This is a genomic window from Marisediminicola senii (assembly GCF_011057645.1).
In the GTDB taxonomy this organism is placed as follows: Bacteria; Actinomycetota; Actinomycetes; order Actinomycetales; family Microbacteriaceae; genus Marisediminicola; species Marisediminicola senii.
Map to the genome: position 1 here is coordinate 167,909 of NZ_JAALGE010000002.1, position 44,881 is coordinate 212,789.

A 44,881-nucleotide genomic window follows, 5' to 3' on the forward strand; every position below is an offset into this window, starting at 1 on the left:
CCGGGCCCATCACCGTAGCCGTCCCCTCGGTCGCGCTCGCCCGGATCGTCGCCCCGCTCGTCGCGCCTCGTGCCGTCGCCGGGGTTGTCGCGAAAGTACCGCACCGCCTGGTAGACGATCACCGCGAAGCTGGCGAGGGCGATCGCCCCGAACGCGAACGGCGCCCACGCCGGAAAATCGCCACCGGGAATCACGAACAGGGGCAGCGACGTGGCGATGGCGGGCAGCATTAGCCCATTCTCCCAAGAAGCCGGCGGGGTGGATGCCGCATCCGACGTACATCGAACGGCCGTGGCGCCCATCGCCCCCCGGTGCCAGCATGGACGCACCACACGGAAGGCGGCCGCCATGTCCATCATTCGCACCACGCCGGAGTCGGAGGCCACCGGGCTGGTGGCCAAGCTGTACGCGGGTGATGTGCACGATCAGGGTTACGTCGGGTCGCACACCAAGGCGCTGAGCCTCAACCCCGGGGCCGTCGCCGCGTGGGACGACCTGATCGCCGCGATCGCCGGCCCGATGGACAAGCGCCGGTACGAGTTGATCACCCTCGCCGCCGCGCGCGCCCTGCGCTCCAGGCACTGCATGCTCGCACACGGCCGCCGATCGCTGCTCTACTTCGACGAGCCGCAGCTGGTGCGCATCGCCCTGGACTACCGAGACGCCGACCTGAGCGAGGCGGAGGTCGAGATGATGCGGTTCAGCGAGCGGGTGAGCGTGGATGCCGCGGCGATGACCGACGCCGACAGCGAACGCCTGCGCGCCGTCGGATTCAGCGACCGTGAGATCGTCGACATCGCGCTCGCCGCCGCCGCGCGCAACTTCTACAGCCGGGCGGTGCAGGCCCTCGCCGTCGACGTCGACACTCCCCCCGACATCAGCGACGAGCTGCGGTCGGCGCTCGACCCGGATGGCGCGTAAGCGGGCAGCACTCAGTGCCCCGGTACCGCAGTGCCGCGCCGCAGTACCGCAGCGCGTATGGTGCAGCCATGGCATCCCGCACCCCGTCCCGCAGTTCCCGCATCGCCCGCACCATCGGACGCATCGTGCTCGGCGCCGTGCTGCTCCTCGCCGGCATCGGCCACCTCACCACCGCGCGGGAGGCATTCCAGGCGCAGGTGCCCGATTGGGTGCCGCTCGACAAGGACTTCGTGGTCGTCGCGTCGGGGGTCGTCGAGATCGCGTTGGGGGCACTCCTCATCGTGTCGAAGCGGTTCCGGGTTCCCGTCGGGTGGGCCGCGGCAGCGTTCTTCGTCGCAATCTTTCCGGGCAACGTCTCGCAGTTCGTCACGCGCACGGATTCGCTCGGCCTCGAGAGTGACCTCGCGCGCGGCATCCGGCTGCCGTTCCAACCCCTGCTCGTACTCTGGGCCCTCTGGTCGACCGGCGCGTGGCGGGCCTGGCGCAACCGCTGACGGGCACCCGGCCAGTTGCCGCGGCGATCAGCCGTTCTTCGCGGCGGCCTTCGCCGCACGCTTCGTCTCGCGCACCTTCGCCAGCGACTCGGGGTCGACGATGTCGGCGACCGACCTGAAGGCGTCCTCTTCTCCGTAGGGAGCAGATGCCTCGCGCCAGCCGGCCGCGGTCAGCCCGAGGCGCTTGCCGAGCAGGGCGAGAAAGATGCGGGCCTTCTGGTCGCCGAAACCGGGCAGGGACTTCAGTCTCCCGAGCACCTCGGCGCCGTCGGGGTCGCCCTCGGTCCAGATGGATGCCGCGTCGCCGTGCCACTCCGTCGCGACCGCCGTCGCCAGGGCGCGCGTGCGCGTGGCCATCGATCCCGGAAACCGGTGCACCGCCGGCGTCTCGCGGAACACGGCCTCGAACGCGTCGGGGTCGTACTCCGCGATGGTGGCGGGGGCCAGTCCGCCGATGCGGTCGCGGATCTTCGCGGGGCCCGCGAACGCGGCTTCCATCGCGATCTGCTGGTCGAGCAGCATGCCGAGCAGGAGGGCGAATGCGTCGTCGCTGAGAAGGGTGTCTGCGGCATCGTCGCCGGTGATGTGGAGCGCCATCCGGCCATTGTGCCATCGGTGCGCCGGCACGAACGGAGTAGCGTCATCGGATGCAGATCGCCGTGCCCACCTCGCTCGGGCCGGCGCGATTGACGGTCGCCGCGGCATCCACCCCCCGAGCCGTGCTGTGGTTGGGGCACGGTGCAGGCGGGGGCATCGACGCCGTCGACCTCGCCGCCATCGCGGCCGTGCTGCCCGCGCACGGGGTGACCGTGGTGCGGGAGGAGCAGCCGTGGCGCGTCGCCGGCAAGCGGGTCGCACCGCGCCCAGCCACCCTCGACACGGGCTGGCGGGAGTCCGCGGCGGCCGTGGTGCGAATCGCCGGGTCGCTGCCGGTCGTGGTGGGCGGCCGCAGCGCCGGCGCGAGGGTCGCCTGCCGCACGGCGACCGAGCTGGGTGCGGCGGCGGTGGTGTGCCTGGCGTTTCCGCTGCACCCACCGGGGTCACCCGCGAAGACGCGCATCGACGAGCTGCTGCTGCCCGCGGTGCCGGTGCTCGTGCTGCAGGGCGACCGCGACACGTTCGGGTCGGCCGCCGCGGTCTCATCCGCGATCGACGCGCACACTCGTGACGTACGCGACGGCGACGCACACACCGGCAGCGGGCGCATCAGCGGCCCGCGCACCGGCGGGCGTCCGCCGATCGAGGTCGTTCCGGTGCCGGGGGCCGACCACTCGATGAGAGTCCTCGCATCGTCGCCGCTCCCGGCCGACGACGTCGCGACCCTCGTCACCGACGCCGTGGCGGCGTTCCTGGTGAGGCATGTCACCACCTGAGGCGACTACGAGCGCACCGAATGTCCCCTCCACCCGCACAACCGGTCGGGGTTGTGCCTTTAAGCTGTGTGCAGACGGGTGACCCGTCACCGACTTGCCGCGACGCGCGCCGTCGCTCCCCCGCACCGCACAGCAGACAAGAAAGAGTCACCTCGATGGAAGTATCACCGCTCGTCTGGGCCCTGACCATTGCGTTCATCATCGGGCTGCTCGCCTTCGACTTCGTCTTCCACGTGCGCAAGGCGCACATTCCCACGCTGAAGGAAGCGGCCTTCTGGTCGGCGATCTATGTCGGAATCGCCATCCTGTTCGGCGTCGGCATCCTCGTCTTCGGCGGCGGAACGCCCGGTGGTGAGTACTTCGCCGGGTACATCACCGAGAAGGCACTGTCGGTCGACAACCTGTTCGTGTTCCTCATCATCATGGCGAGCTTCAAGGTGCCCCGTGAGGACCAGCAGAAGGTGCTGCTCTTCGGCATCGTGTTCGCGCTGATCGCCCGCACCGGCTTCATCTTCCTCGGTGCTGCCCTCATCAACAGCTTCGCGTGGATCTTCTACCTGTTCGGTCTCATCCTCATCATCACGGCCGGCAACATGCTCAAGCCGGAGAGCAGCGACGAGCACTCCGCCGACAACTTCATCATCCGGATCGCCAAGAAGCTGTTCCACACCACCGACTACTACGACGGCGACAAGCTGTTCACCATCCACAACGGCAAGCGTGCGCTCACGCCGATGCTGCTGGTCATGGTCGCCATCGGTGGAACCGACATCCTGTTCGCGCTCGACTCGATCCCCGCCATCTTCGGCCTCACGCAGGACGTCTTCATCGTCTTCACCGCCACCGCGTTCTCGCTGCTGGGCCTCCGCCAGCTGTTCTTCCTGATCGACGGACTGCTCGACCGGCTCATCTACCTGTCGTACGGACTCGCCGCGATCCTGGCGTTCATCGGCGTCAAGCTCATCCTGCACGCGCTGCACGAGAACAACCTCCCGTTCATCAACGGCGGCGAGCCCGTTCCCGTGTTCGAGATCGAGACCGGCCTCTCCCTCACCGTCATCCTCGGTGTGCTCATCGTCACGGTCATCGCGTCGCTGGTGAGCCCGGCCGGGCGCGCGCAGACCGCGATCTCGGGTGCGCGTCGCCACGCGACCGACTACATCGACCTCACGTACACGACCGACATCAACGAGCGCGTGCGCATCTTCGACAAGCTCGTCGACGAAGAGAAGACGATTGCGGGCGCCCAGCCCAAGTACCGTGCCAAGTTCGAAGAAGACGAGAAGCTGCACAAGCTCATCGCCGAGGCGCATGCCCAGCACGATGCGGCACTGAAGGACGCGTAGCCCCGCGGGGCCCTGGCGGGCGGCATCCACTCATCGGTGGGTGCCGCCCGCTCTCTCGTGCGCGGGGCGCACAGGGTCGGCGCGCGCCCCGAGCCTTCTCAGGGGCGGGCGGTGATGGCACGATGGCATCGAGGGAGGATGCGATGGCCATCGAGGTGCGACCGGCCCATGACTTCGACGACGTGGCGACGATGCTCGGGCCGAAGAACCCCGTATCGTCGGTGTGCTGGTGCCTCTCGTGGCGGCTGGACTCGGCGCAGAACCGCGCACTGACGGGCCCGGCGCGGGCCGACCGGGTGCGCCAGCTCTGTTCACGGCATCTCGCCCCCGGGGTGATCGCCCATCTCGACGGCGACGTTGCCGGCTGGGCGGGCATCGCGCCCCGATCGGAACTTCACCCGTTCGCGCACTCCCGAAAGATCCCGCACGTCGACGACCTGGCCGTGTGGTCGCTGTGGTGCATCCGGGTTCGACCGGGGTTTCGCAAGCGCGGCCTCACCCCCGCACTCATGGAGGGCGCCGTCGACTACGCCAGGGAGTCCGGCGCACCGGCCGTCGAGGGGTACCCGGTCGACAACGGCGGCCAGAGGGTCGACCTCACCATGGCCTACGTCGGCACCCGCGAGATGTTCGAGCGGGCTGGCTTCGAGAAGGTCGCCGATACCACCGCGATAGCGGGCGGCTTTCCGCGCATCGTCATGAGGCGGATGCTGGGCTGACCGCGCCGTCCAGCATCCTGGCGAGGTGGATGCTGCGCGGCCCGTCATCCCTGACGAAAAGTGACTACTGCTTGGCAATTCGCGGTGCCATGTGTATCGTTTGTCGATATTCATATACCGATAGTCGATAGGTCACCATGCACAGGGCAACCATCCTCACCCTCAAAACACTTCTCGTCGCCATGATCGCGCTGCTGCTCGCCTGCCAGCTCTTCATGGTTCCGGGCGTCGCTCGGCAATCCGCGGAACGCTACAGCGATCTCAGCCGGCTCGAGGTGCCCGGCATCGTCGTGGCCGTGCTGTTTCTGCTCTGCGTGCAGGTCGTGCTCGTCTGCGTGTGGCAGCTCCTGTCGATGGTGCGAGCCGCCAGCATCTTCGGAGACGACGCCTTCCGCTTCGTCGACATCATCCTCGGGTGCATCGTGCTCGCAACCGTGCTGATCGCGGCATCCGGCGTCATCCTGACCGGCGCGGGCGCGGCATCCCCCTCGATCATGCTGCTGTGCGCCCTGGGCGTCGTCGTGGGAGCCGGCCTCTCGTTGCTCATCGTGGTGATGCGCGGCCTGCTCAAGAACGCCCGCCAGCTGCAGCAGGACCTCGCCGAGGTCGTCTGATGCCCATCGTCATCAACCTCGACGTCGAGCTGGCGCGCAAGAAGATGTCGGTCGCCGACCTCGCCGCGGCGATCGACATCACGCCCGTCAATGTCTCCGTGCTCAAGAACGGGCGGGCCAAGGCGGTGCGGTTCTCCACCCTCGATGCCATCTGCCGCGTGCTCGAATGCCAGCCAGGCGACATCCTGGTCTGGGTTCCCAACGCGGACGCCACGTGTGGCGGTGCGGGCCATGGCGGTGCGGGCGCGGGCAGCGCGGGCCGTGCAACCGCTGGAGTCGAAGCCGACGACGCAGGCACGCGATGACTCCGGATGCCCAAGGCCGCAGCACCGCATCGACGCCACCCGGGTCATCGCCCGGGTCATCGGCCGGGTCATCGCAGCGGCCAATCCCGTCCGAACCATGGAGCCGCGTCGCCATCACCCAGCTGCTCGACCGTGACTCCTGCCCGGTGTGCCAGAACGGGCAGGTCACCGGGGGAACCTGCGCCGAGTGCGGGGCAGACCTGAACGGGCCGGTGGGCGCCGAACTGTGGAAGCTCTCGCGCCGGGCGGCCATGGCCCTGCGGGCACGCCAGGTGACGCTCGACCGCGTTCCGGTGCGCGGGCCCGCGCGGGCCGCAGCGGCCGCAGCGCCCGGAGCGGCCACGGCGGTCCTTGCCCCGGGTGCGCGCCCCGCTCGCTCACCGGAGACTGCCGCCTCCGCGGGATATGTTTCGGTCACCGCCCCGCCGCCGCCCGCCGCTCCCCCGCGTGCCGGTGACGGCACTCCGACGCCACCGGCCCCACAATCGAGCGCCACCCTGCAGTCGGTACTCGCCGTCGCGGGTGCCGGGCTCGTCGCCATCGCCGCGATCGTGTTCACGTTCTTCAACCCCGACCTCACCGACCGCTCGTCGCGCAGCGGCATCGTCGGGATCGTCACCGCGCTGTTCCTCGGTGGTGCGTGGCTGCTCGCCCGTCGGCGGCTGCAGTTCTCGGCGGAAGCCATCGGCGGCCTCGGCACGGTGTTCCTCGCCCTCGACGTCTACGCGCTCACGGCAGCGGCTCCGGTCGGCACGAGCCCGTGGGCGGTCGCCGCCGTCGGCACGCTTGTGGCCGGCGCCGGAATGACCGCCGCTGCGGCATTCGCGCGCATCAGGACCTGGCTGTGGGTCGGCGTGCTGGGGCTCACCGCCGTGCCGGTGATGGCGGGGTTCGCGGCGAGCACCGGCCTCGCCGTCGTCGTCGGGATGCTGGGCTGCGCCGCCGTCGCCCTCGGCATGGCCGACGTCGTGCGCGGTGTCGCCTCCCGCTTCGACGGAACGCTCACGGCCGAGCGTCACGTCCTGGCGATCGCGCAGGCCACCGCCGTGGTCACCGCGGTGTTCTCGCTCAGCCTGATCGGCGCGGGCAGCAACGCGGAGTACTGGCTCACCGTCTCCGCGGTTCTCGCGGCGGTAGGCGTGCTCGCCGTCGCGTCGACCCGGCAGCTCGCCCCCCGAGCGTGGAGCGCCGTGGCGGGAGCATCGGCAGCGGGCGCCGCCGTCACACTCGCACTCGCGCTCGACCTCGACGCCCTCCTGGCGCCGGGCAGCACCGCGGCGCCCGGCAGCATAGGCGCGGTGAACGACCCCGGGGTGGCGGGCGGACTCGGCCTGCAGTGGCACCTCGCGTTGGCTCCCCTCGCGGGTGCGCTCGCGCTCGTCGCCGTGGCGGCGCTGCCCCGCCTGCCCCGGTCGGTCGATCGCGCGGTCCTCACCGCCGGTGCATTCTGGGCCGCGGTCGCCAGCGTGCTGCCGTCGACGGTCACCGTGCTGCTCGTCGGCGCGGCCACCGCCGGAGGGGCCGCCCTCGGCGGTGCGATAGTCGTGATGGATGCGGCCGGGGTGCTCGCCGCGGCCGTCGGGATCGCTGCAGCATCCACGGGATTCGCCACCCTCGCCGGGCGCACCGGGCGACACGGCGGCAGGATGGCCCGCTGGACGCACCCGGTCGGATCGCTCGCCGCCTGGCTCGGAGTGTTGGCCGCCCTCGTCGTGGCCTGCCTTCCCAGCCTGTCCGTCGCCGGCCAGGTCACCGTTGCGCTCGGCCTCGCGGTGGCCGGGGGGCTCGCCCTCACCCGCATTCCCCGCGTTCGTGGCGCCGCCGTCGGCATCCGCGGACCGGTGATCGTCGGCGCGCACCTCGCCCTGGTACTCGGCGGCCTGCTGTCGTGGAACGTCGGCACCGTCACCGTTCCGGCTGGAGCCGCCATCGTGCTCGCGATCGGCGTGCTGTCGACGGCCATGCCTCCCGGGTCCCGTGCGATCTACGTCGGGGGTGGGTACGCCTACGCGCTCGTCGTGGTGGCTGCCGCGCTGGGGCAGGTCGGCGTCGGTACCATCGCCATGCTGTGCCTGACCACCTCGATCGGGCTGGTCGGCGCGATCGTCGCGACGTTCGTGCGCAGCATCCGTCCCGCCTACTGGTACGCGATCCTGGTCGTCGCATCGGTTCCCTTCGTGCTCGGCGTCGTTCAGGTGGTGTTCGAACGCAGCGGCTGGACGGCCATGTCGACGGGCATCATGTTCCTGTTCGCGGCGACGCTGCTGGTCTCGCGACGGCCGGGGCTCGGGATGCCGCTGCGCACGCTCGCCGCGGGGCTGCTGGTTCCCTCGCTCGCCGTCGCGGTGGTCTGCCTCGGCGCGGAGGTGCTCGTCGGCAGCGCATCCCCGGTGACCCTCCCGGTGATCGCCGCGATCGTCGCCGTCGTGCTGCCCACCACCGGGCTGGTCCGTTCGACGCTCACGACGCGCGGGCTGGCGGAACCGGACGCCCGTGCCGCTCGGATCGCCATCGAGGCGTCCGCCCTGCTGACCGGATGCATCGCCGTCGGGCTCGCCCTCGGGCGGGTGGCCGCTGGCCTGCCGACCACGTTCCTGGTGCTCGTGATACTCGGTGTCGGATCGGCGCTCGCATCGACGGTAGCCGGTCGTCGTTACGGCTGGTGGGTTGCCGCGGCCTGTGCAACGGGCGCGCTGTGGTGCCTGCTCGCGATGGCCGGCATCGGCGTGCTCACCGTCGAGCCATACCTGCTGCCGCCCACCCTCGGCGCGGCCGTCGTCGGGATGGCCGTCACCGTGCGCGGCGGCCGCGGACGGGCGCTGTACGCGGTCGGACTCACTCTCGCCGTCACGCCGACCCTCGTCGTGCTCGCGGCAGGCGCGGCGCAGCCAGCCTCGACGATCGCCCGCGGATACGCACTGGTCGCGGCATCCTGGGCACTGCTCGTCATCGGTTCGCGGCTCGGGCGGGGAGTGGATGCACGTGCCGCACGCCTCGGCACGCTGCGAGCACCGACGCTACTGGTCGCGATCCTCGCGGGTGCGGCGGGCGCCGTGCTCGGCGTGCTCTGGGGAAGCGGGCACCGCGGAACCGGCCTCGATGTCGTGGTGCCGGCATCGCTTCCGCTGGTGATCGCGTGCATCGCGATCGGCGTCGCGGGAGCCGTGCCGGCGGCCGTCGCGGCTCGGCTCCTCGCGAGGGACGCCGCCGGGGCGCGGATGTCGACCGACCAGGGGGTGTCGTCGCCGCCGAGCGCCGGCGAGTGGGTGCTCGACCGCTGGCTGTACGCGCCGGCCGCGCTCTACGTCGGGGTGGCGGCGTGGACGGCGATCGACCGGGACTGGCACACGATCTGGACGATGTGGGCGCTCATGCTCGCCTACCTCCTCGCCGTCGTGGCCATCGCGGCGAGGTCACGCACCCGGGCGACGCACCTTCCCCCCGTGTGGTTCGTGTTCGCGCTGGCCTTCACCACCGCGATCGTGGCGTGGAGTCCCCGGGACCTGCGCGTCGAGTGGTTCTCGCTTCCCCTCGGCGTGTTCCTGCTCGCCGCCGGAGTACTCACCCTGCGGTCTCCGACAGGCGCCGGTCCGTCCGACGCCCGCGGCACCCTCGCCAGCTGGCCGGCCCGCTGGACGGGGTCGTGGGCGCTGCTCGCCCCCGGCATCATCGTGATGATGCTCGCCTCCATCCTCGCGACGTTCACCGACCCGTTGACCTGGCGGGCGATCCTCGTGATGGCCATCGCCCTGGGCGCGATCCTCGTCGGTGCGAGCCGCCGGCTCGCGGCACCGTTCATGATCGGCATCATCGTGCTGCCCATCGAGAACGTGTTCGTGTTCGCCGTGCAGATCGGCCGCGGTATCGACTCGATGCCGTGGTGGATCACCCTGGCGGTGGTCGGAGCCGTGCTGCTCATCATCGCGGTCACCTACGAGCGACGCGATGGCGCCGGGGCCGGCATCTCGGCGCGCCTGAGGGACCTGGCCTGACGCGCGGCGGGCGCCGCGGCATCCACCCGCCCGTTCCGCCGCTGCTACGCGAGCTCTCCCAGCTGAGGGGCGGCGCCGACGACCGACCCGGTGTGGTGCCGACCGATCGGCAGCATCAGCGGCTTGCCGGAGGTCGGGTCGGTGATGACGCGGCTGTCGATGCCGAACACGCTGAGCACGCATTCCTCGGTGAGGATGTCGGCGGGGGCTCCCGCGGCGTGCACGCGCCCTCCCGACAGCGCGACGAGGTGGTCGGAGTAGCGGGCCGCGAGGTTGAGGTCGTGCAGCACCATCACGATGGTGGTGCCGCGGGTGCGGTTGAGGTCGGTGAGCAGGTCGAGCACCTCGATCTGGTGGCTCACGTCGAGAAACGTGGTGGGTTCGTCGAGCAGGAGCACGTCAGTCTGCTGGGCGAGTGCCATGGCGATCCAGACACGCTGGCGCTGCCCGCCCGAGAGTTCGTCGACCGCGCGATCGGCGAGCTGCGTCGTCTGCGTGGCATCCAATGCCTCGGCTACCGCCTCGTCGTCGGCCCTGCTCCAGCGCGACAGCATGCCCTGGTGCGGCTGGCGGCCCCGCCCGACGAGGTCCGCGACCGTGATGCCCTCGGGGGCGACGGGCGATTGCGGAAGCAGCCCGAGGGTGCGTGCGAGCTCCTTGGCGGGGATGCGGTGCACGAGCTTGCCGTCGAGCAGCACAATGCCGTCGCGGGGCACGAGCAGGCGCGACATCGACCGCAGCAGCGTCGACTTGCCGCAGGCGTTCGGGCCGACGATCGCGGTCACCCGCCCGGGCGGCACGGCGAGGTCGAGCCCGTCGATGACGGTGCGGTCGCCGTAGCCGAGCGACAGGCCCTCGGCGACGAGGTGATGGGCAGCGGTCACAGGGAGCCTCCCGCGCGGTTGGTTCGAACGATGAGGAAGATCAGGTACGGCGCCCCGAGCACGCCGGTCACGACGCCCACGGGGAATCGGGTGCCGAACGCGTACTGGCCGGCCAGGTCGGCGACGAGCACGAGGAGCGCACCGACGAGTGCCGACGGTATCAGGGGCGACCCGTTCGCGCCCAGGATGCGGGCGGCGATCGGCCCGGACAGGAACGCCACGAAGGCGATCGGCCCGGATGCCGCCGTCGCGAAGGCGATCAGCCCGACTGCGGCCACCATCACGAGAAACCGGGTGCGCTCGACCCGGACGCCGAGCGCGGATGCGGTGTCGTCGCCGAGCTGCAGCGCCGAGAGATCCCTCGACCGCCCGAGCAGCAGCGGGCCGAGTATCGCGAGTGCGACGAGCGCGGGCACCACCTGCGCCCAGGTGGTGCCGTTGAGGCTGCCGGTGAGCCAGCGCAGCGCCTCCTGCAGGTCCCACTGTCCAGCGCCGGAGAGGATGTAGTTGATGATGCTCTCGAGCATCGCGGCGATGCCGATGCCGATCAGGATCAGCCGGGTGCCCGCCGCCCCGCCCTTGTAGGCGAGGCCGTAGACGATCAGCGCGACACCGAGCCCACTGACGATCGCGAACAGCGAGACCGCCGCGCCACCCAGCGACAGGGTAACGATGGCGAATGCCGCGGCCGCGCTCGCTCCCGCACTGATGCCGATGATGTCGGGGCTCGCCAGCGGGTTGCGCAGCATGGTCTGGAACGTCACGCCGGCGAGCCCGAAGCTCAACCCGGCGACGATGGCGAGCACCGCGCGCGGCAGGCGCAGGCGCCCGACCGTGAACGTGGCGCCCGCGACATCCTGCCCCAGGATCACCCCGACCACCTCGGCCGGCGAGTAGAAGGTCTGCCCGACCATCAGGCTCACCGCGAACACGACGACGATGAGCGCCGACAGGATCGCGATGACCACGCGTCGACGACCCTGCCGGCGGGATCGCGCACCGGCGACCAGGTCGGCAGTGCGCACCGGGCTGCGGGGTTCTGCGTCGATCAACGTCGAACCGGCCGCGACCGGGGTGATGGATGCCGCTGCCGCGGCGCTCCTCGCTCTCACCCGAATCACAGCGCGCGCACCTTCTGGCGGCGCACGATCGCGATGAACACGGGCGCGCCGATCAGTGCCGTAATGATGCCGACGTCGATCTCGCTGGGGCGCGCGACGATGCGGCCGAGCACGTCGGCCACGACGAGCAGGCAGGCACCGGCAACAGCCGAGAACGGCAGCAGCCAGCGCTGGTCCACTCCGACCAGCAGCCGGCAGAAGTGCGGAACGACGAGCCCGACGAAGGCGATCGGCCCGGCGACCGCGGTCGCCGCCCCGCACAGCAGCACCGCGCCGAGGGCGGCGATGGCCCGCACGACCGCGACGCGCTCCCCCAGGCCCGCGGCGATATCGTCGCCGAGGGCGAGCGAGTTGAGGCTGCGGGCGGAGAGCAGGCAGACGGCGAACCCGACGACGATGAACGGCGCGACCTGGCGGATGCTGTCGAACGATGCCCCGCCGACGCCGCCGATCTGCCACGACCGGATGATGCCGGAGATGTCGCCACGCGGCAGCGCGACGGCGGTGATGAACGACGCGAGGGCGGCCGAGGTCGCCGCGCCAGCGAGTGCGAGCTTGAGGGGGGTCGCGCCGCCGCGGCCGAGCGAGCCGACGGAATAGACGAAGACCGCCGCGACGGCGGCGCCGACGATGGCGGTCCAGATGTAGCCAGTCGCCGACGCGAGGCCGAACCACGCGATGCCGATCACGACGGCGAGGGAGGCTCCCGCATTGACGCCAAGGATTCCGGGGTCGGCGAGCGGATTGCGGGTGACGCCCTGCATCACGGCGCCGGCAAGGCCGAGGGCCGCACCGACGATGACGGCGAGCACCGTGCGGGGCACCCGCTTGACGACGGACGCCTCGCCGAGGGTGTCGACCGACCCGCCGAGGCCCGCGACGATGTCGGCCAGGGTGACGTCGCGTGAGCCGATCGCGAGCGACAGTAGGGACAGCGCCACGAGCAGGGCGAGCACGGCGACCAGCCAGCCCAGGCGCACGCGATTCGGGCGCCGCACGATGGCGACGCCCGAATCGGGTGCGGGGGCGGTGCGGGTCACTGCGCCGTGTCAGCCGCCTCGGCGAGGAGGGCGAGATAGTCGTCGAGCACCCACGAGATGGCCAACGGGGTCGGGTTTGCGGCGGTGCCGAGCGGGCCGGAGCCGTCGAGCGCGACGATCGCACCGTTGGCGACGGCGGGCATCTGCGACAGCAGGGGGTCGCCCTCGAGGGTGGAGATCAGCTCGTCGTCGCCGTAGGTCACGATGATGTCGACGTCGGAGAACACGTCGACCTGCTCGGCGCTGACGGTGCCCGAGAACTGGTCATTGTCGGCGGAGGCCTCCTCGACGCTCGACGGCGTCGAGAGCCCGAGGTCCTCGAAGAACGCGGACCGCGTGTCATGCGACGTGTAGAAGCTGACCTCGCTCAGGTCGGTGGGGTCGACGTGGGTGAGGAACATCGTCGACTTGCCCTCGAGCTGCGGGTACTCGGCCGCAGCGGTGCTGATCTCGCCCTCGATGTCGGCGACGAGCTGCTCGCCCTCCTCTGCCATGCCCATTCCCGCGGCGTTAACTGTGATCACGTCGCGCCACGAGGTCGCCCAGGGCGCCTCGGGGTAGGCCACGACCGGGGCGATCTCGCTGAGCGTGTCGTAGTCCTCCTGGGTCAGGCCGGAGTACGCCGCGAGGATCACGTCGGGATCGGTGTCGGCGACGGCTTCGAAGTCGATGCCGTCGGTCTCGTCGAAGAGCACCGGGGTCTCGCCACCGAGCTCGTCGAGCTTCTCCGACACCCACGGCAGCAGGCCGTCGCCGTCGTCGTCGCCGAAGTTGGCCATCGCCATGCCGACGGGCACGACACCCAGGGCCAGTGGCACCTCGTGGTTGGCCCAGTTGACCGTCGCGACGCGCTCCGGCTTCTCCTCGATGGTCGCAGTGCCGAGTGCGCTCTCCACGGTGATAGGGAAGCCCTCGGCTGCGGCGGCCGGCGCCGCGCCGTCGGTGCTGTCGTCGGCGGTTCCCCCGCACGCGGTCAGGCCCACGGCAGCGATGGTCGCCATCGCGGCGGTCAGCAGAAAACGGTTCGCACGCATGCGGAACTCCACTCTTGTCACTCGAGAAAAGGCGCCACGCATCGGCGCCGGATGGGCGTTCGATGGTCCCGGCCCGCCCCGTTGGGCCGGTTAGGTAAGGCTTACCTTCATAAGGTAGGGCATGAACCGCGGGGGCGCAATTCGGTGCTCACACGACGAAGCCCGCCCCGCGTGCGCGGGGCGGGCTGTACGTCAGCTGGTCGAACGGGGCCGCTACTTGGCCACGCGTCCGCTCGACTCCCAGAGCCGCACCAGCTTGAGGGCGAGGTGCAGCGTGCTGCGCTTCATGCCGTCGGCCATGGCCTCACGCACGACGGTCGGCATCTTCTCGAGCCGGTAGTAGAGCGTGGTGCGGTGTACGAACAGCTGCTCGCAGGCAGCCGTCACCTGGCCGCCGACATCGAGGAGGGTCTCGATGGTGTGGCGCTGCATCTCGTTACCCTTGGCGGTGAGCACGACCGCGGCCGGGGAGATCACCTCGAGCCAGGCCGGGTCCCATTTGACGGCGCTGAGCAGCGCCCACCCGCCGAGATCCTTGATGTCGACCGCGGGCCCGAACTCCGACATGCTCGCCGACAGTTCTGCGGCCGTCGCCGCTTGGTCCGCGGCCTCGAGGAGGTCTTCGGCGGCCCGCCGGGGCGAGGCGGTGCCGATGCCGAGGATGCGCACGCCCCTACGATGCCCCTCGTCGATGATGGTCTGGTCGGTTTCCTGGCTGAGGCGCGGCCCGACGGCGAAGAGGTATCCGGGGCGATCGGCCACGAGCCAGAGCGGTGAGGGGCGCAGTCCGGCGAGGTAGCGGCCGAACGCCATGGAGCCCACTGCGTTGAGGGGTTCGTCGACCATGATGGCGCGCACCACGGTGTCCTGCCCTCGCTGCAGCCACTGGCGGTTGACTGCGGCGGCGTACGCACCGCGCCGTTCGTGGGTCTTCTCCGAGAGCAGCATGCCCATGATCGCGTGCCGCGACGACCGGAGGGTGGTCAATTCGCCGTCGATGATGCCCGCGGCGAGCACCACTGCCGAATCGACGGCCTCGCGTTCGGCGCGACCTAGGGCGGGCTGGGTCTCGGAGCCAGCGACCCAGAGGTGACCGACCAGCGACTCGCTGCTGTGGATCTCAACCGTGAGGTGAGGGGAACCCAAGGCCGGGATGCCCGCTGCGGGGCCGGCGACGGCTCGGAGGTGTGCGCCCTTGCGCTCACTGGTGACGTGCACGCTGCGGTCCAGCGTCGTGATGCTGACGGCGCGATGCACCGCCTCGGACAGTTGCTCTACGACGTCCTGGAGACTGAGACTTGCTCTTTCGCTTGCGACACGATCGGTGTTGCTCATGGTGCGGCACTCCTAGCCGGGGTCTGGGGCGGCGACGACCTGGGACACAGGCGCCGATCGCACGGGTGCGTGCTGAACGACCGATGGGGGCGGGAGGGGTCGCGTGTCCATTGCACCGCCGCCACGTGCTGGGCGCCACGCAGAAAGCACGCAGTTCCCGTAGCATTTCGCCACATAAACGCAACAGTCTCGTATTGTGCGGGTCACAGTTGTGCGAATCGGCGGTCACGATGCAGTAACGGCGCGGTGGCGGAGGCGGAGGCGACGGATCCACCGCCCTTGGCGGGTCGCCATACGGCGGAGCACAGCGGAGATCAGCGAGCTCAGGCGTACGAGAGGGCCCCGAGTCGGGGCGCCGAGACGGAGTGCCGGGCTACTCCCCCGATGCTGGATCGTCGGCGCGGGACCAGGCGATCGAGATGAGCTGGCGGAGCACGTCGAGGTCGATGTCGTCGAGCTTTCTGACGTAGATGCACCCGGCGCCTTCGGTGTACGTGCCCAGTGAAGGAAGCAGGGCGGCGCCGGCGGGCAGGTCCTTCAGACCGTACAGCGAGAGCTGCGCCTTGCGGGGCGAGAACCCGGTTTTCGGCCAGGTGCCGCTGGTGCGGGGGTTGGCCGGTGACACGTACTGGTACGAGCCGTAGCCGACGAGCGATGGTCCCCACAGCGCGGGATCGGTGCCGGTGACCTCGCGAAAGATCTGCGCGAGGCGGAGGCCGTCGTCGCGGCGCCGGGCTGGCGTCGCCGCATCGAGAAAGTCGGCGACGCTGGCATCCGTGGGGAGGGTCTTCTGCTCGGCCATGATGGCTTTCATTATTCAGGAACCATGGTGCGCGCGGCGCGGGATTGGTTTCACAATTCAGGAACCACGGTGCTCACCGGCCACTTATGCGCACATGCCTACCGGTACCGGCGGCCATATGGTCTCCCTGAGCGCCACGGTGCGCAAGTCGCTCGGCAAGCAGATCGGCGATGTCGTGCAGGTGGTGGTGACGCCCCGCTGACTTCGCGTCACCCCGCTCACCCCGCCGACACGATGCGTGACAGGTCGGGGGCCGAGGGGTGGATGCGTCGCTGGTCGCCGCGCGGACCCCGCAGTAGGCTCGGCGCCATGAGCAGGATCTTCACGACACCGTTCGGCGCCGTCTATCCCCTTTATGTGGCGAAGATGGAACGCAAGGGCCGCACCAGGGAAGAGCTGGACGAAGCCATCGAATGGCTGACGGGGTTCGACCGTGCCGCCCTGCAGCGGCACCTGGATGACGAGACTACCTTCGAGCAGTTCTTCGCCCAGGCGACCGTGAACCCGCAGGCGTCGTCGATCACCGGGCTGATCTGCGGCATCCGGGTCGAGAACATCGAAGACCCCCTCATGCAGAAGATCCGCTACCTCGACAAGCTCGTCGACGACCTTGCCAAGGGCCGATCAATCGAGAAGGTGCTCCGCCGGGTCTGAGCCAACTCGGATTCACCACAGCGCGAGCCTGGCAAGGGCACGCAATGCATCGTCCGGCGGGGCAGGAGTGCGCCATAGACCCAGGGTCCCTAGAACATCGAGAACCGGTGCCACCAGAGCGCCGAAGCGCTTCGGTTGTAAGGGGCGGCACTCCCCATCGGCATACCCGATCTCGGTCAACGCTCCCACCACGTGCCGCTCGGCGTCGCTTCGTACGGTGATGCCACCATCGGCCAGCCCCAGTGTCAGCAGTGTGCCCGCCTTGCGGCGCACATCGAGCATCTCCTGGCGCAACAGCATGCGGGCGATCCTGGTTGCGAGAATTGCGGGCCTTCCGATGGCCTCCCAGGTTGCCGCTCCCACGATGAGACGACCCCTGACAGCGCGGACGAGGTTCAAGCGCTCCGCAGAGACTCGAAGGGTGCGAATCGATGGGGTCAGCTCTTCGCGGTAGGACCCGCCCCCGCGGTATCGCCAGCCGAGGGTGGCCATGCCATCGTGAACGATGGCGGGCGGCATCCACCCGGCCTTAGTCAATCGGAGACCGTCGAACCCGACGCGATCGAGGAGCCATTGATAGGGAGCCACGAGTCGGGCGATCTCATCAGAGTCGGCGAGGGTCGGCTCTGGAAATATCTGATCGCGGTGCAGATGCCGTCGTAAGTTCGATCGAGCAGAGACGGGCAGCATGGCAGCGAGCCCGACGAGCGGGGAGCCGGCGGTCAGGCGCGAGATGCCGACCAACCCGGACATGTCGTGTGACGGCGGCATGAACAGACGGGCCAATTCCGCCCGGGCGCCGGCGAGGTCGGGGCACTCCGGGTCGACGACGCCCCAGCGACCAGCCGAGCGGGCAGCCCAGGTGACACCCGCGAGGTGGTCGGGATGAGACGGATTGGCGAGTGCCGTAGCCAGCTTCTCGTGGTGCCCGACACCGCCGCAATCGTCGAAGGGTGCTCTTCGCTCGCCCGCGATGAGCTCGGCCGGGGCGTGCTCCGGCGCGGTGTCGTAGCGGGTCAGTTGCTCGATGAAATGCACCCACTCGTCACTCTCGTCGTAGAGGTACCAGAGCGGCCCGCCGTGTTGCATGGCCTCGCCGACCGTCGCGCCTGCGTAATGCTGCATACCGTCGATCGCATAGTCGCGCGAGGGGTCGCCCCATGCCCGCACCGGCCCATCTACCCGGGGAATCCCGTTACGGATCACCCATGGGTCGTCGTCGGTGAACCGCCGCAGATAGACGTTTTCCCAGTGGAAGACCACCTGCAGAACGTCACTCAGCTGAGCGAGTGACAACGATTCGTCGACGTCGATGGTGCGCCAGATCTCCGGCTCGATTCCCACGATGCTGACGCGCAGCCTGAGCATGGAACGGGGCGTAATCGACGGCACCCGGCCACGCTAGCCACCGGTCATCGCGGGTAGCGCGGGGTTGCACAGCACTCACTCGCCCATCCTGCTGTGCAGGAATGTCGGAGCCGTACAGGCCCCGCCCCGACGGTCTCCTCGGGGAGAGCGCCGGGTGACGGGGCCGGTAGCGTGCTACTCCTTGCCGTCCTCGAGCGGGATGAGCATGGTGCGGAACGGGCCATCCTCGACGTGGAGGTTCCAGATGCGGTCTGCGACATCGTGGATTCCATTGGACAGGTCGAGCTGCGGAATGGCTCCCGGAATGACGAGTTGCTTCACGCGAATCCCCTCATCCTCGAGCGCATCGTGGAGCATCTCCCCGTATGCACTCTCGGCGGGGAACGCGACCGACGTGCCGGCAAAACCGGCGCGCGCTTTCACCGAGGTTCCCCCGTTGATCAGGATCACGCTGCCGCTGCCCGCCTCACGCATCGCCGGCAGCACTGCCCGCACCGAGTGGATGAGTCCGAGAGCCGAGAACTGCAATGCTTCCAGCGCCAGCTGAGGGGTCAGCTCGAGCACCGGTTTGAGGTAGTCCCGCGACGGAAGCGGGCTGTACTGCAGGGCGGTGATGGGGCCAAGCTCTTCCGCAGCGCGCGCGAGTGCGTCCTCCAGCGCCAACGGCTCCCGTACGTCTGCCGCGAAACCGCTGGCAGCGAAACCGCTCCCCCTGAGCTCGGCGGCCATGTCGTCGAGCTTCGGCTGGCTCCTCGAGATCAACGCGATGGAGAAGCCTTCGCGTCCGAACCTCTGTGCGACGGCGGCTCCGAGCCCCGGTCCGGCTCCGATAATTGCAATAACTGGCACGACGTGTTCCTCTCATCGGTGATTCTGTGGTGACCAATTACTCGGTCGGCTTCGACGGGTTCGATTCTGGATGCCTTCACCAGCTCCACCGGATGGGCGACTGGCTCTCGACACCGAGACCGCGTCCCGTATGCGAACAGCCGTCTGCGCCATTGTCTTCCCACCGACGGCGAACGGATCAACAGGCCGCGCCCTCGTCGGTCGACAACTGACTAGTTGCCAGACGGACTAGTCAGTCGTACGATCTAGTCATGGATGCTGACGAGTGGCCCAGTGAGTGGCTGCGGGGAGTGCTCGGTGTCTGCGTGCTGCGGGCGCTCCTCGATGGCCCGAGCTACGGTTACGCGATCACCCGTCGCCTCGCCGCAGCTGGCTTAGGCGACGTCAAGGGCGGCACGCTCTACCCCCTGCTCGCACGCCTCGAGGAGGCCCGATACGTCGAGGTCGAGTGGCGCGCGGGGGACGGAGGACCGGGACGCAAGTACTTCGCACTGACCGATCAGGGGCGCACGCATGCACGGTCGCTCGCCGCCCGCTGGGCTGCCTTCACCGCAATCACCCGCGAGCTCACCGACGGTGCACTCGAACACCACCGCGGCCGCTGACACGACCACCATGAACCGACAGGACGTCACGATGAACAATGGCGGGACCAGGGGCTTCGGATCCATCGACAGCTACACGCGGCTGGCGCCGAGTGTCGAGGAGAGCTGGATCGAGCAATTCGTGCTCGAGCAGCGTCTCATCGGGGTGCCGGGAACACGGATCGGCGACTCCCTCGTGCTCGTGGAGAGCCACGTCGCCGAGTCCGGCGAGAGTGCCCTGACCGCATTTGGTGACCCCAGGGCGTACGCGAAAGACGACGCGCCCGAGCAGTCTCCGACGTCATCCGATCGAATCGATCACGGGTGGCTTCTCGGGATCGTTCTCGGCCTGTGCGGCATGCTGCTCGCCACGTTCGGCCTCCAGGCCGGGTTCGCCGGTGAATCGGCCCTCCAGGTGACCGTGGGACATGTCGTTGTGGTCGCGATCGTTGCGGCCGCCCTTGCCCTGCTCATTCTCACTCCGCGTGCCATCATGCGGGCGGTCGCCCAGGGTCCGCTAGGTAGCTGGATCGTGTGGATGCTGCTACTCGCGGCGATGGTCGGCGCGCTCTTCCTCCTGCCGCACCCGCTCGGGACCGTGGGTGTCCTCACCGCGTCGTGTATCGGGGCGATCCTGCTCACCGCCGGTGTCATCGTGCAGCTGCGCGCCTACCTCGGCGGCCGAGTGCAGGACGACCCGATCGTCGGCCCGGGAGAGCAGCCCGCCAGATCGCGCGCTGGTCTGTTCGCGGTGTTCGTCTTCCCCGTCGCGACGATCGCCATGATCGGCTTCTCCTGGCTTATCCAGCAGATTCCGGCGTTGTTCTGACGACGTGATTCGTCGTCACAATGGTGAAGCGGAACTCCTCCACCGCGCCACCTTGACCACTCAGTCCCAGTCGAGATACTCCTCGATGACCATCGCCGTCTCAATGGGGTGCGACATCGGAAAAAGGTGATCCGCCCCGTCGATGGTCGTGACGCTTGTGCGCTCAGGGGCCGCGGTCCGGAGCTCGTCGCCGTTCGTCGGCGGGGTGAGTACATCCTCAGCACCCTGGACGATGAGCACGGGGATCACCGGGGGCAATTCGACCTGCTTCTGCTCGACCCGGAGCAGCACCAGCCCGTTCACCCGTTCCGCGTGCTGGGCCGCAAAGACACGCGCCACGGTTCCACCGGTTGCGTATCCGCCGATCCAGGTGTGAGCCAGGCCGAGGTGGTCGATGACGGCGAGAGAGTCATCCGCCCGCTCCTGCGCTGATGCTTCAGAAGGCGCCGATCCGTCGCGGGGTCCAATCCGCACGACGTGAAAGTCTGCTTCGTCCGCCAGGTAGTGCGAGACAGCTCCGAGGCCGTCTGACCCCAGGACGAGGTTCGAGATCAACACCAGCGCGATGGGCCCACTGCCTTCCTCGACGTACGGAATGGCACGGCCGTCGGGCTCGAGAATCTGTTGCTGCGTCACTGGTACTGCTCCCCCTGATTGGTCGACCGGAACCGGGTTGGTGACCGGAACCGAGTTGCTGAACCGGAACTCCACCACGTTGGAACGCTGAGGACCACCCAGCAGAGGGTCACTCTCGTGCGCGTCGTCATGTGTCTCCGCCAGTCTAGATCGACTGCTGCAGGCACCGAACGGCAGCGTGAGAGGCGCACCGCTCTGGTCGCTGACCGGGGCTGGACGCGAGGCGGCCGAACCAGCAGCGCCTTCCGTCAGCTCCGACAAACGCGCCACCCCGCCCAGGGTCGTGTTCGCCAGATGCCTCATGGAGCCTGCCCCGCCACTACGCTCGATCCGGCGCTGTCAGCGCCATAACCGCGGGTCAGGAGACTCACCATGGCACTGACCTGGAAACTGCACGGCGACGGCAAGACCGTCAGCTCCGACGAGATCGTGCTCCCCGAAGAGCGCCTCACCTGGGGGCGCACCGTCGGCTTCGGCATGCAGCACGTAGTCGCCATGTTCGGCGCGACCTTTCTCGTGCCCCTCATTACCGGATTCCCGCCGGCCACAACGCTGCTGTTCTCTGGCATCGGGACGCTGCTCTTCCTACTGATCACGCGCAACAAGCTGCCCAGCTACCTCGGCTCGTCGTTCGCATTCCTCGCCCCCATCGGAGCCGCGGTGACAGCGGGCGGACCCGGCACAGCCCTCGCCGGCATCATCATCGTCGGCGCCATACTCGCCCTGGTGGGCGTGCTCGTGCAGGTCGTCGGCACACGCTGGATCGACCTGCTCATGCCGCCCATCGTGAGCGGCGCCATCGTCGCCCTCATCGGCTTCAACCTGGCCCCGGCCGCGCGCGACAACTTCGCGCAGTCGCCGCTGATCGCCATCATCACCCTGCTCGCCATCATCCTCGCCGCGGTGGTGTTCAAAGGCTTCCTCGGCCGACTCTCCATCGTCGTCGGCGTGGCCGTCGGTTACATCGCCTCAGCCATCGCCGGTGAGGTCGAGTACAGCAAGGTCGCCGACGCCCCGTGGGTTGGACTCCCCCAGTTCACCGCCCCGGAGTTCTCGGCAGAGCACCTGACCATCTACCTGATGTTCGTACCGGTCGTACTCGCGCTCATCGCCGAGAACATCGGGCACATCAAGGGTGTCGGCCAGCTCATCGACCGCGACCTCGACGGCCTCACCGGCCGAGCACTCTTCGCCGACGGTCTCGCGACCGTCATTTCGGGCATCGGTGGCGGCTCACCGACCACGACCTACGGCGAGAACATCGGCGTCATGGCTGCCACCCGCGTCTTCTCAACCGCCGCCTACTGGGTCGCCGGTTTCACCGCAATCGTGCTGGGCCTCTCACCCAAGGTCGGTGAAGTAATCAACACCATCCCGGCTGGCGTGCTGGGCGGCGTGACCACGGCGCTCTACGGACTGATTGGCATCATCGGGGTGCGCATCTGGGTCGAGAACAAGGTCGATTTCAGCAAGCCCGTCAATCAGCTGACCGCCGGCATCGCGCTCATCATGGGCATCGCCGACTTCACCATCACCACGGGCGAGCTCAGCTTCGGCGGCATCATCCTCGGGACGGTCGCGGCGATCGTCGTCTACCACCTGATGACAACCATTACTAAGGTGCGCGGCACGGAGAAGTCACGGCTCGGCTAGTTGGCGCTCATTAACGGTTCCTAGTTGTTGAACCTGAACCCCACCACGTCGCCGTCTTGATGTCTGACCGCCCGGGTATGAGCAAACCCGCATTCTTCCATCGCCCAGAAGCGCACCGCCGTCGACCAACCACCGGCGATCGTCGTGTTTGCGACGCCCTTCGGTCAGTCGACGACGATGACTAGGTGGCCGCGGGGATCCGCCCACCGCCGAACCGATGCGACCATCGCGGCCCGGTCGGTCTGCACCTTGATGTTGGTCATCAATTTGTCGGAGGCGAGGCTCGCCCAGACTCTTGACGAGCCTTCGGAGCACGAATTGCGCGGATACCCGCCCAGACTGTGCAACTGGCGAACCCGACAACAGCTAGCAAGGCGAGAGTGATCGCGGCGGCATCGGACAGCACTGCCTCCCGCCGCAGGAATAACACCACGAATAGCATCGCGAAGAACACGATTGATAGGTACGGCAGTAACTTCACAAGTGCCTCTGTCCCGAGCTTTGTTAACCAGGTTGACTCAGCTCAAAGGGAGAGTTTACGTCAGGGAGAGTTTGCGAACGCACCTGACCGCGTCATGCGTTTCGCTCCAGATTATGACTACGTCTAGTTGTTGAACCGGAACTCGACCACATCGCCATCCTGCATGACGTATTCCTTGCCCTCGATGCGTGCCTTGCCCGCCGAGCGTGCCTCCGCGATCGAGCCCGCGGCCACGAGGTCGTCGAAGCCGATGATCTCGGCCTTGATGAAGCCCTTCTCGAAATCGGTGTGGATCACTCCCGCAGCCTGCGGGGCCTTCGCCCCCTTGGGGATCGTCCAGGCCCTGGTCTCCTTGGGCCCGGCGGTGAGGTAGGTCTGCAGGCCGAGGGTGTCGAATCCGATGCGTGCGAGCTGGTTGAGGCCGCTCTCGGTCTGCCCGGTGCTGGCGAGCAGTTCGGCCGCGTCGTCCGGGTCGAGGTCGATGAGCTCGGATTCCAGCTTCGCGTCGAGGAAGATCGCCTGCGCCGGAGCGACCAGGGCGGCGAGCGCATCGAGCTTCGCCTGGTCGCCGAGCACGGCCTCGTCGACGTTGAACACGTAGATGAACGGCTTGGTGGTGAGGAGCCCGAGCTCGCGGATGGGCTCGAGGTCGATGGTGGAAGCCGAGAGCGGCTTGCCATCGTTGAGCCAGGCGACCGCGGCATCCGTCGTATCGATCGTGAGCTGGGTGATCTTCTTCGCGCGCAGGTCGCGGTCGTAGCGGGCCTGGGCCTTCTCGAGGGTCTGCAGGTCGGCGAGGATCAGTTCCGTGTTGATGGTCTCCATGTCGGATGCCGCGTCGACCTTGCCGTCGACGTGCACGACGTCATCGTCGATGAACCCGCGGATGACCTGCGCGATGGCGTCGGCCTCGCGGATGTTAGCGAGGAACTTGTTGCCGAGGCCCTCGCCCACGCTCGCGCCCTTGACGATGCCGGCGATGTCGACGAACGACACCGGGGCGGGCAGGATGCGCTCGGAGCCGAAGATGGCCGCCAGGGCGTCCAGCCGCGTGTCGGGGAGGTTCACCACGCCCACGTTCGGTTCGATCGTCGCGAACGGGTAGTTCGCGGCGAGGACCGAGTTCTTGGTGAGTGCGTTGAACAGGGTGGACTTGCCGACATTGGGCAGACCGACGATTGCAATAGTTAAAGCCACGAGGGTCAAGGGTACCGGGCGTGTGCGCCGGCGGTGACGGTCGTGCGTGAGAGCATGACGCCATGCCCCTGGATTTCACCGCCATCGACTTCGAAACCGCCAACTCGTCGAGTGCGTCGGCCTGCTCCGTCGGCCTGGTGAAGGTGCGGGGCGGCGTCGCCGTCGATGCGGCCGGATGGCTCATCCGCCCGCCTCTCGGACACGACGAGTTCCTCGAGTGGAACACCCGCATCCACGGCATCGAGAAGGGCGACGTGGCCGACGCGCCACTGTGGGTCGAACAGCTGCCCGACCTGGTGGCGTTCGCCGACGGCGACACTCTCGTCGCCCACAACGCGCGCTTCGACATGGGCGTCATCACCGGGGCGTGCCGCGCATCGGGGGTCGACGTGCCGTCGTTCCGCCACCTGTGTAGCCTCGGCGTCGCCCGCAAGACCTACCACCTCGATTCCTACCGACTGCCGGTCGCGGCGATGGCCGCCGGGTTCGAAGACTTCGCCCACCACGACGCGCTGGCAGACGCCCAGGCGTGCGCCGCGATCATCGTTCACGCGGCGAAGCGGCATGGGGCATCCGACCTCGACGAGTTGGCGGATGCCACGGGGTCGCAGTTCGCCCGCATCGGCACGCCAGCGGCCGCCCTCGCTGCGCGACCGGTCGTCGCGTTCCGCTAGCGTTGCCGCGTGGATAATTCGCGCGACGTTCTCAAGGCGCAGTGGGCCGCGTGGTTTCGGCGGCACGGTTGGCTGATCTACACCGCGGTCGCGGTCGTCTGCCTCGCGAATTGCCTCACCCTCGCGACGACCCTGGCCGGCGGCGACGCCGGTCCCGCCACCGTTCCGGCACTGGTGTTCTCGGCGATCGCGGGCCTGTGTGCGGCGGCCGTGGGCATCGTGCTCTTCCGGGCGCGCCCGACGCACTGACGACGGCCGGGCGCTGGCCCGACCGACGCCGCGTCAGGTGCCTGGGCGCCTAGTTCTGCGGGAACCCGAGGTTCACGCCACCGTGCGACGGGTCGAGCCACCGGCTGGTGATGGCCTTCTGGCGGGTGAAGAAGTGCACGCCGTCTGGCCCGTACGCCTTCGTGTCGCCGAACAGCGAGTCCTTCCAGCCCCCGAACGAGAAGTAGCCGACGGGCACCGGAATCGGCACGTTGATGCCGATCATGCCGACCTGCGCGTCGCGCTGGAACCGCCGGGCGGCCCCTCCGTCGTTCGTGAAGATCGCGGTGCCGTTGCCGTACTTCGACGCGTTGATGAGGGCGAGGCCCTCGTCGTACGAGGAGACACGCACGACGGAGAGCACCGGCCCGAAGATCTCGTCGGTGTAGACGCGGGAGTCGGTCGAGACGTTGTCGATCAGGGTCGGGCCGAGCCAGAACCCGTCGGCGTCGCCGTCGACGTCGATTCCGCGGCCATCGACGACGACCGTGGCGCCGTCTTCGATGGCGATGTCGATGTACCCGGCGACCGTATCGCGATGCTGGCGGGTGATCAGCGGACCCATGTCGCAGCTGCGCGTGCCGTCGCCGACGGTCAGGGTGCCCATGCGCTGCGCGATCTTCTCGATCAGCTCATCGGCGACGGGCTCGACGGCGACGACGACGCTGATCGCCATGCACCGCTCCCCCGCCGAGCCGAAGCCGGCGTTGACGGCGGAGTCGGCGACGAGGTCGAGGTCCGCGTCGGGCAGCACGAGCATGTGGTTCTTCGCGCCGCCGAGGGCCTGCACGCGCTTGCCGGCGGCCGACGCGGTCTCGTAGATGTACTTGGCGATCGGGGTGGAGCCGACGAAGCTGATCGACGCGATGTCGTCGTGGTGCAGCAACGCGTCGACGGCCTCCTTGTCGCCGTGCACGACGTTGAACACGCCGTCGGGCAGGCCGGCCTCCTGGAACAATTCCGCGAGCCAGATGGCGGCCGACGGGTCCTTCTCGCTGGGCTTGAGCACGACGGTGTTGCCCGCGGCGATGGCGATGGGAAAGAACCAGAGCGGCACCATCGCCGGAAAGTTGAACGGGCTGATGATGCCGACGACGCCGAGCGGCTGGCGGGTGGAGTACACGTCGACCCCGGTCGACACATTCTCGCTGTACTCGCCCTTGGCGAGGTGCGGCATGCTCGTGGCGAATTCGACGACCTCGAGTCCGCGGGCGACCTCGCCGAGCGCATCGGAGGTGACCTTGCCGTGCTCATTGGTGAGGATGGCGGCCAGCTCGCCCTTTCGGGCGTTGAGCAGCTCGCGGAACGTGAACAGCACGCCCTGCCGCTTGGCCCATGACGCCCCCGCCCACTCCGCGAAGGCCTCGCGCCCCGCACGCACGGCTGCGTCGACGTCGGCGGTGGTGGCAAGGCGCACCTCCCGCGACACGGTGCCGGCGGCCGGGTTGTAGACGGGCGCGGTGCGGGTGGATTCTCCGGCGAACGATGCGCCGTTCACGAAATGATCAACAGTGGTCATGAGGCCATGCTAATCCGGCAGCGGGGTGCCTCACGGCGATGTCGCACCCCGCTGGCACACTGTGCTCATGACCGACGTGCTCCCCCTGATCCTCGTGCTCATCGTGGGCATCCTGCTGGGTGCCGGGCTGGGCTGGTTCGCCGCGCAGCAGCGGCTCCGCACCGCCGACCCGAGGCTTAGTGAGTCCCGTCACGCGCTCGAGCTGGCGGAGGCGAGGGTGGATGCCGCGGCAGAGCACTCCCGCATGGCCGCCGCCGCAGCATCCGCCGAAGCCACGGCCACCGCACTCCGCGACCAGCTGCGAGCCCAGCGCGAGCAGTACCTCGAGCTGGTGGCGCGCCAGACGGCAGACCGCGACGCCGCCGCCGAACGCGGCACGACAGAGAGCGCCGTGCTGCAGGCCCTCACCCCGGTGCAGGAGACCCTGCGCACCATGCAGCGCACGGTGTCGGAGCTCGAGCACCAGCGGCAACTGCAGCACGGAGAGCTCGGAGAGCAGCTGCGCTCGGCGGCAGCGTCGGAGGAGCGGCTGCGGGTGACCGCCGATTCGCTGGCCGCGGCGCTGCGCAACAACGCCACCCGCGGCGTGTGGGGCGAGACCCAGCTGCGCAACGTCGTCGAGTCGGCAGGCATGCTCGAGCGGGTCGACTTCGACGTGCAGAACAGCATCACCTCCGACGCCGGCGCCGGACGCCCCGACATGGTGGTGCGACTGCCGGGGGGCAAGAGCATCCCCGTCGACGCCAAGGTTCCGTTCTCGGCCTTCATCGACGCGAGCGCCATCCCCGACTCGGCGTCACCCGGCGAACTCGCCCGCCGCGACCGGCTGATGACACAGCACGTCGCCGCGGTGCGCGACCACGTCAGCACCCTCGGCAGCAAGGCCTACTGGCAGGGGCTGTCGTCGAGCCCCGAGCTCGTCATCGCGTTCATCCCGAGCGAGTCGCTGGTGTCGTCGGCACTCGCCGCCGACCCGTCCATCATGGAATTCGCGTTCAGCAAGCGGGTGGCGATCGCCTCACCGGTCACCCTCTGGTCGGTGCTCAAGACCGTCGCGTTCAGCTGGCAGCAAGACGTCGTGACCCAGGAGGCGAAGCAGCTGTTCGACCTCAGCCGCGAGCTCTACGGGCGCATCTCGACCGTGGCGACCCATGTCGAGAAGCTCGGGCGGTCGATCGAGGGAACGGTCAAGAACTACAACTCGTTCGTCGGGTCGCTCGAGCGGCAGGTGCTGCCGTCGGCACGCAAGCTGAACCTGCTCGACGAGTCCAGGGTGATCGCGACCCTGCCGGGCATCGACGAGTCGCCGCGGCAGCTCACCGCACCGGAGCTGACGGCCGCCCTCGACGCCGACGAGCGGCGCGCTCCCCTGCATCCCGCGCGGTTGCACGCCGTCGGCGAGGCACACCCCGACCCCACGGCAACGTCGAAGGGCTAGCTGTACAGCTAGCCGTTCACCGAACCGAACTCGAAGTCGCCGAGCCACTTCTCGGCGACGTGCTCGGCGATGACGCGGCGCACGGTGCCGGAGCGTCCGCGCAGCACGATGCTCTCGGTGCGGATGACCGGTCCCTGGCGGCGAACGCCGTCGACGAGGCCGCCGTCGGTGACGCCGGTCGCGACGAAGTACGTGTTGTCGCTGCTCACGAGGTCGTTGGCCTCGTACACGTGGTCGAACCTCAGCCCGGCATCCAACCCCTTCTGTCGCTCCTCGTCGGTGAGCGGAACGAGTCGGCCCTGGATGAGTCCGCCGAGGGCCTTGATGGCGCAAGCACTCGCGACACCCTCTGGGCTGCCGCCGATGCCCACGCACATGTCGATGCGGGTACCGGTGCGGGCCGCGTTGATGCCACCGGCGACGTCGCCGTCGAGCATCAGGCGGGTACCGGCCCCGGCGGCGCGGATGTCGTCGATGAGCTGCGCGTGCCGCGGACGGTCGAGCACGGCGATCTGCATCTCGTCGACGGGCTTGCCCTTGGCCTTGGCGAGGGCGCGGAGGTTCTCGCCGATGGGCTTGCGGATGTCGACGACACCGACCGCCTCGGGCCCGGCGACGATCTTGTCCATGTAGAAGACACTGGATGCGTCGAGCATGCTGCCGCGGTCGGAGACGGCGATCATCGAGATGGCGTTCTGGCGCCCGGCTGCGGTCAGCGAGGTTCCGTCGATCGGGTCGACGGCGATGTCGCAGGCCGGTCCGCGGCCGTTGCCGACGTGCTCGCCGTTGTAGAGCATGGGCGCTTCGTCTTTCTCGCCCTCCCCGATCACCACGACGCCGTCGAAGTTGACGGTGCCGAGGAACTTGCGCATCGCGTCGACGGCGGCCTTGTCTGCGGCGTTCTTGTCGCCGCGGCCGATGAACGGCACCGCGCGAATGGCGGCGGCCTCGGTGGCGCGCACCAGCTCCATAGCGAGGTTGCGGTCGGGGTGGAGAAAGAGTTCCGCGTGCTCGGAGCTGGCCATGATGTGTCCTTCGGTCGTCGGGGAATCGATCGCTGCGATGCGAGACACCGGCGAATCGACCTGCCGCCCAGCCTAGCGAGGCGGGCGAACGGGTGGAGATGGAATGGGGCGTGCCAGCCCCGGTCGGGTCAGGCGGGTGGGGTGGGCGCGATCACCTTGATGATGGCGGAATCGTCGGATGCCGCGAGCCCGGCTGCCTGGCCCAGCAGGTACAGCTGCTCGGCCGCTGCGGCTACCGGCGTTGCGACACCTTCGGCGCGGGCCGCCGACGTCACTATGCCCATGTCCTTGACGAAGATGTCGAGGCGGCTGAGCACCTCCGCTCCGTCGTCGTCGTAGGCCTGCAGCATCCGAGGTCCACGGTTTTCGAGCATGAACGACCCGGCCGCTCCCGCGGAGAGGGTGGCGAGGGTCGCTTCGACGTCGAGGCCGAGGGCGGCGGCGAGCGCGAGGGCCTCGGCTCCCGCGGCGATGTGCACGCCGCACAGCAGCTGGTTGACGGTCTTGAACGCCTGCCCGTCGCCCGGCTTGTCGCCGATCACGCTGAGCGTCGACGCGAGCAGGTCGAGAACCGGGGCCGCCTTTCGGCGCGCCGCGGGCTCGGCGCCGACGACGATGAGCAGGTCGCCCGCCCCGGCACGCACCGGTCCGCCGCTGAGGGGCGCGTCGACGAGCTGCACTCCGGTGGTGGCGAGGCGGGCCGCGGCGGCCGTGACGTCCGCGATGCCCACGGTGCTGGTCATGATCACCACCGCGCCCTCGGCGAGCGACCCAGCGATGCCGTCGTCGCCGAACAGCACGTCGTTGAGCTGGGCGCCGTTGCGCACCGCGAGCACCACGGCGTCCACACCGGTCACGGCACCGCGGGCGGAGTCGAAGGGCAGGATGCCCGCCTCGGCGGCGAGGGTCAGGCGCGGGTCGGCGATGTCGAACCCGTGCACGGTCAGTTCGCTGGCGAGGCGGGTGGCCATGGGCAGGCCCATCGCGCCCAGGCCGAGCACGGCGACGGAGTAGTCAGCAGTTGCGGTGTCGGAACTCGCGGAATCAGTCGACGGTGACATGAGAACTCTTTTCATGGGTGGTGGATGGGGCGGCGAGGGTCTCGACGACGCGGGCCAGGGAGTCGTCGTCGCCGACGTTGCCTGCGAAGACGATGTAGGGAATGCCGCGGGCCGGCCCGTCGACGGGCTCCCACAGCGACACGATGCCGGGGAGCATGGGTCCGCGCACGATGGCGTGCCGGATGCCGAGCCCGTGCGCGGCGACGTCGCTCGAGGTGATGCCGCCCTTCGCGACGACGAAGCGGGGCGGGCGGGCGGCCAGGATGAGCTGCACCACGCGCACGATGGCGGCGGATACCCGCCGCGAGATGTCGAGGCTCGCGGCCGCGTCATCCGCCGTCCTCAGGGTTCTGCTGGTGTGGATCACGACGTCACCGGTGGCCAGGGCCGCTGTTGCGTCGGCCACCACCGCGTCGAGGTGAGCGTCGGTGAGCGCGTCGTCGAGCACCGCCGCGATGTCGACCTCGAGCACGCGGGCGACCGGGCGGGAGGCGGTCAGCCGGGCGAGCTGCCGGGTGGTGACGCCCACGTGGGAGCCGACGACCACGAGACCGCCGACGGCGTCGGAACCAGCCGGCCCATAGACCTCGGCCGCAGTCAGCGGGGCACGCACGGCCTGGCCGATGCGCGCGCGTACGAATGGGGGGCCCACGCGGTAGAGGAACCGCTTGCCGGCGGCCTCTGCGGCGGCGAGTCCGAGCGCGAGTGCGCGCAGGTCGTTCTCGGTGACTGCGTCGACGACGATCGGGGTGCCGCCGGTCACGTCGCGGAGCGCGTCGGCGATCGCCTCGGTGCCCGCGCGGATGATGCCGAGGTGGAGGGTCACCACGTCGGCGGCTCGCACCCGGCCGGCCGTCTTCTCGTCCACGTATTCGCGAAGGTCGCTGCTGGTGAAGCCGAAGGTCGCATCGCGGGCGAACTCGGTCTCGGCGACCGGGGTGAGCTCGTCACCGGAGCGCATGTAGTGGGTGCCGCCGATCGTGACGCGGCCCGCATCGGGAAAGGCGGGCACGATGACCACGCCGTCGATCGCGTCGGCGCCAGAGTCGGCGAGCGTTGCGGCGATGGTGTCGGTCTCGAGCGGAAAGTGGCCGCGCAGCGTGGAGTCGCTGCGGCTCACGAAGGCGACGGGGACGCCGAGCTCAGCGGAGGCGGCGAGGGTGTTCTGCACGATCTCGCGGTTGCGCTGCTGTGCGGTCGCCGGGTCGAGGCTGCGCGTGTTGGTGAGTACGTAAATCGCGGGTGCGCCCTGTCGGAGGCCCCAATGGATGTCGCTGCGCTCCCACGCAGTGAGCACGGGCAGGTCGGCCACCGACTGCGTGCCGGTCGGGTCGTCGTCGAGCACGACGAGCACGACGCCAGACGCCTCGACGGTCGCGCGCACCTCGGCGGGGTCGACCTCACGCTCGGCGGGAAACTCGGCGAGCACGATCGAGGCGAGCGCGGTGGAGGCGAGTAGAGCGCGCGGGGGCGTCGCCTGCGGGCTGGCGGGATCGGTCATCGGATACTCCCTCGTAGTCTGATGTCTGACATCTTACTCGTGGGGCCGGCGGATACAAGAGGTGGCGCGACTACCACCCGCCGGCCCGGGCGAATTGTCGGCGGATCAGCCCCCGCCGAGAACGAACCGTTTCAGGTCGTTCGCGGTCTGCGTCATGTGGTCGTCCATGGCGATGCGGCTGCGCTCCGGATCGCCGGAGCGCAGCGCCTCGAGGATGAGGGCGTGCTGCGCGATCGCGTTGACCTGGATCTGCGGCACGGCGGAGGTCTGCTCCCGCTTGACGAGCATCACCCGCGCGAGCGGCTCGAACAGCACGCCGACGAACACGTTGCCCGTCGCCCGAAGGATGACGTCGTGAAAGGCGATATCGGCCCCGACGAAACCCGCCAGGTCGTCGGTGTCGTGCGCCAGCCGCATCCGTCCCAGCTGTTCTTCGAGGCTGTCGAGGTCGGCGTCGGTGCGCCGGGTAGCCGCGAGTGCGGCGGCGCCGGTCTCGATCATGCGACGCACTTCGACGAGCTGCTGCGACGCGGCGGACTGGTCTCCCGCCCCCTCGGTCGTCGCGCGGAGGATCGGGTCGAGGTCGGTCCAGGCGGTCACCGGGTTGACGTAGGTGCCCCGGCCGGGGAGGGATCGCACCACGTTCTGCGCCTGCAGGGTCTTGAGCGCCTCGCGCACGGTCATGCGGCTCACGTCGTGCGCCGCGCCGATCTCGGCCTCGGTCGGCAGCGCCTGGCCGGCCGCGATCTCGCCGCGCACGATGGCATCGAGCAGTGCGTCTGACACGGTGCTGACGAGCGACTTGCGGGCCATGTCACGCTCCTCGTTGCTCGACAGACGCCGACCGGCCTCCGCCGTCAGTTTAGATCGGGGCCTCGCTAGACTTTCACAGACGTCCATATCGCACGGACGCCCGCCCCACTAGGAGAGAACATGCCTGTCGCAACCCCGGAGCAGTACGCCGAAATGCTCGCCAAGGCCAAGCAGGGCGGGTTCGCCTACCCCGCCATCAATGTGTCGTCTTCGTCGACCATCAACTCGGTGCTCCAGGGCCTGACCGAGGCCGGATCCGACGGCATCATCCAGGTGACCACCGGCGGCGCCGACTACTTAGCCGGACAGTCCGTCAAGAACCGCGCGTCCGGAGCTCTCGCGTTCGCCGCGTTCGCGACAGAGGTCGCCAAGAACTACCCGGTCACCGTGGCCCTGCACACCGACCACTGCCCCAAGGACGCCCTGGCCGGCTTCGTCATGCCGCTCATCGAGGCATCCGAGGCGCAGGTTCGCGCCGGTGGCAACCCGATCTTCCAGTCCCACATGTGGGACGGCTCGGCCGTGCCGCTGCAGGAGAACCTCGAGATCGCGAAGACCCTGCTCCCCCGCATGAAGGCCATCAACGCCATCCTCGAGGTCGAGATCGGCGTTGTCGGAGGCGAAGAAGACGGCGTCAGCCACGACATCAACGACTCGCTCTATACGACGCTCGATGACGTCATCGCCACCGTCGAAGCACTCGGCATGGGCGACCAGGGCCGTTACATCGCCGCCCTTACGTTCGGCAACGTCCACGGCGTGTACAAGCCGGGCAACGTGAAGCTCCGTCCAGAGCTGCTGGGCGAGATCCAGTCCGGCATCCAGGCCAAGTACGGAACCGGCCCGCTCCCCCTCGACCTCGTGTTCCACGGTGGCTCCGGCTCGACCGACGACGAGATCGCCACCGCGGTCGCCAACGGCGTCATCAAGATGAACATCGACACCGACACGCAATACGCGTACAGCCGCTCGATCGCTGACACCGTACTGAAGAACTACGACGGCTTCATCAAGGTCGACGGCGAAGTGGGCAGCAAGAAGGTCTACGACCCCCGCTCCTGGGGCAAGATCGCCGAGACCGCGATGGCCGCGCGCGTCGTCGACGCGACCCGCCAGCTCGGCTCGGCCGGCCACTCCGGTAAGTAGCGACGGGCCGGCGGCGGCGTGAGCCGCCCCGGCACCGCCGTACTCAGGCTAAACGCGGGCGCATCGACTTCGGTCGGTGCGCCCGCGGTGTCGTTACCGGGGCGCGATGGCTCTATCGGATCAGGACGCGTTGCCGAGGTAGGTGACGAACGCGGGGTCCGACAGCATCAGCGTGACGATGAGCCCGACGGTGACGATCGAGGCCAGCACACCCGCAATGAGTGGAACGTAGAACGCCAGGCGCGTCGCGCGCAGCAACCGCACGGTGATGTAGAGCGTGATCGCGTAGATGACCGTGTTGACGACGATCAGGGTGAAGCCGATGGTGCGGGCGAGGTCGTATTCGGTGAAGTCGCCGACGCCCTGGGTGTCGTAGACCTGCTGCATCATCGCGCCGAGGTTGGAGTACTGCACGAGCCCGCTCAGCACGGTGAATAGCCCGTAGGCGAGTAGGGCGACGCTGAGGATGAGGTCCCAGCGGCGCCGGGTGCGGGGGGCGCCGGGCGCACCGGGCGCAGTGGGCCCGGTGGTGCCAGCCGCCGGTGGTGTCGGTACCGGGGAGACCGCGCCGGCGTGGTCGGCGGGCATGATCACGGGAGGCACGGGAGGAAGGGAGTGCGCCACGGTCTCCGCCTGCTGCTGCGGAGTCGCGTATTCGCCGTAGCGGGGCCGCGGTCGTTCGTCGTTCGTCATCTCTGCCAATCGAGTTTTCGGGTGCGACCGCCGAGTCCCCGTGAATCGGGCTGCCCGGCGGCATCCTTGCGCAATTCTTTCGGCAACGAGAACATGAGGTCTTCCTCGGCCGTCACGACCTGCTGCACGTCGCCGTAGCCAGCATCGGCCAGGTCGTCGAGTACTTCCTGGACGAGGACTTCGGGAACGGATGCGCCGGACGTTACGCCGACCGTCGAGATGCCGTCAAGCCATTCCTGGCGAATCTCGCTCGCGTAGTCCACCCGGTAGGCGGCCTTTGCCCCGTACTCCAGCGCGACGTCGACGAGGCGCACGGTGTTCGAGCTGTTGGCCGAACCGACCACGATCACGAGCTCGGCGTCTTCGGCGACCTTCTTGATGGCCACCTGGCGGTTCTGGGTGGCGTAGCAGATGTCGTCGCTCGGCGGGTTGTGCAGGTTGGGGAACCGCTCGCGCAGCAGGGCGACGGTCTCCATCGTCTCGTCGACGCTGAGGGTGGTCTGGCTGAGCCAGACGAGGTTGTCGGGGTCGCGCACCTCGAGGGTTGCGACATCGGCCGGGCTGTTGACCAGGGTGGTGCGCTCGGGCGCGTGACCCATGGTGCCCTCGACCTCCTCGTGGCCAGCGTGGCCGATCAGGAGGATGTCGAAGTCGTCGCGGGCGAAACGCACGGCCTCGCGGTGCACCTTGGTGACGAGGGGGCAGGTGGCGTCGATGGCGTCGAGGTTGCGGTCGGCCGCACCCTGCACGACGGCGGGCGAGACGCCGTGGGCGGAGAACACAATGTGGGATCCCCCGGGTACCTCGCCGACCTCGTCGACGAAGATCGCACCCTGCTTCTCGAGCGTCGACACGACGTGGATGTTGTGCACGATCTGCTTACGCACGTAGACCGGGGCGCCGAAGCGTTCGAGGGCCTTCTCGACGGCGATGACCGCCCTGTCCACTCCTGCACAGTAGCCTCGGGGCGCAGCAAGCAGCACCCGTTTCGTGCCGGTGACCGGGGTATCCTTTAGCCTGTTGCGAACCTGCGGAATGCGGGGCATTTCGAGGTCGACGACCATGGCGCCGTTGGTGATATTGCTCACGCGTCCAGTGTACGGTCAGGTCGCTGGGCGCCGACCGACACCACGACCACGCCGCACGACCTCGGCGACACGACACGACACGACACCACCGCACCACGACCACCACAACACCATGACCACCACAGCGAGGACTCGAACGCATGACGATCGTCACCCCGCCCGCCACCGTCGACGAGCCGTGGCCGGTTGCCCTGCTGTCGGCCAAGATCAAGGGCTGGATCGACCGCCTCGGCACCGTCTGGGTCGAGGGTGAGATCACCCAGTGGGGCATCTCCGGCGGAACGGTCTACGGCAAGCTCAAGGACCTCGCCGTCGACTCCACCATCGGCTTCACCATCTGGTCGTCGGTGCGCGCCAAGTTGCCAGACGACCTCAAGCAGGGCGACCGCGTGGTGGCGCTCCTCAAGCCCAACTACTGGGTCAAGGGCGGCACTCTCACGATGCAGGTGTTCGAGATGCGTCACGTCGGACTCGGCGACCTCCTCGAACGGCTCGAGCGGCTGCGCCAGACCCTCCGCACAGAGGGCCTGTTCGACGCGAGCCGCAAGCGCGCCCTGCCGTTCCTTCCCGGTCGCATCGGGCTCATCACGGGTCGGGATTCGGATGCCGAGAAAGACGTACTCCGAAACGCGCAGTTGCGCTGGCCCTCGGTCGAGTTCCGGGTCGTGCACGCGGCGGTACAGGGTGACCGGGCGGCGGCCGAGGTGACCGCGGCCATCCGGGAGCTCGACGGCGACCCGACGGTCGACGTGATCATCGTCGCGCGTGGGGGCGGCGACTTTCAGAACCTGCTGGTGTTCAGCGACGAGGCCCTCGTGCGCGCCGCAGCGGCGTGCAGCACTCCCCTGGTCAGCGCGATCGGGCACGAGGCCGACCGGCCGCTGCTCGACGACGTCGCCGACCTGCGCGCCTCCACCCCCACCGACGCCGCCAAGCGCGTCGTACCCGACGTCGCCGAAGAACTCGACAAGGTACGTCAGGTTCGGGCCCGGCTCGGCATGCGCATGACCACCCTCGTCAGCCGCGAGATCGACCGGCTCGAACAGCTGCGGTCGCGACCGGTGGTCGCGAACGCCGACTGGATAGTCGATTCGCGCTCCGAAGAGCTCGGCAGGTACATCGGCCGCAGCCACGAACTCGTGCAGGTGCGCCTCGAGCGGGCCGCCGATCGGGTCGACGGGCTGCGCTCGCACCTGCGTTCCCTCTCGCCGCAGCGCACCCTCGAGCGCGGCTACTCGATCGCGCAGCTCCCTGACGGCTCCATCCTCCGTGACGGTGCCGCCGCCCGTCACGGCGACCGCCTCCTGCTCACCCTCGCCAAGGGAACCGTCTCCACGACGGTCGACGGCCCGCCGTCTGACCAGGCGACCCCTCGGTAGACTGGGCCCGTGGCAGACAGAGAAAAGACCGACGTCGCCGAGCTCAGTTACGAGCAGGCCCGCGACGAACTAATCGCGGTGGTATCCGAGCTCGAGCAGGGGTCATCGACCCTGGAGCAGTCCCTCTCCCTCTGGGAGCGTGGCGAGGCCCTCGCCCAGCGCTGCGACGAATGGCTCATCGGCGCGAAGGCACGGCTCGACGCCGCTCGCGGCAACGGCGCACGGTAACGGGCGGCGATTCGTGGCAAAGCAGGGGCGCATCGTCGCCGAACTCGGTCGGCCGGAGACTCCAGAAGAGACCGCAGCCCGTAAGGCCGCGGCGAGCATCAAGCACCGCACCAACCAGACCATCTCAAACCTGCTGCTCGCCCTCGGCGCATCGCTCGCGATCGTGCTGCTCATTGTGCTCGTCGTCGTGCGCCCCGACCAGCCGCCGGCAGAGCCCACCGACTACGTGACCGTCGCCGCACAGGCGCAACCGGGGGTCGACCAGCAGCTCGCCACCCCCGTGCTGCCCCCGGAGTGGTCCGCCAACCGCGCCGAGCTCGAACCCGCCCTCGACGAGAGCTTCACCTGGTACATCGGTTTCCTCACCCCGGAGGACCGCTTCATCGCCCTCGAGCAGGGTATCGACCCCACCCCGGGGTGGATCGCGCAGAAACTCGGCCGCGGTGGCCCGACCTCCACGCAGCAGATCGGCGGCGTGGAATGGGACGTCTACGACCGGCGTGACAACGACGATGCGGGCAATTACGCGTTCTCGCTCGCTGCGACGATCGGCGAGACCCCGGTTCTTCTGCACGGCACCGCGAGCGAGGACGAATTCGCCGTGCTCGCGGCATCCGTCATCTCTGAACTGCAAGGAGCAGGCGACCAATGACCGAACTCAGAACACCCGCGGCCGTGTGGCAGGAGATGCGCGACGGTAACGAGCGCTTCGTCGCCGGAACGCCGGAGCACCCGCGGCAGGACGTCGACCGGCGCGCCCAGCTCGCCACCGTGCAGGAGCCCCGCGCGGCGCTGTTCGGGTGCAGCGACTCCCGCCTCGCCGCCGAGATCATCTTCGACGAGGGCATCGGCGACCTGTTCGTGGTGCGCAACGCCGGGCAGATCATCTCCGACAGCGTGATCGGCTCGCTCGAATACGCTGTCGCGGTGCTGAACGTTCCGCTCATCGTCGTGCTCGGCCACGACGAGTGCGGCGCCGTGCGGGCCGCGATGGATTCGCAGGGCCCAGATGCCGCGGCGCTCCCACCGCATATCGCCGGGCTGGTCTCGGCCATCGTGCCCGCGGTGCGCCGGGTCGCCGGTATCCCCCACGACCCCATCGACCCCGGCGCGCTCGACAGCCACGAGGTCGGGCGCGAGCACCTGCGCGACACCATCGGCGAGTTGCTGCAGGTCTCCGAGCTCATCAGCGACGCCGTCGCCGCGGGTACGCTGGCCGTGGTGGGGGCGAACTACCGGCTGCTCGAGGGCCGCGTGGTCGAAGACATCGTCGTCGGCGAGATCGAGCCGACCCCCGCCATCTGAACCACGACCGAATCCACCGACCGGCCAGCAGAAAGCACATCGACGTGAGCAGCTCCCCCATCGAATACCGCATCGAGCACGACACCATGGGCGAGGTGCGCGTTCCCGCCACCGCCCTCTACGGTGCGCAGACCCAGCGTGCGGTCGAGAACTTTCCGATCTCCGGCTCCGGTCTCGAAGCCGCGCAGATCGTGGCGCTCGCCAGGGTCAAGCGTGCCGCGGCCGTGATCAACAGCCGGCTGGGCATCCTCGACCAGGGCATCGCCGACGCCATCGTGGGCGCAGCCGACCGCCTGATCGACGGCGACCACCACGACCAGTTCCCGGTCGACACGTACCAGACCGGCAGTGGTACCTCGTCGAACATGAACATGAACGAGGTACTCGCGACGATGGCATCGGGCCTGCGCGGCGAGCGGGTGCACCCCAACGACCACGTCAACGCCTCGCAGTCGTCGAACGACGTCTTTCCCACCTCAGTGCACGTCGCGGTGACAGGCGCGCTGCTGCACGACCTCATTCCGGCGCTCGACCACCTCGCCGTCGCCCTGGAGGCGAAGGCCGCCGAGTGGGCGACCGTCGTCAAGTCGGGTCGCACCCACCTGATGGATGCCACGCCCGTGACCCTCGGGCAGGAATTCGCCGGCTACGCCCGCCAGGTGCGGCTCGGCATCGCCCGCGTCGAAGCCACCATCCCGCGCGTCGCCGAGGTGCCGCTCGGGGGCACGGCAGTCGGAACGGGCATCAACACCCCCGCCGGCTTCTCGCAGCAGGTCATCGCGCTGCTGGCCGAGGATTCCGGGCTGCCGCTGACCGAGGCCCTCGACCACTTCGAGGCCCAGGGTGCACGCGATGGGCTGGTGGAGGCATCCGGAGCCCTCCGCGTCATCGCGGTCAGCCTCACCAAGATCTGCAACGACCTGCGCTGGATGGGATCGGGCCCGAACACCGGCCTCGGCGAACTGCGCATTCCCGACCTGCAGCCCGGTTCATCGATCATGCCGGGCAAGGTCAACCCGGTCATTCCCGAGGCCGTGCTCATGGTCGGCGCGCGCGTGATCGGCAACGATGCCACCATCGCGTGGGCCGGAGCCTCCGGGTCGTTCGAGCTCAACGTCGCCATCCCCGTGATGGGCACCGCGCTGCTCGAGTCAGTCCGCCTGCTCACCAACTCGACCAAGGTGCTGGCCGACAAGACCATCGACGGGCTCGAGGCCGACGTCGAGCGGGCCCGCGCGTTCGCGGAGTCGTCGCCGTCGATCGTCACGCCGCTCAACCGGGTCATCGGCTACGAGGCCGCGGCGAAGGTCGCGAAGAACGCCGTGAGCAAGGGCATCACCGTGCGCGAGTCGGTCATCGACCTCGGTTTCGTGGAGCGCGGCGAGGTGTCGGAGGAGCAGCTCGACACCGCCCTCGACGTGCTCGCGATGACCCGCCCGCCGGTCTGACCGAGCTCGTCGCAATGACCCGCCCGCCGGTCTGAGCCGGGCGCCGGTCTGACCTGCGGGTCGGACCTGCGGCTAGTTCGCCGCAGTTCCTGACCCGCTGCCCGCCTCGGCGCCCTAGTCGCCCGGGGCGGGCACCAGTGCGACGGGCGTGCCGTCGAGTGTCTGCACCGACCGGTCGCCGAGCGGTTCCGTGAGGTCGATCGGGATGAGGTAGGCCCGCGCCGCGGATTCCTCCGGCTCCTGTGCGCAGTCGTCGCTGGCGTCGGTGGGGATGCCGTCCGCCGGGATCGGCTGGCCGAAGAACACGCCGACCTGCACCGCACCCTCGACTCCCCGCAGCATCACCTGCTGCGGAATGCAGCGCTCGTCTGCCCGCACGTGCACGACGATGTCGGCCGTGTCGAGGGCGACCGACTCGGGAATGGGCTGCACGCCGATGAATCCGGGCTGCGCGGCCTGCCCCGCCGCGCGGATCGCGCCGGTCTCCCACAGGTAGGCGGGGCTGCGCAGGTCGGCCTGCACGAACTGGTAGCCAGAGACCCGCTGGTCGACCAGCCCGGCCGGCGGCTCCCCCACCGCGCTGAATACCCGGTCGACCACGTAGGCCCTCGGCTCTCCCCACACCCGCTCGGCGACGCTCGGCGGCCGGCTCGACTGCGGGCCGCCGAAGGTCAGGCCGCCCACCGCCCACGCGAGCACCATCGCGAGGATGGTGAGCACCCCGACGAGCGAGACGAACCGGGACGCGTTGTAGACCGCGCGCCCCGGTTCGCTCGCCCTGAAGTCGGACCGGGTCCAGCCGACCAGCACCATCCACTGGGTGCGGGGCGAGATGAGCCCCCACACGAAGACGAGTGCCAGCGAGCCGAGAAGAACCGCGGGCAGTAGCGTCATTTCTCGACCCTAAGCGCTTGCGGCCCGTCTGGCACCCCTCCTGTCGTCAGTTCGTAAGGAACTGTCAATTCAGGTCGTTGGACTCCAGCATCTCGGTCACCAGCGCCGCGATGGCCGACCGCTCCGACCGCATCAGGGTGATGTGGCCGAACAGCGGGTGCCCCTTGAGGGTCTCGATGACGGATGCGACGCCGTCGTGACGACCCACCCTCAGGTTGTCGCGCTGGGCGACATCGTGCGTGAGCACCACCCGCGAGTTCTGCCCGATGCGGCTGAGCACCGTGAGCAGCACGTTGCGCTCGAGCGACTGCGCCTCGTCGACGATCACGAACGCATCGTGCAGCGAGCGCCCACGGATGTGTGTCAGCGGCAGCACCTCGAGCAACCCGCGCTCGAGCACCTCGTCGAGCACGTTCGGCGACACCACCGAACCGAGGGTGTCGAAGACCGCCTGCGCCCACGGGTTCATCTTTTCGGAGGCATCCCCCGGCAGGAATCCGAGTTCCTGACCGCCGACCGCGTACAGCGGGCGGAAGACCATGATCTTGCGGTGCTGCTGCTTCTCGAGCACGGCCTCGAGGCCGGCGCACAGCGCGAGGGCCGACTTGCCGGTTCCCGCGCTGCCGCCGAGCGAGACGATGCCGATCTCGGGGTCGAGCAGCATGTCGATGGCGAACCGCTGCTCAGCGGAGCGCCCGTGCAGCCCGAAGATGTCACGGTCGCCGCGCACAAGGCGCATCTCGCCGCGCGCGGTGACCCTGCCGAGGGCCGACCCGCGGTCGGAGTGCACGACGAGGCCGGTATTGATCGGGATGTCAGCGACGACCCGGGTGTGCAGGCGTTCGTCGGCGTACAGGCGCTGCATCTGGTCGGCCGACAGCGTGATGTCGTCGGTGCCCACCCAGCCGGAGTCGACGGCGAGCTCTGCCCGGTACTCCTCGGCGGCCAGGCCGATGGATGCTGCTTTGACGCGCAGCGGCAGGTCCTTCGACACCACGGTCACTGCGAGGCCCTCGTTGGCGAGGTTCAGTGCGACGGCGAGGATCCGCGAATCGTTGTCTCCCAGCTGCAGGCCGGAGGGCAGCACCGACATCGCCGAGTGGTTGAGCTCGACCCTGAGCGATCCGCCGTCTTCCCCGACGGCGATCGGAAAGTCGAGCCGCTCGTGCTGCACGCGGAGCTCGTCGAGGTTGCGCAGGGCCTGCCGTGCGAAATACCCGATCTCCGGGTCGTTGCGCTTGGCTTCGAGCTCGGCGATCACCACGACGGGCAGTACGACCTGGTGTTCCGCGAAGCGGAAGATCGCTTTCGGGTCAGACAACAAAACGGACGTGTCTACGACATACGTCCGTTGGGTGGTGCTGGCCTTCGCTGCGGTGTTGCCCGTCGAGGTGGTGGTGTTGATGGGGGGCACAAGTACTCCATCCCCGGGTGCCCGGCACCCGGATCCAGTCATACCGACGGCCGGCTAGCTATACCGAAACGAACTTGCGTGGCCGTCTCGATCAGGCGACATACCTGATGACTTGAAACTACGTCTGTCTCCTCGGCCCCGGCAATACGACACACGTTCAGTGCGTGTCTTGCGGGTTAACTCCCCGCGTCGCGTCTGTTTCGAATGGCCCTGAATCGCCCCGTCGAATGCGGGTGGCGGCTCAGCTGCCGAAGCGACGGTGACGCCGCGCGTAGTCGCGCAGCGCGCGGAGGAAGTCGACCTCGCGGAGGTCGGGACCGAGCGCCTCGACGAAGTAGAACTCGCTGTGCGCGCTCTGCCAGAGCATGAAGTCACTGAGGCGCTGCTCGCCGGAGGTGCGGATCACCAGGTCGGGGTCGGGCTGCCCCCCGGTGTAGAGGTGATCGCCGATGAGCTCGGGGGTGAGGATCTCGGCGAGGGTCTCGAGTGCACCGCCCTCGCTCTCGTGGGTGCGCACGATGCTGCGCATGGCGTCGGCGATCTCGCGCCGGCCGCCGTAGCCCACCGCGAGGTTCACGTGCAGCCCGGTGTTGTCTTTCGTGCGCTCCTGGGCGTCGGCCAGGCTCTTCACGAGCGCGTCGGGCAGGCCGTCGGTCTGCCCGACGTGCTGCACGCGCCAGTCGCGAAACTGCGAGAGCTCTTCGGCGAGGTCGGCGATGATCTCGAACAGCCCGTCGAGCTCCTCGGAATGCCGGCCGGTGAGGTTGTCGGTCGACAGCAGGTAGAGGGTGGCGACGTCGATGTCGAGGTCGTCGCACCAGATGAGGAACTCGCGGAACTTGGCCGCCCCCGCACGGTGTCCGTGGGCTGCGGTCTCGAGCAGGCGCTGCTTGGCCCAGCGACGGTTTCCGTCGAGGATCATGGCGATGTGGCGAGGCAGCGGCTGGGAGCCGAGCCACCGCCGGATGCGATTCTGGTACAGCCCATAGAGCAGGCCGCGGCCGAGAGGAGCGTCTCGTTTGGGCACGCCACTACGCTAACCCACCTGCGCGAACGCTCGGCGTCAGGGCGCGGCCGGCGCGGAATACCGGCCCGGCGAGCGGAATACACTGGGCGGATGACACGGCGCCCTGACGAAGTCGACGTGGATGACGAGCCCGGCTCCGACATCCCGAATATTCCTCTTCTCGACGATGCCATCGACCTGGCCGATCGCAAGCCGACCTGGCGGGGGTGGATCCACGCGGGCACCTTCCCGCTCGCCATCGTGCTCGGCATCGTGCTGATCACCGCGGCCGAGGGGTCGGCGGCCAAGATCAGCTCAGCGGTTTTCGTCGCGTCGTCGATGCTGCTGTTCGGCATCTCGGCGCTCTACCATCGCTTCGACTGGAGCGAGCGCACGCGCCTGTTGCTCAAGCGCATGGACCACGCCAACATCTTCCTGCTGATCGCGGGGTCGTACACGCCCATCACGGTGCTAGCCCTGCCGGAGCCCAAGTCGACGCTGTTGCTCTGGCTGGTCTGGGGTGGCGCCGGCCTCGGCATCCTATTCCGCATCTTCTGGATCGGGGCGCCACGCTGGCTGTACGTTCCGCTGTACCTGCTGCTCGGCTACGCCGCCCTGGCGTTCATCGTCGACTTCTACGCCGCGAACGCGACGATGATGACGCTCATCCTGGTGGGCGGGCTCTGCTACACCGTGGGTGCCGTCGTCTACGCGCTCAAGCGGCCGAACCCGGTCCCCGGCACGTTCGGGTTCCACGAAATCTTCCACACGCTGACGCTCGCCGCGTTCCTGTGCCACTGGACCGGCATCTTTCTGGTCGCGACCGACCCGCCGGTGTTCGGCTAGCCGAACAGGGCGCCGAACAGCTCGCGGGAGCTACTCCGGCTGGTCGCGGCGCAGCGCACGCTCGGCCTCGGCCACCGCGGCGGCCTCGGCCTCCTCGGCATCGAGCTGTTCCTTGATCTCGCCGCGGTAGCGGGTTCGACGCACGCGCCGCGTCATGTCGAGCACGAGCAACACGGCGACGGCCGCGACGAGAAAGATTGCGATGAAACCGAGCACGCCGGGGGTAACGGTGTTGGGGTCGAACTCCTCGGTCTCGAACCGGGCGCCGATGGTCGTCACGAATGCTGCCGCGGTCATGATGCCACCCTCTGTTCGGTACTGCGGGATGCGCTCCCGAGGTCGCCGTCACCGGCTCCGTCGTCGTCGATGCCCGCGAAGAAGTCGCTCTCGGGAAGCGAGGTCTCCACGTGGGAGACGGCGAGTTCGTAGTCTTCGTACGGCCACACCTCGCGCTGCAGGTCGTTCGGCCAGAAGAAGAACCGGCTGTCGGGCGGGACCTGGCTGGCGTGCGAGCGCAGGGCCGCGTCACGCGTGTCGAAGAACTCACCGCACGGGATGTGCGTCGTCGCGGTCAGGGGGCGCTCGGCCAGCCGCTCCCCCATGCGCTCCTTGAGCTCGGCCATGTTCGTGGTGCGCTCCGAGCCCGGCTCTGTCTCGACCAGGCGGTCGTACACCGCGTCGAGTCGGGCGGAGTTGAAGATGCGGTCGTAGTAGACCTTGGAGACCGTCCAGGCGGGGCCGGCCTCGGGGTACCGTGCGGCGTCGGCCGCCGCCTCGATGGCGTACATCGCGATCGCGTGGGTGCGGATGTGGTCGGGGTGCGGGTACCCGCCGGTCTCGTCGTAGGTGTGCACGACCTGCGGACGAAATTCACGGATGATGCGCACGAGCGGTGCCGCGGAGGA

The 44,881-nt window shown here is 68.9% G+C and carries 47 protein-coding genes (1 of these 47 only partly in view); 23 read left to right on the forward strand and 24 right to left on the reverse strand.

Going from position 1 to position 44,881, the window contains the following annotated elements:
• A protein-coding gene (locus G5S38_RS02425) for a hypothetical protein (protein ID WP_165063831.1) crosses the window boundary here: on the reverse strand, positions 1 to 230 show its 5' portion. The gene continues 16 nt to the left of window position 1, outside the view; only the first 230 of its 246 coding nucleotides appear in the window; it begins with the start codon at positions 228 to 230; its stop codon lies off the left edge, out of view.
• Between the two features lie 118 nt (positions 231 to 348).
• On the opposite strand from G5S38_RS02425, the gene G5S38_RS02430 reads away from it, so the two are divergent.
• Together G5S38_RS02430 and G5S38_RS02435 are read left to right on the forward strand one after the other, a co-directional pair.
• The gene (locus G5S38_RS02430) at positions 349 to 921 is read left to right on the forward strand and encodes a carboxymuconolactone decarboxylase family protein (protein ID WP_165063833.1); all 573 of its coding nucleotides are present in this window, start codon (positions 349 to 351) and stop codon (positions 919 to 921) included.
• A 68-nt stretch (positions 922 to 989) separates the two neighbouring features.
• The gene (locus G5S38_RS02435) at positions 990 to 1,415 is read left to right on the forward strand and encodes a DoxX family protein (RefSeq protein WP_165063835.1); all 426 of its coding nucleotides are present in this window, start codon (positions 990 to 992) and stop codon (positions 1,413 to 1,415) included.
• A 27-nt stretch (positions 1,416 to 1,442) separates the two neighbouring features.
• Here G5S38_RS02435 and G5S38_RS02440 read toward each other — a convergent pair whose 3' ends face one another.
• Positions 1,443 to 2,012: an HhH-GPD-type base excision DNA repair protein gene (locus tag G5S38_RS02440; RefSeq protein WP_165063837.1), complete on the reverse strand. Its 570-nt coding sequence runs from the start codon at positions 2,010 to 2,012 to the stop codon at positions 1,443 to 1,445.
• Between the two features lie 50 nt (positions 2,013 to 2,062).
• Between G5S38_RS02440 and G5S38_RS02445 the strand changes: the two genes are divergently transcribed.
• The 6 genes from G5S38_RS02445 to G5S38_RS02470 all read left to right on the forward strand — a co-directional run bounded on the left by G5S38_RS02445 (position 2,063) and on the right by G5S38_RS02470 (position 9,764).
• Entirely contained in the window at positions 2,063 to 2,788 is a 726-nt protein-coding gene (locus G5S38_RS02445; protein WP_165063839.1) for an alpha/beta hydrolase family protein, read from the forward strand.
• A gap of 155 nt (positions 2,789 to 2,943) precedes the next feature.
• Complete coding sequence (locus tag G5S38_RS02450) at positions 2,944 to 4,134, forward strand: TerC family protein (RefSeq protein ID WP_165063841.1); 1,191 nt, start codon at positions 2,944 to 2,946, stop codon at positions 4,132 to 4,134.
• 143 nt (positions 4,135 to 4,277) lie between these two features.
• Positions 4,278 to 4,853 carry a GNAT family N-acetyltransferase gene (locus G5S38_RS02455; RefSeq protein ID WP_165063938.1) on the forward strand — a complete coding sequence of 192 codons (576 nt, stop codon included), beginning with the start codon at positions 4,278 to 4,280 and terminating at the stop codon, positions 4,851 to 4,853.
• A 137-nt stretch (positions 4,854 to 4,990) separates the two neighbouring features.
• Positions 4,991 to 5,467: a DUF2975 domain-containing protein gene (locus tag G5S38_RS02460; protein ID WP_165063843.1), complete on the forward strand. Its 477-nt coding sequence runs from the start codon at positions 4,991 to 4,993 to the stop codon at positions 5,465 to 5,467.
• Complete coding sequence (locus tag G5S38_RS02465) at positions 5,467 to 5,772, forward strand: helix-turn-helix domain-containing protein (protein ID WP_165063845.1); 306 nt, start codon at positions 5,467 to 5,469, stop codon at positions 5,770 to 5,772. Before G5S38_RS02460 ends, G5S38_RS02465 begins: the two co-directional genes overlap by 1 nt.
• The gene (locus tag G5S38_RS02470; RefSeq protein ID WP_165063847.1) at positions 5,769 to 9,764 is read left to right on the forward strand and encodes an SCO7613 C-terminal domain-containing membrane protein; all 3,996 of its coding nucleotides are present in this window, start codon (positions 5,769 to 5,771) and stop codon (positions 9,762 to 9,764) included. Before G5S38_RS02465 ends, G5S38_RS02470 begins: the two co-directional genes overlap by 4 nt.
• Before the next feature lie 44 nt (positions 9,765 to 9,808).
• Here the strand turns inward: G5S38_RS02470 and G5S38_RS02475 are convergent, their stop codons facing one another.
• The 6 genes from G5S38_RS02475 to G5S38_RS02500 form a co-directional block, all read right to left on the reverse strand.
• Entirely contained in the window at positions 9,809 to 10,648 is an 840-nt protein-coding gene (locus G5S38_RS02475) for an ABC transporter ATP-binding protein (RefSeq protein WP_165063849.1), read from the reverse strand.
• A complete protein-coding gene (locus tag G5S38_RS02480) occupies positions 10,645 to 11,697 on the reverse strand; it encodes a FecCD family ABC transporter permease (RefSeq protein WP_407943819.1) in 1,053 nt (350 codons plus the stop codon). Before G5S38_RS02480 ends, G5S38_RS02475 begins: the two co-directional genes overlap by 4 nt.
• A 68-nt stretch (positions 11,698 to 11,765) precedes the next feature.
• On the reverse strand, positions 11,766 to 12,809 hold the full coding sequence (locus tag G5S38_RS02485; protein WP_165063851.1) for a FecCD family ABC transporter permease: 1,044 nt from the start codon (positions 12,807 to 12,809) through the stop codon (positions 11,766 to 11,768).
• Positions 12,806 to 13,843: an iron-siderophore ABC transporter substrate-binding protein gene (locus tag G5S38_RS02490; protein WP_165063853.1), complete on the reverse strand. Its 1,038-nt coding sequence runs from the start codon at positions 13,841 to 13,843 to the stop codon at positions 12,806 to 12,808. The genes G5S38_RS02485 and G5S38_RS02490 overlap by 4 nt, the downstream gene beginning before the upstream one ends.
• 213 nt (positions 13,844 to 14,056) lie before the next feature.
• Positions 14,057 to 15,178, reverse strand: a complete 1,122-nt coding sequence (locus G5S38_RS02495) for a helix-turn-helix domain-containing protein (RefSeq protein WP_165063855.1) — start codon at positions 15,176 to 15,178, stop codon at positions 14,057 to 14,059.
• Between the two features lie 373 nt (positions 15,179 to 15,551).
• Positions 15,552 to 15,980, reverse strand: coding sequence for a DUF1801 domain-containing protein (locus G5S38_RS02500; protein WP_165063857.1), 429 nt, complete (start codon positions 15,978 to 15,980; stop codon positions 15,552 to 15,554).
• A gap of 94 nt (positions 15,981 to 16,074) precedes the next feature.
• Between G5S38_RS02500 and G5S38_RS15620 the strand changes: the two genes are divergently transcribed.
• The gene (locus G5S38_RS15620) at positions 16,075 to 16,182 is read left to right on the forward strand and encodes a DUF1905 domain-containing protein (RefSeq protein WP_235928858.1); all 108 of its coding nucleotides are present in this window, start codon (positions 16,075 to 16,077) and stop codon (positions 16,180 to 16,182) included.
• Positions 16,183 to 16,289: 107 nt separating this feature from the next.
• The gene (locus tag G5S38_RS02510; RefSeq protein ID WP_165063861.1) at positions 16,290 to 16,634 is read left to right on the forward strand and encodes a DUF2200 domain-containing protein; all 345 of its coding nucleotides are present in this window, start codon (positions 16,290 to 16,292) and stop codon (positions 16,632 to 16,634) included.
• Between the two features lie 12 nt (positions 16,635 to 16,646).
• Here G5S38_RS02510 and G5S38_RS02515 read toward each other — a convergent pair whose 3' ends face one another.
• Both G5S38_RS02515 and G5S38_RS02520 read right to left on the reverse strand, forming a co-directional pair.
• The gene (locus G5S38_RS02515; RefSeq protein WP_165063863.1) at positions 16,647 to 18,002 is read right to left on the reverse strand and encodes a plasmid pRiA4b ORF-3 family protein; all 1,356 of its coding nucleotides are present in this window, start codon (positions 18,000 to 18,002) and stop codon (positions 16,647 to 16,649) included.
• 174 nt (positions 18,003 to 18,176) lie between these two features.
• Positions 18,177 to 18,851: an SDR family NAD(P)-dependent oxidoreductase gene (locus G5S38_RS02520; RefSeq protein ID WP_165063865.1), complete on the reverse strand. Its 675-nt coding sequence runs from the start codon at positions 18,849 to 18,851 to the stop codon at positions 18,177 to 18,179.
• Between the two features lie 251 nt (positions 18,852 to 19,102).
• Here G5S38_RS02520 and G5S38_RS02525 point away from each other — a divergent pair, with 251 nt between their 5' ends.
• Positions 19,103 to 19,456, forward strand: coding sequence for a PadR family transcriptional regulator (locus tag G5S38_RS02525; RefSeq protein ID WP_165063867.1), 354 nt, complete (start codon positions 19,103 to 19,105; stop codon positions 19,454 to 19,456).
• 10 nt (positions 19,457 to 19,466) lie between these two features.
• On the forward strand, positions 19,467 to 20,264 hold the full coding sequence (locus G5S38_RS02530; RefSeq protein ID WP_165063870.1) for a hypothetical protein: 798 nt from the start codon (positions 19,467 to 19,469) through the stop codon (positions 20,262 to 20,264).
• A gap of 60 nt (positions 20,265 to 20,324) precedes the next feature.
• On the opposite strand, the gene G5S38_RS02535 is transcribed toward G5S38_RS02530, so the two are convergent.
• Entirely contained in the window at positions 20,325 to 21,203 is an 879-nt protein-coding gene (locus G5S38_RS02535; RefSeq protein WP_235928859.1) for an alpha/beta fold hydrolase, read from the reverse strand.
• A gap of 69 nt (positions 21,204 to 21,272) precedes the next feature.
• Here G5S38_RS02535 and G5S38_RS02540 point away from each other — a divergent pair, with 69 nt between their 5' ends.
• On the forward strand, positions 21,273 to 22,553 hold the full coding sequence (locus G5S38_RS02540; protein WP_165063872.1) for a uracil-xanthine permease family protein: 1,281 nt from the start codon (positions 21,273 to 21,275) through the stop codon (positions 22,551 to 22,553).
• A gap of 604 nt (positions 22,554 to 23,157) precedes the next feature.
• Here G5S38_RS02540 and ychF read toward each other — a convergent pair.
• Entirely contained in the window at positions 23,158 to 24,231 is a 1,074-nt protein-coding gene (gene ychF / locus G5S38_RS02545; RefSeq protein ID WP_165063874.1) for a redox-regulated ATPase YchF, read from the reverse strand.
• A 62-nt stretch (positions 24,232 to 24,293) separates the two neighbouring features.
• Between ychF and G5S38_RS02550 the strand changes: the two genes are divergently transcribed.
• Positions 24,294 to 24,905: an exonuclease domain-containing protein gene (locus tag G5S38_RS02550; RefSeq protein ID WP_165063876.1), complete on the forward strand. Its 612-nt coding sequence runs from the start codon at positions 24,294 to 24,296 to the stop codon at positions 24,903 to 24,905.
• A gap of 9 nt (positions 24,906 to 24,914) precedes the next feature.
• Complete coding sequence (locus G5S38_RS02555) at positions 24,915 to 25,154, forward strand: hypothetical protein (RefSeq protein ID WP_165063879.1); 240 nt, start codon at positions 24,915 to 24,917, stop codon at positions 25,152 to 25,154.
• A 49-nt stretch (positions 25,155 to 25,203) separates the two neighbouring features.
• On the opposite strand, the gene G5S38_RS02560 is transcribed toward G5S38_RS02555, so the two are convergent.
• Positions 25,204 to 26,691: a CoA-acylating methylmalonate-semialdehyde dehydrogenase gene (locus G5S38_RS02560; protein WP_165063881.1), complete on the reverse strand. Its 1,488-nt coding sequence runs from the start codon at positions 26,689 to 26,691 to the stop codon at positions 25,204 to 25,206.
• Between the two features lie 67 nt (positions 26,692 to 26,758).
• On the opposite strand from G5S38_RS02560, the gene rmuC reads away from it, so the two are divergent.
• On the forward strand, positions 26,759 to 28,129 hold the full coding sequence (rmuC, locus tag G5S38_RS02565; protein ID WP_165063883.1) for a DNA recombination protein RmuC: 1,371 nt from the start codon (positions 26,759 to 26,761) through the stop codon (positions 28,127 to 28,129).
• A gap of 8 nt (positions 28,130 to 28,137) precedes the next feature.
• Here rmuC and glpX read toward each other — a convergent pair whose 3' ends face one another.
• From glpX to G5S38_RS02585, 4 genes are all read right to left on the reverse strand, one after another.
• Positions 28,138 to 29,154, reverse strand: coding sequence for a class II fructose-bisphosphatase (glpX, locus tag G5S38_RS02570; RefSeq protein ID WP_165063885.1), 1,017 nt, complete (start codon positions 29,152 to 29,154; stop codon positions 28,138 to 28,140).
• Positions 29,155 to 29,282: 128 nt separating this feature from the next.
• The gene (locus G5S38_RS02575; RefSeq protein WP_165063887.1) at positions 29,283 to 30,215 is read right to left on the reverse strand and encodes an NAD(P)-dependent oxidoreductase; all 933 of its coding nucleotides are present in this window, start codon (positions 30,213 to 30,215) and stop codon (positions 29,283 to 29,285) included.
• Complete coding sequence (locus G5S38_RS02580; protein WP_165063889.1) at positions 30,199 to 31,716, reverse strand: four-carbon acid sugar kinase family protein; 1,518 nt, start codon at positions 31,714 to 31,716, stop codon at positions 30,199 to 30,201. Before G5S38_RS02580 ends, G5S38_RS02575 begins: the two co-directional genes overlap by 17 nt.
• 105 nt (positions 31,717 to 31,821) lie before the next feature.
• Positions 31,822 to 32,529 (reverse strand): FadR/GntR family transcriptional regulator, encoded by a 708-nt coding sequence (locus G5S38_RS02585; protein WP_165063891.1) that lies wholly within the window; start codon positions 32,527 to 32,529, stop codon positions 31,822 to 31,824.
• A gap of 120 nt (positions 32,530 to 32,649) precedes the next feature.
• Here G5S38_RS02585 and fbaA point away from each other — a divergent pair, with 120 nt between their 5' ends.
• The gene (fbaA, locus tag G5S38_RS02590) at positions 32,650 to 33,675 is read left to right on the forward strand and encodes a class II fructose-bisphosphate aldolase (RefSeq protein ID WP_165063894.1); all 1,026 of its coding nucleotides are present in this window, start codon (positions 32,650 to 32,652) and stop codon (positions 33,673 to 33,675) included.
• Positions 33,676 to 33,795: 120 nt separating this feature from the next.
• On the opposite strand, the gene G5S38_RS02595 is transcribed toward fbaA, so the two are convergent.
• Both G5S38_RS02595 and G5S38_RS02600 read right to left on the reverse strand, forming a co-directional pair.
• A complete protein-coding gene (locus G5S38_RS02595; protein WP_165063896.1) occupies positions 33,796 to 34,368 on the reverse strand; it encodes a DUF6264 family protein in 573 nt (190 codons plus the stop codon).
• Entirely contained in the window at positions 34,365 to 35,414 is a 1,050-nt protein-coding gene (locus G5S38_RS02600) for a 4-hydroxy-3-methylbut-2-enyl diphosphate reductase (protein ID WP_165063944.1), read from the reverse strand. Before G5S38_RS02600 ends, G5S38_RS02595 begins: the two co-directional genes overlap by 4 nt.
• A gap of 182 nt (positions 35,415 to 35,596) precedes the next feature.
• On the opposite strand from G5S38_RS02600, the gene xseA reads away from it, so the two are divergent.
• Genes xseA through G5S38_RS02625 form a run of 5 tightly spaced genes read left to right on the forward strand, consistent with a single transcriptional unit; the run spans position 35,597 to position 39,816 of the window.
• On the forward strand, positions 35,597 to 36,835 hold the full coding sequence (xseA, locus tag G5S38_RS02605; protein ID WP_165063898.1) for an exodeoxyribonuclease VII large subunit: 1,239 nt from the start codon (positions 35,597 to 35,599) through the stop codon (positions 36,833 to 36,835).
• A gap of 9 nt (positions 36,836 to 36,844) precedes the next feature.
• Entirely contained in the window at positions 36,845 to 37,063 is a 219-nt protein-coding gene (locus G5S38_RS02610; RefSeq protein WP_165063900.1) for an exodeoxyribonuclease VII small subunit, read from the forward strand.
• Between the two features lie 13 nt (positions 37,064 to 37,076).
• Positions 37,077 to 37,715 carry a DUF4245 domain-containing protein gene (locus G5S38_RS02615; protein WP_165063902.1) on the forward strand — a complete coding sequence of 213 codons (639 nt, stop codon included), beginning with the start codon at positions 37,077 to 37,079 and terminating at the stop codon, positions 37,713 to 37,715.
• Complete coding sequence (locus tag G5S38_RS02620) at positions 37,712 to 38,368, forward strand: carbonic anhydrase (RefSeq protein WP_165063904.1); 657 nt, start codon at positions 37,712 to 37,714, stop codon at positions 38,366 to 38,368. Before G5S38_RS02615 ends, G5S38_RS02620 begins: the two co-directional genes overlap by 4 nt.
• A 44-nt stretch (positions 38,369 to 38,412) precedes the next feature.
• Complete coding sequence (locus tag G5S38_RS02625; RefSeq protein WP_407943818.1) at positions 38,413 to 39,816, forward strand: class II fumarate hydratase; 1,404 nt, start codon at positions 38,413 to 38,415, stop codon at positions 39,814 to 39,816.
• Positions 39,817 to 39,930: 114 nt separating this feature from the next.
• Here the strand turns inward: G5S38_RS02625 and G5S38_RS02630 are convergent, their stop codons facing one another.
• From G5S38_RS02630 to G5S38_RS02640, 3 genes are all read right to left on the reverse strand, one after another.
• Complete coding sequence (locus G5S38_RS02630) at positions 39,931 to 40,710, reverse strand: hypothetical protein (RefSeq protein ID WP_165063906.1); 780 nt, start codon at positions 40,708 to 40,710, stop codon at positions 39,931 to 39,933.
• A 64-nt stretch (positions 40,711 to 40,774) separates the two neighbouring features.
• Complete coding sequence (locus G5S38_RS02635; RefSeq protein ID WP_165063907.1) at positions 40,775 to 42,166, reverse strand: PhoH family protein; 1,392 nt, start codon at positions 42,164 to 42,166, stop codon at positions 40,775 to 40,777.
• Between the two features lie 199 nt (positions 42,167 to 42,365).
• Entirely contained in the window at positions 42,366 to 43,151 is a 786-nt protein-coding gene (locus tag G5S38_RS02640; RefSeq protein WP_165063909.1) for an isoprenyl transferase, read from the reverse strand.
• A 90-nt stretch (positions 43,152 to 43,241) separates the two neighbouring features.
• Between G5S38_RS02640 and trhA the strand changes: the two genes are divergently transcribed.
• Positions 43,242 to 43,976, forward strand: a complete 735-nt coding sequence (trhA, locus tag G5S38_RS02645) for a PAQR family membrane homeostasis protein TrhA (protein ID WP_165063912.1) — start codon at positions 43,242 to 43,244, stop codon at positions 43,974 to 43,976.
• A gap of 30 nt (positions 43,977 to 44,006) precedes the next feature.
• Here the strand turns inward: trhA and G5S38_RS02650 are convergent, their stop codons facing one another.
• Positions 44,007 to 44,273 (reverse strand): hypothetical protein, encoded by a 267-nt coding sequence (locus G5S38_RS02650; RefSeq protein WP_235928860.1) that lies wholly within the window; start codon positions 44,271 to 44,273, stop codon positions 44,007 to 44,009.
• Positions 44,270 to 44,881: PIG-L family deacetylase (locus G5S38_RS02655; RefSeq protein ID WP_201276555.1), on the reverse strand; the 612-nt coding region annotated here is incomplete at its 5' end. The genes G5S38_RS02655 and G5S38_RS02650, both read right to left, overlap by 4 nt.

Excerpts from the sequence above, each read along its gene's own strand:
- G5S38_RS02430 (WP_165063833.1), top strand. The coding sequence starts at position 349 with ATGTCCATCATTCGCACCACGCCGGAGTCGGAGGCCACCGGGCTGGTG.
- G5S38_RS02435 (WP_165063835.1), top strand. The coding sequence starts at position 990 with ATGGCATCCCGCACCCCGTCCCGCAGTTCCCGCATCGCCCGCACCATC.
- G5S38_RS02440 (WP_165063837.1), bottom strand. The coding sequence starts at position 2,012 with ATGGCGCTCCACATCACCGGCGACGATGCCGCAGACACCCTTCTCAGC.
- G5S38_RS02445 (WP_165063839.1), top strand. The coding sequence starts at position 2,063 with ATGCAGATCGCCGTGCCCACCTCGCTCGGGCCGGCGCGATTGACGGTC.
- G5S38_RS02450 (WP_165063841.1), top strand. The coding sequence starts at position 2,944 with ATGGAAGTATCACCGCTCGTCTGGGCCCTGACCATTGCGTTCATCATC.
- G5S38_RS02455 (WP_165063938.1), top strand. The coding sequence starts at position 4,278 with ATGGCCATCGAGGTGCGACCGGCCCATGACTTCGACGACGTGGCGACG.
- G5S38_RS02460 (WP_165063843.1), top strand. The coding sequence starts at position 4,991 with ATGCACAGGGCAACCATCCTCACCCTCAAAACACTTCTCGTCGCCATG.
- G5S38_RS02465 (WP_165063845.1), top strand. The coding sequence starts at position 5,467 with ATGCCCATCGTCATCAACCTCGACGTCGAGCTGGCGCGCAAGAAGATG.
- G5S38_RS02470 (WP_165063847.1), top strand. The coding sequence starts at position 5,769 with ATGACTCCGGATGCCCAAGGCCGCAGCACCGCATCGACGCCACCCGGG.
- G5S38_RS02490 (WP_165063853.1), bottom strand. The coding sequence starts at position 13,843 with ATGCGTGCGAACCGTTTTCTGCTGACCGCCGCGATGGCGACCATCGCT.
- G5S38_RS02495 (WP_165063855.1), bottom strand. The coding sequence starts at position 15,178 with ATGAGCAACACCGATCGTGTCGCAAGCGAAAGAGCAAGTCTCAGTCTC.
- G5S38_RS02500 (WP_165063857.1), bottom strand. The coding sequence starts at position 15,980 with ATGGCCGAGCAGAAGACCCTCCCCACGGATGCCAGCGTCGCCGACTTT.
- G5S38_RS15620 (WP_235928858.1), top strand. The coding sequence starts at position 16,075 with ATGCCTACCGGTACCGGCGGCCATATGGTCTCCCTGAGCGCCACGGTG.
- G5S38_RS02510 (WP_165063861.1), top strand. The coding sequence starts at position 16,290 with ATGAGCAGGATCTTCACGACACCGTTCGGCGCCGTCTATCCCCTTTAT.
- G5S38_RS02515 (WP_165063863.1), bottom strand. The coding sequence starts at position 18,002 with ATGCTCAGGCTGCGCGTCAGCATCGTGGGAATCGAGCCGGAGATCTGG.
- G5S38_RS02525 (WP_165063867.1), top strand. The coding sequence starts at position 19,103 with ATGGATGCTGACGAGTGGCCCAGTGAGTGGCTGCGGGGAGTGCTCGGT.
- G5S38_RS02530 (WP_165063870.1), top strand. The coding sequence starts at position 19,467 with ATGAACCGACAGGACGTCACGATGAACAATGGCGGGACCAGGGGCTTC.
- G5S38_RS02535 (WP_235928859.1), bottom strand. The coding sequence starts at position 21,203 with ATGAGGCATCTGGCGAACACGACCCTGGGCGGGGTGGCGCGTTTGTCG.
- G5S38_RS02540 (WP_165063872.1), top strand. The coding sequence starts at position 21,273 with ATGGCACTGACCTGGAAACTGCACGGCGACGGCAAGACCGTCAGCTCC.
- G5S38_RS02550 (WP_165063876.1), top strand. The coding sequence starts at position 24,294 with ATGCCCCTGGATTTCACCGCCATCGACTTCGAAACCGCCAACTCGTCG.
- G5S38_RS02560 (WP_165063881.1), bottom strand. The coding sequence starts at position 26,691 with ATGACCACTGTTGATCATTTCGTGAACGGCGCATCGTTCGCCGGAGAA.
- rmuC (WP_165063883.1), top strand. The coding sequence starts at position 26,759 with ATGACCGACGTGCTCCCCCTGATCCTCGTGCTCATCGTGGGCATCCTG.
- glpX (WP_165063885.1), bottom strand. The coding sequence starts at position 29,154 with ATGGCCAGCTCCGAGCACGCGGAACTCTTTCTCCACCCCGACCGCAAC.
- G5S38_RS02575 (WP_165063887.1), bottom strand. The coding sequence starts at position 30,215 with ATGTCACCGTCGACTGATTCCGCGAGTTCCGACACCGCAACTGCTGAC.
- G5S38_RS02580 (WP_165063889.1), bottom strand. The coding sequence starts at position 31,716 with ATGACCGATCCCGCCAGCCCGCAGGCGACGCCCCCGCGCGCTCTACTC.
- G5S38_RS02585 (WP_165063891.1), bottom strand. The coding sequence starts at position 32,529 with ATGGCCCGCAAGTCGCTCGTCAGCACCGTGTCAGACGCACTGCTCGAT.
- fbaA (WP_165063894.1), top strand. The coding sequence starts at position 32,650 with ATGCCTGTCGCAACCCCGGAGCAGTACGCCGAAATGCTCGCCAAGGCC.
- G5S38_RS02595 (WP_165063896.1), bottom strand. The coding sequence starts at position 34,368 with ATGACGAACGACGAACGACCGCGGCCCCGCTACGGCGAATACGCGACT.
- G5S38_RS02600 (WP_165063944.1), bottom strand. The coding sequence starts at position 35,414 with ATGCCCCGCATTCCGCAGGTTCGCAACAGGCTAAAGGATACCCCGGTC.
- xseA (WP_165063898.1), top strand. The coding sequence starts at position 35,597 with ATGACGATCGTCACCCCGCCCGCCACCGTCGACGAGCCGTGGCCGGTT.
- G5S38_RS02620 (WP_165063904.1), top strand. The coding sequence starts at position 37,712 with ATGACCGAACTCAGAACACCCGCGGCCGTGTGGCAGGAGATGCGCGAC.
- G5S38_RS02630 (WP_165063906.1), bottom strand. The coding sequence starts at position 40,710 with ATGACGCTACTGCCCGCGGTTCTTCTCGGCTCGCTGGCACTCGTCTTC.
- G5S38_RS02635 (WP_165063907.1), bottom strand. The coding sequence starts at position 42,166 with ATGACTGGATCCGGGTGCCGGGCACCCGGGGATGGAGTACTTGTGCCC.
- trhA (WP_165063912.1), top strand. The coding sequence starts at position 43,242 with ATGACACGGCGCCCTGACGAAGTCGACGTGGATGACGAGCCCGGCTCC.
- G5S38_RS02650 (WP_235928860.1), bottom strand. The coding sequence starts at position 44,273 with ATGACCGCGGCAGCATTCGTGACGACCATCGGCGCCCGGTTCGAGACC.